Source organism: Burkholderia sp. MR1-5-21 (assembly GCF_053427715.1).
In genome coordinates, this window is the sequence record NZ_JBSAXD010000014.1 from 54,719 (window position 1) to 110,373 (window position 55,655).

General features: G+C 67.3%; 54 protein-coding genes and 4 tRNA genes (2 of these 58 running past the window's edge). 42 read left to right on the forward strand and 16 right to left on the reverse strand.

Going from position 1 to position 55,655, the window contains the following annotated elements; all coding sequences use genetic code 11:
* The 4 genes in view from ACV229_RS19980 to ACV229_RS19995 are tightly spaced (at most 12 nt apart) and all read left to right on the forward strand, a layout consistent with a single transcriptional unit that may run on beyond the window.
* On the forward strand, positions 1–1,004 hold the 3' portion of the coding sequence (locus ACV229_RS19980) for an RluA family pseudouridine synthase (RefSeq protein WP_448084829.1). The gene continues 1 nt to the left of window position 1, outside the view; the window shows 1,004 of its 1,005 coding nt (coding positions 2–1,005); its start codon straddles the left edge of the window (only 2 of its three bases are visible, at positions 1–2); the stop codon is at positions 1,002–1,004.
* Positions 1,005–1,009: 5 nt separating this feature from the next.
* Entirely contained in the window at positions 1,010–1,669 is a 660-nt protein-coding gene (locus ACV229_RS19985; RefSeq protein ID WP_448084830.1) for an HAD-IA family hydrolase, read from the forward strand.
* Positions 1,666–2,064 (forward strand): Rieske (2Fe-2S) protein, encoded by a 399-nt coding sequence (locus ACV229_RS19990; protein ID WP_448084831.1) that lies wholly within the window; start codon positions 1,666–1,668, stop codon positions 2,062–2,064. The genes ACV229_RS19985 and ACV229_RS19990 overlap by 4 nt, the downstream gene beginning before the upstream one ends.
* 12 nt (positions 2,065–2,076) lie before the next feature.
* Positions 2,077–3,066 carry a S49 family peptidase gene (locus tag ACV229_RS19995; RefSeq protein ID WP_448084832.1) on the forward strand — a complete coding sequence of 330 codons (990 nt, stop codon included), beginning with the start codon at positions 2,077–2,079 and terminating at the stop codon, positions 3,064–3,066.
* Positions 3,067–3,203: 137 nt separating this feature from the next.
* On the opposite strand, the gene ACV229_RS20000 is transcribed toward ACV229_RS19995, so the two are convergent.
* Positions 3,204–3,926, reverse strand: coding sequence for an SAM-dependent methyltransferase (locus ACV229_RS20000; protein WP_448084833.1), 723 nt, complete (start codon positions 3,924–3,926; stop codon positions 3,204–3,206).
* Positions 3,923–4,552 carry a Maf-like protein gene (locus ACV229_RS20005; protein WP_448084834.1) on the reverse strand — a complete coding sequence of 210 codons (630 nt, stop codon included), beginning with the start codon at positions 4,550–4,552 and terminating at the stop codon, positions 3,923–3,925. The genes ACV229_RS20000 and ACV229_RS20005 overlap by 4 nt, the downstream gene beginning before the upstream one ends.
* 183 nt (positions 4,553–4,735) lie before the next feature.
* Between ACV229_RS20005 and ACV229_RS20010 the strand changes: the two genes are divergently transcribed.
* The 22 genes from ACV229_RS20010 to nagZ all read left to right on the forward strand — a co-directional run bounded on the left by ACV229_RS20010 (position 4,736) and on the right by nagZ (position 24,606).
* Complete coding sequence (locus ACV229_RS20010) at positions 4,736–5,371, forward strand: DUF177 domain-containing protein (RefSeq protein WP_448084835.1); 636 nt, start codon at positions 4,736–4,738, stop codon at positions 5,369–5,371.
* Between the two features lie 97 nt (positions 5,372–5,468).
* Entirely contained in the window at positions 5,469–5,648 is a 180-nt protein-coding gene (gene rpmF, locus ACV229_RS20015) for a 50S ribosomal protein L32 (RefSeq protein WP_010105341.1), read from the forward strand.
* A 129-nt stretch (positions 5,649–5,777) separates the two neighbouring features.
* Entirely contained in the window at positions 5,778–6,884 is a 1,107-nt protein-coding gene (gene plsX / locus ACV229_RS20020) for a phosphate acyltransferase PlsX (RefSeq protein ID WP_448084836.1), read from the forward strand.
* On the forward strand, positions 6,885–7,874 hold the full coding sequence (locus tag ACV229_RS20025) for a beta-ketoacyl-ACP synthase III (protein WP_448084837.1): 990 nt from the start codon (positions 6,885–6,887) through the stop codon (positions 7,872–7,874).
* An 83-nt stretch (positions 7,875–7,957) separates the two neighbouring features.
* Positions 7,958–8,890, forward strand: coding sequence for an ACP S-malonyltransferase (fabD, locus tag ACV229_RS20030; protein WP_448084838.1), 933 nt, complete (start codon positions 7,958–7,960; stop codon positions 8,888–8,890).
* 36 nt (positions 8,891–8,926) lie between these two features.
* A complete protein-coding gene (fabG, locus tag ACV229_RS20035; protein ID WP_448084839.1) occupies positions 8,927–9,676 on the forward strand; it encodes a 3-oxoacyl-ACP reductase FabG in 750 nt (249 codons plus the stop codon).
* A 145-nt stretch (positions 9,677–9,821) separates the two neighbouring features.
* Complete coding sequence (gene acpP, locus ACV229_RS20040; protein ID WP_004197638.1) at positions 9,822–10,061, forward strand: acyl carrier protein; 240 nt, start codon at positions 9,822–9,824, stop codon at positions 10,059–10,061.
* A gap of 150 nt (positions 10,062–10,211) precedes the next feature.
* A complete protein-coding gene (fabF, locus tag ACV229_RS20045; protein WP_448084840.1) occupies positions 10,212–11,444 on the forward strand; it encodes a beta-ketoacyl-ACP synthase II in 1,233 nt (410 codons plus the stop codon).
* 11 nt (positions 11,445–11,455) lie between these two features.
* The gene (locus ACV229_RS20050) at positions 11,456–11,920 is read left to right on the forward strand and encodes a hypothetical protein (RefSeq protein WP_448084841.1); all 465 of its coding nucleotides are present in this window, start codon (positions 11,456–11,458) and stop codon (positions 11,918–11,920) included.
* Positions 11,921–12,011: 91 nt separating this feature from the next.
* Positions 12,012–12,611, forward strand: a complete 600-nt coding sequence (gene rpoE, locus ACV229_RS20055; protein ID WP_124829270.1) for an RNA polymerase sigma factor RpoE — start codon at positions 12,012–12,014, stop codon at positions 12,609–12,611.
* An 86-nt stretch (positions 12,612–12,697) separates the two neighbouring features.
* Complete coding sequence (locus ACV229_RS20060; RefSeq protein WP_448084842.1) at positions 12,698–13,312, forward strand: sigma-E factor negative regulatory protein; 615 nt, start codon at positions 12,698–12,700, stop codon at positions 13,310–13,312.
* Between the two features lie 5 nt (positions 13,313–13,317).
* On the forward strand, positions 13,318–14,373 hold the full coding sequence (locus ACV229_RS20065) for a MucB/RseB C-terminal domain-containing protein (protein WP_448084843.1): 1,056 nt from the start codon (positions 13,318–13,320) through the stop codon (positions 14,371–14,373).
* 16 nt (positions 14,374–14,389) lie between these two features.
* On the forward strand, positions 14,390–15,862 hold the full coding sequence (locus ACV229_RS20070) for a DegQ family serine endoprotease (RefSeq protein ID WP_448084844.1): 1,473 nt from the start codon (positions 14,390–14,392) through the stop codon (positions 15,860–15,862).
* An 11-nt stretch (positions 15,863–15,873) separates the two neighbouring features.
* Positions 15,874–16,110 (forward strand): glutaredoxin family protein, encoded by a 237-nt coding sequence (locus ACV229_RS20075; RefSeq protein WP_448084845.1) that lies wholly within the window; start codon positions 15,874–15,876, stop codon positions 16,108–16,110.
* 134 nt (positions 16,111–16,244) lie between these two features.
* Positions 16,245–18,038, forward strand: coding sequence for a translation elongation factor 4 (gene lepA / locus ACV229_RS20080; protein WP_448084846.1), 1,794 nt, complete (start codon positions 16,245–16,247; stop codon positions 18,036–18,038).
* A 16-nt stretch (positions 18,039–18,054) separates the two neighbouring features.
* Positions 18,055–18,948 (forward strand): signal peptidase I, encoded by an 894-nt coding sequence (gene lepB / locus ACV229_RS20085; RefSeq protein ID WP_448084847.1) that lies wholly within the window; start codon positions 18,055–18,057, stop codon positions 18,946–18,948.
* Positions 18,949–19,101: 153 nt separating this feature from the next.
* Positions 19,102–20,445: a ribonuclease III gene (gene rnc / locus ACV229_RS20090; protein WP_448084848.1), complete on the forward strand. Its 1,344-nt coding sequence runs from the start codon at positions 19,102–19,104 to the stop codon at positions 20,443–20,445.
* Positions 20,446–20,508: 63 nt separating this feature from the next.
* Positions 20,509–21,408 carry a GTPase Era gene (gene era / locus ACV229_RS20095; protein ID WP_448084849.1) on the forward strand — a complete coding sequence of 300 codons (900 nt, stop codon included), beginning with the start codon at positions 20,509–20,511 and terminating at the stop codon, positions 21,406–21,408.
* A complete protein-coding gene (gene recO / locus ACV229_RS20100) occupies positions 21,395–22,228 on the forward strand; it encodes a DNA repair protein RecO (RefSeq protein ID WP_448084850.1) in 834 nt (277 codons plus the stop codon). The genes era and recO overlap by 14 nt, the downstream gene beginning before the upstream one ends.
* Positions 22,225–22,998: a pyridoxine 5'-phosphate synthase gene (pdxJ, locus tag ACV229_RS20105; protein WP_448084851.1), complete on the forward strand. Its 774-nt coding sequence runs from the start codon at positions 22,225–22,227 to the stop codon at positions 22,996–22,998. The genes recO and pdxJ overlap by 4 nt, the downstream gene beginning before the upstream one ends.
* A gap of 84 nt (positions 22,999–23,082) precedes the next feature.
* On the forward strand, positions 23,083–23,562 hold the full coding sequence (acpS, locus tag ACV229_RS20110; protein ID WP_448084852.1) for a holo-ACP synthase: 480 nt from the start codon (positions 23,083–23,085) through the stop codon (positions 23,560–23,562).
* A gap of 15 nt (positions 23,563–23,577) precedes the next feature.
* The gene (nagZ, locus tag ACV229_RS20115; RefSeq protein WP_448084853.1) at positions 23,578–24,606 is read left to right on the forward strand and encodes a beta-N-acetylhexosaminidase; all 1,029 of its coding nucleotides are present in this window, start codon (positions 23,578–23,580) and stop codon (positions 24,604–24,606) included.
* Between the two features lie 183 nt (positions 24,607–24,789).
* Here nagZ and ACV229_RS20120 read toward each other — a convergent pair whose 3' ends face one another.
* The 3 genes from ACV229_RS20120 to earP all read right to left on the reverse strand — a co-directional run bounded on the left by ACV229_RS20120 (position 24,790) and on the right by earP (position 28,324).
* On the reverse strand, positions 24,790–26,175 hold the full coding sequence (locus ACV229_RS20120; RefSeq protein ID WP_448084854.1) for a sigma-54-dependent transcriptional regulator: 1,386 nt from the start codon (positions 26,173–26,175) through the stop codon (positions 24,790–24,792).
* A gap of 270 nt (positions 26,176–26,445) precedes the next feature.
* Positions 26,446–27,003 (reverse strand): elongation factor P, encoded by a 558-nt coding sequence (efp, locus tag ACV229_RS20125; RefSeq protein WP_448084855.1) that lies wholly within the window; start codon positions 27,001–27,003, stop codon positions 26,446–26,448.
* A 127-nt stretch (positions 27,004–27,130) separates the two neighbouring features.
* Complete coding sequence (earP, locus tag ACV229_RS20130) at positions 27,131–28,324, reverse strand: elongation factor P maturation arginine rhamnosyltransferase EarP (RefSeq protein WP_448084856.1); 1,194 nt, start codon at positions 28,322–28,324, stop codon at positions 27,131–27,133.
* 77 nt (positions 28,325–28,401) lie between these two features.
* Here earP and uvrC point away from each other — a divergent pair, with 77 nt between their 5' ends.
* From uvrC to ACV229_RS20160, 6 genes are all read left to right on the forward strand, one after another.
* On the forward strand, positions 28,402–30,486 hold the full coding sequence (uvrC, locus tag ACV229_RS20135) for an excinuclease ABC subunit UvrC (RefSeq protein WP_448084857.1): 2,085 nt from the start codon (positions 28,402–28,404) through the stop codon (positions 30,484–30,486).
* A gap of 115 nt (positions 30,487–30,601) precedes the next feature.
* Positions 30,602–31,189: a CDP-diacylglycerol--glycerol-3-phosphate 3-phosphatidyltransferase gene (gene pgsA, locus ACV229_RS20140; protein ID WP_448084858.1), complete on the forward strand. Its 588-nt coding sequence runs from the start codon at positions 30,602–30,604 to the stop codon at positions 31,187–31,189.
* A gap of 141 nt (positions 31,190–31,330) precedes the next feature.
* Positions 31,331–31,406, forward strand: a tRNA-Gly gene (locus ACV229_RS20145).
* Between the two features lie 50 nt (positions 31,407–31,456).
* A tRNA-Gly gene (locus ACV229_RS20150) sits at positions 31,457–31,532 on the forward strand.
* Between the two features lie 51 nt (positions 31,533–31,583).
* Positions 31,584–31,659 (forward strand) — tRNA-Gly (locus ACV229_RS20155).
* 102 nt (positions 31,660–31,761) lie between these two features.
* Positions 31,762–31,835: transfer RNA gene (locus tag ACV229_RS20160), tRNA-Cys, on the forward strand.
* A gap of 121 nt (positions 31,836–31,956) precedes the next feature.
* Here the strand turns inward: ACV229_RS20160 and ACV229_RS20165 are convergent.
* Both ACV229_RS20165 and ACV229_RS20170 read right to left on the reverse strand, forming a co-directional pair.
* Positions 31,957–32,460, reverse strand: a complete 504-nt coding sequence (locus tag ACV229_RS20165; RefSeq protein ID WP_448084859.1) for a GAF domain-containing protein — start codon at positions 32,458–32,460, stop codon at positions 31,957–31,959.
* Positions 32,461–32,559: 99 nt separating this feature from the next.
* Positions 32,560–33,477: a LysR family transcriptional regulator gene (locus ACV229_RS20170; protein ID WP_448084860.1), complete on the reverse strand. Its 918-nt coding sequence runs from the start codon at positions 33,475–33,477 to the stop codon at positions 32,560–32,562.
* Positions 33,478–33,586: 109 nt separating this feature from the next.
* Between ACV229_RS20170 and ACV229_RS20175 the strand changes: the two genes are divergently transcribed.
* Both ACV229_RS20175 and ACV229_RS20180 read left to right on the forward strand, forming a co-directional pair.
* Positions 33,587–34,453, forward strand: coding sequence for a pirin family protein (locus ACV229_RS20175; protein ID WP_448084861.1), 867 nt, complete (start codon positions 33,587–33,589; stop codon positions 34,451–34,453).
* 132 nt (positions 34,454–34,585) lie between these two features.
* Entirely contained in the window at positions 34,586–35,080 is a 495-nt protein-coding gene (locus ACV229_RS20180; protein WP_448084862.1) for a GNAT family N-acetyltransferase, read from the forward strand.
* A gap of 21 nt (positions 35,081–35,101) precedes the next feature.
* Here the strand turns inward: ACV229_RS20180 and ACV229_RS20185 are convergent, their stop codons facing one another.
* The 3 genes from ACV229_RS20185 to ACV229_RS20195 are packed head-to-tail and all read right to left on the reverse strand — an operon-like array spanning position 35,102 to position 37,081.
* Entirely contained in the window at positions 35,102–35,986 is an 885-nt protein-coding gene (locus ACV229_RS20185) for a cytochrome c oxidase assembly protein (protein ID WP_448084863.1), read from the reverse strand.
* A 10-nt stretch (positions 35,987–35,996) separates the two neighbouring features.
* Positions 35,997–36,437, reverse strand: coding sequence for a copper chaperone PCu(A)C (locus ACV229_RS20190; protein WP_448084864.1), 441 nt, complete (start codon positions 36,435–36,437; stop codon positions 35,997–35,999).
* Between the two features lie 8 nt (positions 36,438–36,445).
* Positions 36,446–37,081 carry an SCO family protein gene (locus ACV229_RS20195; RefSeq protein WP_448084865.1) on the reverse strand — a complete coding sequence of 212 codons (636 nt, stop codon included), beginning with the start codon at positions 37,079–37,081 and terminating at the stop codon, positions 36,446–36,448.
* A gap of 282 nt (positions 37,082–37,363) precedes the next feature.
* Between ACV229_RS20195 and otsB the strand changes: the two genes are divergently transcribed.
* Together otsB and otsA are read left to right on the forward strand one after the other, a co-directional pair.
* Positions 37,364–38,116 carry a trehalose-phosphatase gene (gene otsB / locus ACV229_RS20200; RefSeq protein WP_448084866.1) on the forward strand — a complete coding sequence of 251 codons (753 nt, stop codon included), beginning with the start codon at positions 37,364–37,366 and terminating at the stop codon, positions 38,114–38,116.
* Complete coding sequence (gene otsA / locus ACV229_RS20205) at positions 38,113–39,492, forward strand: alpha,alpha-trehalose-phosphate synthase (UDP-forming) (RefSeq protein WP_448084867.1); 1,380 nt, start codon at positions 38,113–38,115, stop codon at positions 39,490–39,492. The genes otsB and otsA overlap by 4 nt, the downstream gene beginning before the upstream one ends.
* 131 nt (positions 39,493–39,623) lie before the next feature.
* Here otsA and ACV229_RS20210 read toward each other — a convergent pair whose 3' ends face one another.
* Positions 39,624–41,462 (reverse strand): ABC transporter ATP-binding protein, encoded by a 1,839-nt coding sequence (locus ACV229_RS20210; RefSeq protein WP_448084868.1) that lies wholly within the window; start codon positions 41,460–41,462, stop codon positions 39,624–39,626.
* 570 nt (positions 41,463–42,032) lie between these two features.
* Here ACV229_RS20210 and ACV229_RS20215 point away from each other — a divergent pair.
* From ACV229_RS20215 to ACV229_RS20225, 3 genes are all read left to right on the forward strand, one after another.
* Positions 42,033–43,097, forward strand: coding sequence for a glycosyltransferase family 4 protein (locus tag ACV229_RS20215; protein WP_448084869.1), 1,065 nt, complete (start codon positions 42,033–42,035; stop codon positions 43,095–43,097).
* Between the two features lie 234 nt (positions 43,098–43,331).
* On the forward strand, positions 43,332–44,138 hold the full coding sequence (locus tag ACV229_RS20220) for a hypothetical protein (RefSeq protein WP_448084870.1): 807 nt from the start codon (positions 43,332–43,334) through the stop codon (positions 44,136–44,138).
* 58 nt (positions 44,139–44,196) lie between these two features.
* Entirely contained in the window at positions 44,197–44,661 is a 465-nt protein-coding gene (locus tag ACV229_RS20225; RefSeq protein ID WP_448084871.1) for a DUF2214 family protein, read from the forward strand.
* A gap of 136 nt (positions 44,662–44,797) precedes the next feature.
* Here ACV229_RS20225 and gudD read toward each other — a convergent pair whose 3' ends face one another.
* Complete coding sequence (gene gudD, locus ACV229_RS20230; protein ID WP_448084872.1) at positions 44,798–46,150, reverse strand: glucarate dehydratase; 1,353 nt, start codon at positions 46,148–46,150, stop codon at positions 44,798–44,800.
* Positions 46,151–46,443: 293 nt separating this feature from the next.
* Here gudD and ACV229_RS20235 point away from each other — a divergent pair, with 293 nt between their 5' ends.
* Positions 46,444–47,205, forward strand: a complete 762-nt coding sequence (locus ACV229_RS20235; RefSeq protein ID WP_448084873.1) for a FadR/GntR family transcriptional regulator — start codon at positions 46,444–46,446, stop codon at positions 47,203–47,205.
* Positions 47,206–47,293: 88 nt separating this feature from the next.
* On the opposite strand, the gene ACV229_RS20240 is transcribed toward ACV229_RS20235, so the two are convergent.
* The 3 genes from ACV229_RS20240 to pdxY all read right to left on the reverse strand — a co-directional run bounded on the left by ACV229_RS20240 (position 47,294) and on the right by pdxY (position 52,023).
* Complete coding sequence (locus ACV229_RS20240; protein ID WP_448084874.1) at positions 47,294–48,436, reverse strand: branched-chain amino acid ABC transporter substrate-binding protein; 1,143 nt, start codon at positions 48,434–48,436, stop codon at positions 47,294–47,296.
* Between the two features lie 307 nt (positions 48,437–48,743).
* Positions 48,744–50,873, reverse strand: a complete 2,130-nt coding sequence (locus tag ACV229_RS20245; RefSeq protein WP_448084875.1) for a phosphocholine-specific phospholipase C — start codon at positions 50,871–50,873, stop codon at positions 48,744–48,746.
* A 289-nt stretch (positions 50,874–51,162) separates the two neighbouring features.
* The gene (pdxY, locus tag ACV229_RS20250) at positions 51,163–52,023 is read right to left on the reverse strand and encodes a pyridoxal kinase PdxY (protein ID WP_448084876.1); all 861 of its coding nucleotides are present in this window, start codon (positions 52,021–52,023) and stop codon (positions 51,163–51,165) included.
* 166 nt (positions 52,024–52,189) lie between these two features.
* Between pdxY and ACV229_RS20255 the strand changes: the two genes are divergently transcribed.
* On the forward strand, positions 52,190–53,251 hold the full coding sequence (locus ACV229_RS20255) for an alpha/beta fold hydrolase (protein WP_448084877.1): 1,062 nt from the start codon (positions 52,190–52,192) through the stop codon (positions 53,249–53,251).
* 36 nt (positions 53,252–53,287) lie between these two features.
* Here the strand turns inward: ACV229_RS20255 and ACV229_RS20260 are convergent, their stop codons facing one another.
* A complete protein-coding gene (locus ACV229_RS20260) occupies positions 53,288–54,286 on the reverse strand; it encodes an LLM class flavin-dependent oxidoreductase (RefSeq protein WP_448084878.1) in 999 nt (332 codons plus the stop codon).
* A 626-nt stretch (positions 54,287–54,912) separates the two neighbouring features.
* Here ACV229_RS20260 and hpnI point away from each other — a divergent pair.
* Positions 54,913–55,655 carry the 5' portion of a bacteriohopanetetrol glucosamine biosynthesis glycosyltransferase HpnI gene (hpnI, locus tag ACV229_RS20265; protein ID WP_448084879.1) on the forward strand. Its footprint extends 430 nt past the window's final position, so the window shows 743 of its 1,173 coding nt (coding positions 1–743); it begins with the start codon at positions 54,913–54,915; its stop codon lies off the right edge, out of view.

Here is a 55,655-nt window from a genome sequence, read left to right on the forward strand (position 1 = left end):
TGAATGAGTTAGGCAAAATATCCCAGAATTCGGTCACAAGTGGCCAGGTCTCGATGGTCGAGATCGACGAAAACGCTGCCGGTCAGCGGATCGACAACTTCCTGTTGCGCGTCTGTAAAGGCGTGCCGAAAAGCCATATCTACCGGATCCTGCGCAGCGGGGAAGTCCGCGTCAATAAGGGCCGGGTCGACGCGCAGTACCGGCTCGCATATGGCGACATCGTGCGCGTGCCGCCGGTACGCGTGGCCGCGGCCGACCTCGCGCGCGCCGACACGCCGGTCGTGCCGCCCGCGCATTTCGACGTGCTGTTCGAGGACGACGCGATGCTCGTCATCGACAAGCCGGCCGGCATCGCGGTGCACGGCGGCAGCGGCGTCGCGTTCGGCGTGATCGAGCAGATGCGCCAGGCGCGTCCGCGCGCGAAATTCCTCGAACTGGTGCACCGGCTCGACCGCGAGACGTCCGGCATCCTGATGCTTGCGAAGAAGCGCGCCGCGCTCGTCGGACTGCACGAGCAGATCCGCGAGAACCGGATGGACAAGCGCTATTTCGCGTGCGCGCATGGCGAGTGGCAGTCCGACTGGGGCCGCCGCCGCGCAGTCAAGGTACCGCTGTTCAAGTATTCGACCCCGGAAGGGGAGCGGCGCGTCCGTGTGCAGGATGACGGGCTGCCGTCGCATACCGTCTTCAACCTGATCGAGTGCTGGCCCGAGTACGCGCTCGTCGAGGCGGAACTTAAAACGGGTCGGACCCATCAGATTCGCGTGCATCTCGCCCATCTCGGCCTGCCGATCGTCGGCGACGCCAAGTACGGCGATTTCGCCCTGAACAAGGCGCTCGCACGCGCGAACGCGCAGCCGTCGCTCAAGCGGATGTTCCTGCATGCGCACCGGCTGCGGCTCGCGCATCCGCTGACCGGCGAGGCGTTGCAGTTCGACGCGCCGCTGCCGGACGAATGCCGGCGCTTCCTCGACCAACTGAGCGCATTGCGCGATACCGCTTGAAACGCATGGCACGACAGCAATTTGATCTGATCGTCTTCGACTGGGACGGCACGCTGATGGATTCGACGGCGCATATCGCCTTCAGCATCCAGGCAGCATGCCGCGATCTCGGTCTGCCCACGCCGTCCGACGAGGCGGCCCGCTACGTGATCGGCCTCGGGCTGCGCGACGCGCTGCAGATTACCGCTCCGACCCTCGATCCGGCCGAATATCCGCGCCTCGCCGAGCGCTACCGGTATCACTACCTGATCAAGGACCAGCGCATCGAGCTGTTCGCCGGCGTGCGCGAGCTGCTCGCCGAGCTGCGCGACACGGGCTACCTGCTCGCGGTCGCGACCGGCAAGGGGCGGGTGGGGCTGAACCGTGCGCTTGACCAGGCGAAGCTGACCAGCCTGTTCGACGCGACGCGCTGCGCGGACGAGACGTTCTCGAAGCCGCATCCGGCGATGCTGCAGGAGCTGTCGCGGGAACTGGGGCAGGATCTGGCGCGGACGGTGATGATCGGCGACACGACGCACGACCTGCAGATGGCCGCGAGTGCGGGCGCTGCCGGGATCGGTGTCGCGTACGGCGCGCATTCGGCCGACGCGCTCGCCGCGCTGGCGCCGCGCTTTGTCGCGGCGGACGTCGACGCGCTGGCCGGCTGGCTGCGCGAACACGCATGAGCACCGCATCCACACCGGCGCCCGTACGGGTGTGCGCGGCGGACGCGCTGGCCGACCGCGGCGCCGGCGTGCGCGTCGACGCGACGCTGCGCGGCGAACCGGTCGTCGTGTTCTTCGTCCGCTATGATGGGCGCGCGTACGGCTACCTGAACCGTTGCGCGCACGTGCCGATGGAGCTGGACTGGGTCGAGGGGCAGTTCTTCGAGTCGTCCGGCCTGTACCTGATGTGCGCGACGCACGGTGCGATCTACGCGCCGGACACCGGCAAGTGCGTCGGCGGCCCGTGCCGCGGCGCGCGCCTGCGCCCGGTCGAGGTCGACGAGCGCGACACGCCGGACGGTCGCGCGGTATTCTGGCTGCCCGACGCGGATCTGCGCCCCGCCACCCTTGACTGACGACAACCACGCATGGCCGACCAACCGACTCCTCCCGATTCCTCTTCCCGCTCCGACGGTCGCGAACCGAACTGGGAGCGCGCGGCGCTCGAGCGGATCGCGCTCGCGGCGGTGAAGGAGCAGCGCGCGGCGCGGCGCTGGAAGATCTTTTTCCGCTTCGCGTTCCTCGGCGTGCTCCTGCTGCTCGCGTTCGCGCTGATCGATTTCTCGAGCGATTCGAAGTTCTCGGCGGGCGGCCGGCACACGGCGCTCGTGACGATCGACGGCGAGATCGCGGCGGGCACCAACGCGAACGCGGAAGACATCAACACCGCGCTCGACAGCGCGTTCGACGACGACGGCACGGTCGGTGTCGTGCTGCAGATCAACAGCCCGGGCGGCAGCCCCGTGCAGGCCGGCATGGTCTACGACGAGATCAAGCGCCTGCGCGCAAAGTACCCGAGCAAGCCGCTCTATGTGGTCGTGGGCGACATGTGCGCGTCGGGCGGCTATTACATCGCGTCGGCGGCCGACAAGATCTACGTCGACAAGGCCAGCATCGTCGGCTCGATCGGCGTGCTGATGGACGGTTTCGGCTTTACCGGCCTGATGAACAAGCTCGGCGTCGAGCGCCGCCTGCACACGTCGGGCGAGAACAAGGGCTTCTACGATCCGTTCTCACCCGAAACCGCGAAGATGGACGTACACGCGCAGGCGCTGCTCGACCAGGTGCATGCGCAGTTCATCAAGGCCGTGAAGGACGGTCGCGGCGCACGCCTGCACGAGACGCCCGACATGTTCTCGGGCCTGTTCTGGACCGGCGAGAAGAGCGTGGAGCTTGGGCTTGCCGATGGCTACGGCACGACCGACACGGTCGCGCGCGACGTGCTGAAGGCGCCGGATCTCGTCGACTACACGGTGAAGGAAAGCCTGACGAACCGCGTCGCACGCAAGTTCGGCGCGGAGGTCGGCAATGCCGCGATGAAGGCGCTGGCGGCGGGCGCGCAGTTGAGCCTGCGCTAGGCGCGGTTTCCGCCGGTGGCGGGCTGGTCACGGCTCGCTGCCGGCGGTGTCGCGACGGGTTTGCGCCGGCCGCGCGCCGGATGGCTTGCCACAACACTGCCGCGCCACCGCGCCACCGCCGCAGCGGGCGCGCGCCGTCAGTTCGCCAGCAGCAGGAAGATCGCAGGGCGCTTGTGCAGATTCGGCACAGGCGCCTTTTTCCAATCCGCCGCGGTGCGGCTCGCGATCGTCTCGGTCGCGAGCGTCAGGTCGGCCGCGACGCAGATCAGCGTCGACGGCGCGCAGGTTGCGACGAGCGTGTCGAGCATCGCGTGATTGCGGTACGGCGTCTCGATGAAGATCTGCGTCTGGCGGGCCTTGCGCGACAACTGCTCGAGCTCGCGCAGCCGTTTCGTGCGCGCGGCCGCGTCGACCGGCAGGTAGCCGTTGAACGCGAAACTCTGGCCGTTCAGGCCCGACGCCATCAGCGCGAGCAGGATCGAGCTCGGCCCGACGAGCGGCACGACCTTCACGCCGCGCTCGTGCGCGCGGCGCACCAGCAGCGCGCCGGGATCGGCGACGGCCGGGCAGCCGGCCTCGGACACGAGCCCGGCGTCCGCGCCGGCCAGGATCGGCGCGAGCAGCCGGTCGACCTCGCCGGCCGGCGTGTTCACGTTCAGTTCGCGGATCTCGATCTCCTGGATCGGGCGTGTCGTGCCGATCTTCTTCAGGAACGCACGCGTGGTCTTCGCGTTCTCGCCGATGTAGTAGCCGAGCGTGCCCGCGCGTGCCTGCACGGCCGCGGGCAACACGGCGGCCAGCATCGTTTCGTCGCCGTCGCCGAGCGTGTTCGGTACCAGATAGAGCGTGCCGGCCGTCATGCGCGGTCTCCTTGCGTAGCAAACAGCGGGTAGCCGGCGGTGCGCAGCATCCGGGTCAGCGCGATCAGCGGCAGGCCGACGAGCGCGGTCGGGTCGTCCGAGTCAATCGCGTCGAGCAGCGCGATGCCGAGCCCTTCGGACTTCGCGCTGCCCGCGACGTCGTACGGCGTTTCCGCGCGCAGGTACGCGTCGAGTTCGGCCTCGGGCAGCGTGCGGAAGCGCACGCGCGTCACGATGTCTTCGGTGTGCGTTTCGTCGGTGCGGCTGTCGTACAGGCACAGCGCGCTGTGGAATTCGACGTCGCGCCCCTGCATCGCGACGAGCTGCGCGAGCGCGCGCTCGTGCGTGCCGGGCTTGCCGATCTGCAGGCCGTCGAAGGTCGCGACCTGGTCGGAGCCGATCACGAGCACGCCGTCCGGCGCATCGATCGTCGCGGCGACCGCGCGCGCCTTCGCGCCGGACAGGCGCAGCGCGGTCGCGGCAGGCGACTCGCCGGGCAGCGGGGTTTCGTCGATGTCGGGCGACACGACGTCGAACGGTATGCCGAGGCGCGCGAGCAGCGCGCGGCGGTAACGGGAACTGGAGGCAAGAATCAGCCGCGGCGGGCGGCAAAGGGTGTCCGGCATGGTCGGTTGGATCGGTGAGTCGTAGGGCGCCACACGGCGGTGCGCGGGCGCCAGCTTAAGTGATTGACTGTAAAAGATAAAACAGGTATGCTTTCCCGCTTTTCATCGGCAGGCTCCCGTTGGGTGCCCGCCGGGTCTTCGGAAGTCCACGGCGCCGAGCCGGCTCGACACGCAGGAGCGCACATGAATCCTTCCTCTGGCAAACCTGCGGTTTCGCTCGATCCGCGCGCGATCGACCTGTTCGAATTCGCCCGCAGCGGGCGGCAGGCGTCGGGTGCAGTGCACCTTTCGCAACTGCCGCGCATGTTAAACGAAGTGCCGGCGGACGCGCCAGATCGCGACACGGTCTTCACGTGGCAGGCGGAAGGGTTCTCGCAGAAGGAACTGCAGGACGACGGCGCCGACGGGCAGCAGCCGTATCTGCGCCTCGCGCTGCACGGCCATGCGTGGCTCACGTGCCAGCGCTGCATGAGCCCGTACGATCAGGGGTTCGACGTCGATATGACGTACCGGATCGTGGCGACCGAAGAAGAAGCTGAAGAATTTCCGCTCGACGACGATGAAGCCGATGTGATCGTAGGCTCCCGCCATTTCGATCTCGTCGACTTGATCGAGGAGGAGTTGCTGCTTTCGCTGCCGCTCGTGCCCAAGCACGAGGTTTGCCCGGCGGTTCACGAAAGCCTCGTGTCGGGTGCGAGCGGTCCCGCGGAAGAATCGGACGACGAGTCCGGGGAAGCCGGGGACGAGGGCAAACGGCCGAATCCGTTCGCAGCGCTCGAAGCGCTGAAGAAGGACGAGGACGGCAACAAGAAACACTGAGCAGTTGAAGCGCGGGAAGGCGTAAAGGCCGTGGGCCAGGGTAGTTAAGCGCCGGATCGGGCTGTGTTAGAATCCGGAAAATTTTTAGGAGTTTGTCATGGCAGTTCAGCAAAACAAGAAGTCGCCGTCGAAGCGCGGCATGCATCGTTCGCACGATTTCCTGACGACGACGCCGCTGGCGGTCGAGCCGAGCACGGGTGAAGTGCATATGCGTCACCACATCAGCCCGAACGGCTACTATCGCGGCAAGAAAGTCGTCAAGACGAAGAACGACTAAGCGTCAAGTCACGCGTTGCGCGCTACGATCGCCGTTCGCGTGACAACTGGTTCGCTTGACACTTTCCTGGCTCAACAAAAAGGCGGCATTCAACTGCCGCTTTTTTGTGCCTGAAATTCGTCGCATTCCATGACAGTAAAGCTCACAATCGATTGCATGGGAGGCGACCACGGCCCGTCCGTGACCGTTCCCGCGGCAGTCAAGTTCGTTCGCGCGCATCCCGATGCGCACCTGATGCTCGTCGGCATCGAGAGTGCGATCCGTGCGCAGCTCAAGAAGTGCAAGGCGCTCGACGACCCTGCGCTGTCCATCGTGCCCGCCACCGAAGTCGTGGCGATGGACGATCCCGTTGAAGTGGCATTGCGCAAGAAGAAGGACTCTTCGATGCGCGTCGCTCTCAATCACGTCAAAGAAGGCGAGGCCCAGGCTTGCATCTCCGCCGGCAACACCGGCGCGCTGATGGCCGTTTCCCGTTACGTGCTGAAGACGCTGCCCGGCATCGAGCGGCCCGCGATCGCGTTCGCGCTGCCGAACCCGACCGGCTACACGATGATGCTGGACCTCGGCGCGAACGTCGATTGCGAACCGCAGCACCTGCTGCAGTTCGCCGAGATGGGGCACGCGCTCGTGGCCGCGCTCGAAGGCAAGGAGCGGCCGACGATCGGCCTCCTGAACATCGGCGAAGAAGTCATCAAGGGCAACGAGACGATCAAGCGCGCGGGCGAACTGCTGCGCGCGAGCACGCTCAATTTCCGCGGCAACGTCGAAGGCAACGACATCTACAAGGGCACCGTCGACGTGATCGTCTGCGACGGTTTCGTCGGCAACGTCGCGCTGAAGACGTCCGAAGGGCTCGCGCAGATGCTGTCCGACATCATCCGCGAGGAGTTCGGCCGTTCGCTGATGTCGAAGCTGATGGCGTTCCTCGCGCTGCCGGTCCTGATGCGCTTCAAGAAGCGCGTCGACCACCGCCAGTACAACGGCGCGGCGCTGCTGGGCCTGAAGAGCCTCGTGATCAAGAGCCACGGTTCCGCGGACGCCTACGCGTTTGAGTGGGCGATCAAACGCGGGTATGATGCCGTCAAAAACGGCGTGCTGGAGCGCCTCGCGCGCGCGATGGCGGACAATTCCGTGTCGCTCGGCGACGGCGGGCACGACGCGAGCGGCGCGGGCCAGGCGAGTCCCGCCGCAGGCCATCACGCCGAGCCCTCCGCTGCGCTATCCTCTAAAGCATAAATGGCCCAATCGACTCTCTATTCCCGCGTGCTCGGCACGGGCAGCTACCTGCCGCCCGACCGCGTCACGAACCAGCAGCTGGCCGATCGTCTCGCGCAGGACGGCATCGAGACGAGCGACGAGTGGATCGTTGCGCGCACGGGCATCCATGCGCGTCACTTCGCGGCACCGGACGTCACGACGAGCGATCTCGCGCTCGAAGCATCGCGGCGCGCGATCGAGGCGGCCGACATCGATCCGCAGTCGATCGACCTGATCATCGTCGCGACTTCGACCCCCGATTTCGTGTTCCCGAGCACTGCGTGCCTGCTGCAGAACAAGCTCGGCATCAAGAACGGCGGCGCCGCGTTCGACGTGCAGGCCGTGTGTTCCGGCTTCGCGTATGCGGTGGCGACGGCCGACAGCTTCATCCGCAGCGGCCAGCACCGCACGGCGCTCGTCGTCGGCGCGGAGACGTTCTCGCGCATCCTCGATTTCAAGGACCGCACGACCTGCGTGCTGTTCGGCGACGGTGCGGGCGCGGTGATCCTGTCCGCGTCGGAAGAGCCGGGCGTGCTCGGCAGCGCATTGCACGCGGACGGCAGCTACTCGAACATCCTCTGCACGCCGGGCAACGTCAATCGCGGCGTGATCGAAGGCAGCGCATTTCTTCACATGGATGGCCAGGCCGTGTTCAAGCTCGCGGTCAACGTGCTCGAGAAGGTCGCGATCGAGGCGCTCGCGAAAGCGAACCTCGCGCCCGAGCAGGTCGACTGGCTGATCCCGCACCAGGCCAACATCCGCATCATGACGAGCACCTGCCGCAAGCTTGGCCTGCCGCAGGAGCGCATGGTCGTGACGGTCGGCGAGCACGGCAACACGTCGGCCGCGTCGATCCCGCTCGCGTTCGATGCCGCGGTGCGCGATGGCCGCATCAAGCGCGGCCAGCACGTGCTGATCGAAGGCGTCGGCGGCGGCTTCACGTGGGGCGCGTCCGTCTTCCGCTTCTGATCCGCCGCGCGCAACTGCTGCGCGCGCTCCCATCCGGCGCGCCGTTCGCGCGCGCCGTCTGAATCGATTCAATTGGGGACGATATGAAATTTGCATTCGTTTTTCCGGGGCAGGGCTCGCAGTCGGTCGGCATGCTCAACGCATTCGCCGATCTGGCTGTCGTGCGCGAAACGCTCCAGGAAGCGTCCGATGCGCTCAACCAGGATCTCGGCAAGCTGATTGCCGAAGGTCCGGCTGAAGAACTGAATCTCACCACCAACACCCAGCCCGTGATGCTGACGGCCGCGTACGCGTGCTATCGCGCGTGGCAGCAGGCAGGCGGCCCGGCGCCGTCGATCGTCGCGGGCCACAGCCTCGGCGAATACACGGCGCTCGTCGCCGCCGGCGCGATCGCGTTCAAGGATGCGGTGCCGCTCGTGCGCTTTCGCGCGCAGGCGATGCAGACCGCGGTGCCGGTCGGCCAGGGCGGGATGGCTGCGATTCTCGGCCTCGACGATGACACGGTGCGCGCGGTGTGCGCCGAAGCCGCGGAAGCGGGCGTCGTCGAAGCGGTCAACTTCAACGCGCCGGCGCAGGTCGTGATCGCCGGCAACAAGGCGGCCGTCGAGAAGGCCTGCGAGATCGCGAAGGCGAAGGGCGCGAAGCGCGCGCTGCCGCTGCCGGTGTCGGCACCGTTCCATTCGTCGCTGCTGAAGCCGGCGTCGGACCAGTTGCGCGACTATCTTGCGAGCGTCGACGTGAAGGCGCCGCAGATCCCGGTCGTCAACAACATCGACGTCGCGGTGACGAGCGATCCGGCCGCGATCAAGGACGCGCTGGTGCGCCAGGCCGCAGGCCCCGTGCGCTGGGTCGAGTGCGTGCAGCACATCGCGGGCACGGGCGTCACGCACGTGATCGAGTGCGGTCCGGGCAAGGTGCTCGCGGGCCTCACGAAGCGCATCGACGGCGGCCTGACGGGCGCGTCGGTGTTCGATCCGGCGTCGCTCGACGAAGCGCTCAAGCTGGCGACCGCGTGACGCGGCGCCATTCCCGAAGAAACGGACATTCGATTCATGGACAAGACTCTCGATAAACAGGTTGCGATCGTGACCGGCGCGTCGCGCGGCATCGGCCGGGCGATCGCGCTCGAGCTGGCGCGCCAGGGCGCGACGGTGATCGGCACGGCGACGAGCGAATCGGGCGCGGCCGCCATCACCGCGGGGTTCGCGGAAGCGGGCGTCACGGGCCGCGGCGCGGTGCTGAACGTCAACGACGCGGCGGCTGCCGAGGCGCTGATCGACGCGACCGTCAAGGAGTTCGGCGGGCTGAACGTGCTCGTCAACAACGCGGGCATCACGCAGGACCAGCTCGCGATGCGGATGAAGGACGAGGACTGGGACGCGGTGATCGACACCAACCTGAAGTCGGTGTTCCGCCTGTCGCGCGCAGTGCTGCGCCCGATGATGAAGGCGCGCGGCGGCCGCATCATCAACATCACGTCGGTGGTCGGCTCGGCCGGCAACCCGGGCCAGGCGAACTATGCGGCCGCGAAGGCCGGCGTCGCCGGCATGACCCGCGCGCTCGCGCGCGAGATCGGCAGCCGCGGCATCACGGTCAACTGCGTCGCGCCGGGCTTCATCGACACCGACATGACGAAGACGCTGCCGGAAGAGCAGCAGACCGCGCTCAAGACCCAGATTCCGCTCGGCCGCCTCGGCAGCCCGGAGGACATCGCCCATGCCGTCGCGTTCCTGGCATCGCCGCAGGCCGGTTATATCACCGGCACGACGCTGCACGTGAACGGCGGCATGTACATGTCGTAACGTTTTTCGTTTACCATCCGCGCCGTATCCCGTTTTTCAGGCGGATCGGCGCTTGATCGACCATCAAGCCAACGTGCGTTTTTGCCGGCAGCAAACCTGATAAAATGCGCGCACTTGTAAATCTGAACTTTCCCTCGGAGGGGTAATGGACAATATCGAACAACGTGTCAAGAAGATCGTCGCTGAACAACTGGGCGTCGCGGAAGCCGAGATCAAGAACGAAGCTTCGTTCGTGAACGACCTGGGCGCCGACTCGCTCGACACCGTCGAGCTGGTGATGGCCCTCGAAGACGAGTTCGGCATGGAAATCCCGGACGAAGAAGCGGAGAAGATCACGACCGTTCAGCAAGCGATCGACTACGCTCGCGCGAACGTCAAGGCGTAAGCGCCGTCCGCGCTTTTTGCCTTCGTCGCATTTGACGCGCCATCCTGCCGGCATCCTCGCCGGACGGACTAACAGCCACAGGGCTTGCAGGGCTGGTTCCTGTGGCCGCTGTGGCTTTTGCTTTTGTCATCCAATGGAAAAGAGGTTACCGTGAGCCGCCGTCGTGTTGTTGTTACAGGCCTGGGGCTGATTTCGCCTGTTGGCAATAATGTTGCCGACGGCTGGGCCAATCTCGTCGCCGGCAAGTCCGGTATCGCTACCGTCACCAAATTCGATCCGTCGAACCTGGCCGTGCATTTCGCGGGCGAGGTGAAGGGCTTCAGCGCCGAGGAGTACATCCCGGCGAAGGAGGCCCGCAACATGGATACCTTCATCCATTACGGCATCGCCGCCGGCGTCCAGGCGCTGAAGGACAGCGGGCTGGAAGTGACCGAAGCCAATGCGGAACGCATCGGCGTGCTGGTCGGCTCCGGCATCGGCGGCCTGCCGATGATCGAAGATACCCACCAGACCTACGTCGACCGCGGTGCACGCCGGATTTCGCCGTTCTTCGTGCCCGGTTCGATCATCAACATGATCTCGGGTCACCTGAGCATCATGTTCGGCCTGAAGGGCCCGAACCTCGCGGCCGTGACGGCCTGCACGACCGGCCTGCACAGCATCGGCCTCGCCGCGCGCCTGATCCAGGCAGGCGACGCCGACGTGATGGTCGCGGGCGGCGCCGAATCGACCGTTTCGCCACTCGGCATCGGCGGTTTTGCGGCGGCGCGCGCGCTGTCGACCCGCAATGACGATCCGGCCACCGCGTCCCGTCCGTGGGACAAGGACCGCGACGGCTTCGTGCTGGGCGAAGGCGCCGGCGTGATGGTGCTCGAGGAGTACGAGGCGGCGAAGGCGCGCGGCGCGAAGATCTACGCGGAAGTCTCGGGCTTCGGCATGTCGGGCGATGCGTACCACATGACCGCGCCGAACATGGACGGCCCGCGCCGCTGCATGGTCGCGGCGCTGCGCGATGCCGGCGTGAACCCGGACCAGGTCCAGTACCTGAACGCGCACGGCACGTCGACGCAGCTCGGCGACAAGAACGAGTCCGACGCCGTCAAGGCCGCGTTCGGCGAGCACGCGTACAAGATGGTCGTGAACTCGACGAAGTCGATGACCGGCCACCTGCTGGGCGGCGCGGGCGGCCTGGAGTCGGTGTTTACGGTGCTGGCGCTGCACAATCAGGTGTCGCCGCCGACCATCAACATCTTCAACCAGGATCCGGAGTGCGATCTCGATTACTGCGCGAACACCGCGCGTGACATGAAGATCGACGTGGCCGTGAAGAACAACTTCGGCTTTGGCGGAACCAACGGCACGCTGGTGTTCAAGCGCGCCTGACGCAGGATCGCTTGACGAGTCCTTTCGTTAATTCGGCCGGGTGCCCGCAGCGGATCGCGCTGCGGGCCTCGGCCGTGTCGTACGTGATGCTTGCCGTTTTCGTCGCGTCGGCTGCGTGCGCGGTGCATCTGTTTCTCGCGCCACGCTCGGGCTTTGCGGCCGGCGCCGGTGCCGCGATCGCGGCGGCGGTGCTGCTGGCGTTCGGTGCGGCGCGTGCCTGTGCGCGGCAACTGCCGGCCGAGCTGCAGATCGACGCGCTCGGGGAAATTGCGGCGTTTGGCCGCACCGGGCAGCTGCTCGCGCGCGGCCGCGTGACGGGTTACGCTCACTGGAGCAGCCTGCTGCTCGTGCTGTCGGTCGGGCCCGACGCGCGCCGTGCGCGGGCGTTGCTGATTCCGGCCGATGCGCTCGATGCGGCGTCGTTCAGCGCGCTGTCCGTGCTGGCGCGAACCACGGGCGCGGCGGGGCCGGCATGACGGCGGGGCAGTTACCGACCGTAACCAGCGCCCGGCGCGGGAACGCTACAATAGCGCTCCGCGTTGCATCCCTAGTTAACGGATTTGTCAGGTGAGTGAAAAAGAAATCGATCAGGCTCTGGTCGAGCGCGTACAGAAAGGCGACAAGGCGGCGTTCGAACTCCTGGTCTCCAAATACCACCGCAAGATCATTCGGTTGATCTCGCGCCTCGTGCGGGATCCCGCCGAGGTCGAGGATGTGGCGCAGGACGCGTTCATCAAGGCCTACCGCGCGCTGCCGCAGTTCCGCGGCGAGTCGGCTTTCTATACGTGGTTGTACCGAATTGCCGTGAATACGGCGAAGAACTACCTTGCGACGCAAGGCCGCCGGGCGCCGACCTCGACCGAGGCGGATGCCGAAGAGGCGGAAACTTTCTCCGACGCAGACCAACTAAGGGATATCAACACGCCTGAGTCGATGTTGATGAGCAAGCAGATTGCCGAGACGGTCAACGCTGCAATGGCCGTCTTGCCCGAGGAGCTGCGCCAGGCGATTACGCTGCGCGAGATCGAAGGGCTGAGCTACGAGGAAATCGCGGAGATGATGGGCTGCCCGATCGGGACGGTCCGTTCGCGGATTTTCCGGGCCCGTGAGGCAATCGCTGCCAAATTGCGTCCGCTGCTCGATACACCCGAAGGCAAGCGCTGGTAAGCGTTTCGGGCGAAACGGGGCGGGTCGGGGTCTAGTTACGGATAGAGTCGTGAAGTCACGACGGGGTGTGCAAGATGGGGAGCATCATGGGGTCGGTCAATACGCAGTCGTTCGCGTGCTCGCGTGGCGAGCGCCTTTCCGCTCTGGTCGACGGCGAAATGTTCGACGGCCCGGATCACGGGCAGTTTCTGGCTGAGTTCGACCACGCGGATCGCGCTGCGTGGGCCCATTACCACCTGATCGGCGATGCGCTGCGCTCGGACGATCTGGCGCTGTCGCCGGTGCTGAGCGCGTCGTTCACCGCGCGCATGTCGGCCTGCCTCGAGGCCGAGCCGCATCTGCTCGCGCCGGCCGCCGCGCCGGTCACCCGCAAGCTGCTGTCGCTGCGCCGGCGTGTCGTGCCGGCGTTTGCCGTCGCGGCCGCGGCCGCGACGCTGACGTGGATCGTCGTTCCGCTGATGCAGACGGCCGGCGCGCCGGGCGTGCAGGTCGCGGCGGTGTCCGCGCAGCAGCAGGGCAACCTGCAGCGCGTGACAGTCGCGCAGGCGCCGTCGCAGCCGGGTCTGCAGGACGCCAACATCATTCGCGACGCGAGTCTCGACCAATATCTTGAAGCGCACCAGCAATTCGCGCAGCAGCCTGTCGTCACGGGCTCGATGCCGCTGATTCGCGCTGCCGTTGCCACGACGCCAGGCCAATAAACCCGATGCGGACTTTGCGGTTGAATCACGCCATCTCCGGATGGATGCGGCTGCCGGCTCTCCTGCTTTGCGCAGCCGCGCTGTTGTCCGTTCAATCCCTTCAAGCCAACGCCCAGCAGCCGGACGACCCCGTCGCGACCCGCAAAGGTGCCGCCGACTGGCTCGACCGCATCCAGCAGGCGGCGCAGCAGCAGAGTTACGAAGGCACGTTCGTCTATCAGCGCGGCGGATTCGTGCAGTCGTCGCGGATCGTCCATTATGCGTCCCGCGACGGCGAATTCGAGCGGATCGAGAGCCTCGACGGCAAGCCCCGCAAGCTGCTGCGGCACAACGACGAGCTGTATACGTTCGTGCCCGAGCGCAAGCTGTGCGTGGTCGAGCGCCGGCAGGCCCGCGATTCCTTCCCCGCGCTGCTCGGCGCGAGCGGCGAGCACGTGATGTCGGTCTACGACGCGAAGCTGCTCGGCAAGGACCGCGTCGCGGGGCTCGACGCGCAAGTCGTCGAGCTGGTGCCGAAGGACGCATACCGCTTTACCTACAAGCTGTGGGCCGATGCCCGCACGGGCCTGCTGCTGCGCTCGCAGACGCTGGACGCGAGCGACCACGTGCTCGAGCAGATCGCGTTCTCGCAACTGCAGATGGGCGGCGCGGGCGCCGGCGACAAGAGCGCGATCGCAGCGGGCATGAAGAACCTGAACGGCTGGACGGTCGTGCGTCCGCCCGTTGCGCCGGTCGACATGGAGGCGCAGGGCTGGCAGCTCGCGCCGAGCGTCGCCGGCTTCCAGAAGATCCGCGAGGTGCGGCGGCCGATGGCAGCGCGCGACGCGGGCGACCCGCCGATTCCGGTCGACCAGGCCGTCTTCACCGACGGGCTCGCGACGATCTCCGTTTTCATCGAACCGGCCGAGAAGAACACGCGCAAGGAAGGCGCGGGCAGCACGGGCGCGACACACGTGCTCGTCAAGCGCCGTGGCGACTACTGGATCACCGTGCTCGGCGAAGTGCCGCCGGCCACGTTGCAGCAGTTTGCGTCTGCCATAGAATACAAGGCTTCCAAGTAACGCTACCGTCTCCGACATGATGAAACTCACGCTGCGCAAATGGCTGGCCGTTGCGGCGGTGGCGGCTTGCCTGCCGCTCGTCCCGCACACCGCGGCTGCGGCTCCCGGGGCGAGCCTGCCCGATTTCGCGGACCTCGTCGAAAAGGTCGGGCCGGCCGTCGTGAACATCCGGACGACCGCCAATGTGCCGTCCTCCGGCCCGCGCGGTGCGTTCCCGCCGGGGTTCGACAACGGCGACATGTCGGAATTCTTCCGGCGCTTCTTCGGCATTCCGCTGCCGCAGGCGCCCGGCAATCCGAAAAATGCGCCGGCGCCGGACAATCCGCCCGACACCGAGCAGAATCGCGGCGTCGGCTCGGGCTTCATCCTGTCCGCCGACGGCTACGTGATGACCAATGCGCACGTCGTCGATGATGCCGACACGATCTACGTGACGCTGACCGACAAGCGCGAGTTCAAGGCGAAGCTGATCGGCGTCGACGATCGCACCGACGTCGCGGTCGTGAAGATCCAGGCGTCGAACCTGCCGGTCGTCGCGATCGGCGATTCGAACAAGGTGCGCGTCGGCGAATGGGTCGTCGCGATCGGTTCGCCGTTCGGCCTCGACAACACCGTCACGGCCGGCATCGTCAGCGCGAAGGGGCGCAACACCGGCGACTACCTGCCGTTCATCCAGACCGACGTGGCCGTCAACCCCGGCAACTCGGGCGGCCCGCTGATCAACATGCAGGGCGAGGTGATCGGCATCAACTCGCAGATCTACAGCCGCACCGGCGGTTTCATGGGCATCTCGTTCGCGATTCCGATCGACGAGGCGATGCGCGTGGCCGACCAGCTGAAGGCGTCGGGCAAGGTGACGCGCGGCCGGATCGCGGTCGCGATCGGCGAGGTGACGAAGGACGTGGCCGACTCGATCGGCCTGCCGAAGGCGGAAGGCGCGCTCGTCAGCAGCGTCGAGCCGGGCGGGCCGGCCGACAAGGCGGGCATCCAGCCGGGCGACATCATCCTGAAGTTCAACGGCCGTCCGGTCGATACGGCGTCGGATCTGCCGCGCATGGTCGGCGACACGAAGCCGGGTTCGAAGGCGACGGTCACCGTCTGGCGCAAGGGTCAGTCGCGCGACCTGCCGATCATGATCGCCGAGACGCAGGGCGACACGACGGCAAAGGCCGACTCGGGCAGCAAGAATCCGCCGCAGAAACCGCGCCAGAGCAATGCGCTCGGCCTGACGGTCAGTGACATTCCGGCCGACCAGCTGAAATCGCTGAAGCTGAAGAATGGCGTGCAGGTCGACAATGTCGACGGCCCGGCGGCGCGTGCGGGCCTGCAGCGCGGCGATGTCGTGCTGCGCATCGGCGACACCGACATCACGAGCGCGAAGCAGTTCGCCGACATCACCGCGCAGCTCGACCCGCAGAAGGCGGTCGCGGTGCTGGTGCGGCGCGGCGACAACACGCAGTTCATCCCGGTGCGCCCGCGCCAGAAGTGACGCGAGCGCCAATGTTCACGCTCTACGGCCGCGGCTGGTGCCACCTGTGCGACGACATGCGCGACGCACTGGCGCCGGTGGCGGCCGAATTCGGGGTGGCAGTCGATTATGTCGACATCGACGCGGATGCGGCGCTCGTTGCTCGCTACGACGAGGACGTGCCCGTGCTGCTGCTGGATGGCGCGGAAGTATGCCGCCACCGGTTCGACGAGGCGCGGGTGCGGAACGCACTCGCCGCCCGGTGCTGACGGCGCCGCGGCGGCCGGCCGCCAAAATGCCGCCCGACGAAGGGCTTTTCGGCTAAAATAGGCCGTTTTTTCACCGACTTACAAGGCGTGCTCCGCGGTCGTCGAGCGCGCCTTTTTCGCTTGATCGGCACTGAATGGATCATATTCGCAACTTCTCGATCATCGCGCACATCGACCATGGCAAGTCGACGCTCGCGGATCGCATCATCCAGGTATGCGGCGGGCTCGCCGACCGTGAAATGGAAGCGCAGGTGCTCGACTCGATGGATATCGAGCGCGAGCGCGGCATCACGATCAAGGCACAGACTGCCGCGCTGTCGTATCGCGCGCGTGACGGCAAGGTCTACAACCTGAACCTGATCGATACGCCGGGGCACGTCGACTTCTCGTACGAGGTCAGCCGTTCGCTGTCCGCGTGCGAGGGCGCGCTGCTCGTCGTCGACGCGAGCCAGGGCGTCGAGGCGCAGACGGTCGCGAACTGCTACACGGCGATCGAGCTCGGCGTCGAGGTCGTGCCGGTGCTGAACAAGATCGACCTGCCGGCCGCGAACCCGGAGAACGCGATCGCCGAGATCGAGGACGTGATCGGCATCGACGCGACGGACGCGACGCGCTGCAGCGCGAAGACGGGCCTCGGCGTCGAGGACGTGCTCGAGTCGCTGATCGCGAAGGTGCCGCCGCCGAAGGGCGATCCGGACGCGCCGCTGCAGGCGCTGATCATCGATTCGTGGTTCGACAACTACGTCGGCGTCGTGATGCTCGTGCGCATCGTCAACGGCACGCTGCGTCCGAAAGACAAGATCAAGCTGATGGCGACCGGCGCGCAGTATCCGGTCGAGCACGTCGGTGTGTTCACGCCGAAGTCGCGTGATCTCGAATCGCTGTCGGCGGGGCAGGTGGGCTTCATCATCGCCGGCATCAAGGAGCTGACGGCCGCGAAGGTCGGCGATACCGTCACGCACGCGACCAAGCCGGCCGCCGCGCCGCTGCCGGGCTTCAAGGAAGTGAAGCCGCAGGTGTTCGCGGGCCTGTACCCGGTCGAGGCGAACCAGTACGACGCGCTGCGCGAGTCGCTCGAAAAGCTCAAGCTCAACGACGCATCGCTGCAGTACGAGCCGGAAGTGTCGCAGGCGCTCGGCTTCGGTTTCCGTTGCGGCTTCCTCGGGCTGCTGCACATGGAGATCGTGCAGGAGCGGCTCGAGCGCGAGTTCGACATGGACCTCATCACGACCGCGCCGACCGTGGTCTACGAGGTCGTGCAGAGCGACGGCACGATGATCATGGTCGAGAACCCGGCGAAGATGCCGGAGCCGGCGCGAATCGGCGAGATCCGCGAGCCGATCGTCACCGTGAACCTGTACATGCCGCAGGACTATGTCGGCTCGGTGATCACGCTGTGCGAACAGAAGCGCGGCTCGCAGATCAACATGCAGTACCACGGCCGCCAGGTGCAGCTCACGTACGAAATCCCGATGGCCGAGATCGTGCTCGACTTCTTCGACCGCCTGAAGTCGGTGTCGCGCGGCTATGCGTCGATGGACTACGAGTTCAAGGAATACCGCTCGTCGGACGTCGTGAAGGTCGACATGCTGATCAACGGCGACAAGGTCGACGCGCTGTCGATCATCGTGCACCGTTCGCAGTCGCAGTACCGCGGCCGCGAAGTGGCCGCGAAGATGCGCGAGATCATCCCGCGCCAGATGTACGACGTCGCGATCCAGGCCGCGATCGGCGCGCACATCATTGCCCGCGAGAACATCAAGGCGCTGCGCAAGAACGTGCTCGCGAAGTGCTACGGCGGCGACATCACGCGAAAGAAGAAACTGCTCGAGAAGCAGAAGGAAGGCAAGAAGCGGATGAAGCAGGTGGGTTCGGTCGAGATCCCGCAGGAAGCGTTCCTCGCGATCTTGCGCGTCGAAGACAAATAACAGGACTGATCCTTTTATGAATTTTGCGCTGATTCTTTTTGTGCTCGTCGCTTTGACGGGCGTGGCGTGGGTTGCCGACAAGATGGTGTTCCTGCCGCAGCGCCGGCGGTCGGCGGATGCGGCGGTCGAGGAATTCGACCGTCAGCAGTCGCGCATCGACGCGCGTTTCGCGGACGAGAACGCGTCGCAGACCCGTTCGAAGCTGCGCGACGAGAAGCTGCGCCAGCCGTGGTGGCTCGAGTACACCGCGAGCTTCTTTCCGGTGATCCTCGCGGTGTTCGTCGTGCGTTCGTTCATCGTCGAGCCGTTCAAGATCCCGTCGGGCTCGATGGTGCCGACGCTGCTCGTCGGCGACTTCATCCTCGTCAACAAGTTCGACTACGGGCTGCGCATGCCGATCACGAACACGAAGATCACGCAGGGCCGTGCGCTCGAGCGCGGCGACGTCGTCGTGTTCCGCTATCCGAAGGACGAGTCGGTCGACTACATCAAGCGCGTGATCGGCCTGCCGGGCGACACGGTCGCGTACCAGGACAAGCAGCTGACGATCAACGGCAAGCCGGTGGCCGAGACGCCGCTGCCGGACTTCTTCGACGACGAGCGCCAGAACTATGCGAAGCAGTTCGAGGAATCGCTCGACGGCCGCAAGAACGCGATCCTCAACAATCCTGCGGTGCCGCCGTTCGTGATGGGCGCGTACGACTATCCGTATCGCGACAACTGCACGTACAACAGCCGCGGCGTGATCTGCAAGGTGCCGCCTGGCCACTACTTCATGATGGGCGACAACCGCGACAACAGTGCGGACAGCCGCTACTGGGGTTTCGTGCCGGACAAGAACATCGTCGGCCGCGCGTTCTTCATCTGGATGAACTTCGGCGACCTGAAGCGCATCGGCTCGTTCAACTGATCCTGCTCGATACACACGCAATACGTGGCGCACGGGCCGCGCCGCGTATTGGCGAACTACTTTAAGAACCGGCGGTAACACCGCTACGTCACGCCTCTTCGGGGCCGGCTGCGTCGTTTCGGCGCGACCGGCGCCCGCGTTATACTCCTGCACATGCCCCTATCTCAGCTGGAAAGCCGGCTGCGCTACGAATTTCGCAATGCGGAATTGTTGCGCCAGGCTTTGACCCATCGCAGTCACAGTGCCACGCATAACGAACGGCTCGAGTTCCTCGGCGATTCCGTTCTCAATTGCGCGGTGGCCGCCCTTTTGTTCCAGCGTTTCAGCAAGCTGGACGAAGGCGACCTGTCGCGGGTGCGGGCAAACCTCGTCAAACAGCAGTCGCTGTACGAAATTGCTCAGGCCCTGAATATTTCGGACGGGTTGCGGCTCGGCGAGGGCGAACTGCGCAGCGGCGGCTTCCGCCGGCCGTCGATCCTCGCGGACGCGTTCGAAGCCATCATCGGGGCCGTGTTCCTCGATGGCGGCTTCGAAGCCGCCCAAGGGGTCATCAAGCGGCTCTATGTCCCGATTCTCGACCACATCGATCCGCGCACGCTCGGCAAGGACGCGAAGACGCTGCTGCAGGAGTATCTGCAGGGGCACAAGATCGCATTGCCGACCTACACGGTCGTCGCGACGCATGGTGCGGCGCACAATCAGCAGTTCGAGGTCGAATGCACGGTGCCGAAGCTGGACGTCAAGGTGTCCGGTTCCGGCGCGAGCCGCCGCGCGGCCGAGCAGGCCGCCGCGAAGAAGGCGCTCGACGAGGTGATGGCGGCTGCGCCGATGCCGGCTGCGAAGCCGAAGCGTTCGAAGAGTGCGCGCGCGGCCAAGCACGTCGAGCCCGAAATCGTGCCCGGTGTGAAGGGCGTGCAGGAGGCGCTCGACCTGCGTTCGCCTGAGCGCAAGGAACGCGCAGCGGCGCGTGCCGAAGCGAAGGCAGCGCCGACGCCGGCCGCGGCCGGTACGGCGGAGCACGGCGAGCGGGCCGCTCAGGCCCCGGTTGCCGCGATCCGCGCCGCGCACGTCGAACATGGTGCTGAAAAGGCCGAGCGAGCCGCGAAGCCGGCGGCTGACAAGGCGGGGGAGCGTGCCGAAGCGGCGCCGCGCCATGCCGACAAGCCCGCCGAACGTGCCGACGCCGCGTCACGCACCGCCGACAATCCCGCCGAACGTGCCGACGCCGCGTCACGCACCGCCGACAAGCCCGCCGAGCATGCCGAGCCCGCGCCGCGTGCCGCTGACAAGCCGGTCGACCGTCCCGACACCGCTCCAGGCGCCGCCGACAACGCAGCCGATCACGCCGACGCCGCTCAGCGCGCCGACAAACCGGCCGCCGATGCCGCGCCGCGCGCGACGCTGCGCGTTCGCGACGCGGCCGCCGGACCGGACGCGTCGCCGGCCGGTCCGAGCCTCGCCGCCGCGCAGGCGCCCGTCGCCGATGCAGACCACTGAAGCATTGCCCATCGATCGTGCCGCGCGCCGCGCGGCCGGTTCCGAACCTGTCTCCCAATCGATATGAACGCTACCGCCCCCACTGGTTTCCGCTGCGGCATGATCGCGATCGTGGGCCGTCCGAACGTCGGCAAGTCGACGCTGATGAACGCGCTCGTCGGCCAGAAGATCAGCATCACGTCGCGCAAGGCGCAGACGACGCGCCACCGCATCACCGGCATCAACACGACCGAAGACGCGCAATTCATCTTCGTCGACACGCCCGGCTTCCAGACCCGTCACAGCACCGCGCTGAACCGTTCGCTGAACCGCGCGGTCACGTCGACGCTGACGTCGGTCGACGCGATCCTGTTCGTGATCGAGGCCGGCCGTTTCGGCCCCGACGACCAGAAGGTGCTCGACCTGATCCCGCCCGGCGTCCCGACGCTGCTGGTCGCGAACAAGCTCGATCGCGTGAACGACAAGACGACGCTGTACCCGTTCATGCAGAAGGTGAGTGCGCTGCGCGAGTTCACCGAGATCGTGCCGCTGTCTGCGAAGCATGTGGAAGACGTCCAGCGCCTGATGCAGACGGTCAAGCCGTACCTGCCGGAAGGCGAGCCGATCTACGGCGAGGACGACCTCACCGACCGCAGCTCGCGCTTCCTTGCCGCCGAAATCCTGCGCGAGAAGGTGTTCCGCTGGACCGGCGACGAGTTGCCGTACACGAGCACGGTCATCATCGACAAGTTCGAGGAAGAAGGGCGCCTGAAGCGCGTCTTCGCGACGATCCTGGTCGAGCGCGATTCGCACAAGGCGATGGTGATCGGCAAGAAGGGCGAGAAGCTCAAGCAGATCAGCACCGAGGCGCGGATGGACATGGAAAAGCTGTTCGACGGCCCCGTCTATCTCGAGACCTTCGTCAAGGTGAAGAGCGGTTGGGCCGACAACGAAGCGGGGCTTCGTGCCTATGGGTACGAATGACGCACTGACGTCGACCGAAGACGCGGTGGCGGCTGGCGCCGACGTGCCGCCCCCTGCGCCCCCCGCACCGCCACGCAAGGCGCGGCGCGCGACGTCGCGCACGTCCGATTTCCGTGTCGCCGAGCAGCCGGCGTTCGTGCTGCACAGCTATCCGTATCGTGAAACGAGCCTGATCGTCGACGTGCTGACGCGCGATCACGGCCGGCTCGCGCTCGTCGCGAAGGGCGCGAAGCGCCCGCATTCCGCGCTGCGCGGCGTGCTGCAGACGTTCCAGCCGCTGCTGCTGTCGTGGTCCGGCAAGTCCGAGGTCCGCACGCTGACGGGCGCCGAATGGGTCGGCGGAATGCTGCCGCTCGCCGGCGATGCGCTGCTGTGCGGCTTCTACGTGAACGAGCTGCTCGTGAAGTTCTGCGCGCGCGAGGATCCGCAGCCGCCGCTCTTCAATCACTACGTGGTGACGCTCACGCGACTCGCGCACGGCGAGCCCGCGGTGCAGGTGCTGCGCTCGTTCGAGCGCGTGCTGCTGCGCGAGACCGGCTATGCAATGGCGCTGAACCGCACGGTCGCGCGCCGTGCGGTCGAGGCCGAGCGCCTGTACGTGTTCGATCCCGAGCGCGGCGTGCGCAACGCGGACGACGACGTGCCGTCGCACTGGCCGGTGGTGACCGGACAGACGTTGCTCGACATGGAGCAGGACGATTACCATCGAGTCCAGACCGTCGCGCAAAGCAAGACGCTGATGCGCTTCCTGCTCAACACCTATCTCGGTGGCACGCCGCTCGCGACGCGCCAGATCCTGATCGACCTGCAAAACCTATGAGCTTCTTCCTGACCTCGCCCAACGCCATCGACCTCGGCGTCAACATCGATCACGTCGCGACGCTGCGCAACGCGCGCGGGACGACCTATCCGGACCCGATCCGCGCGGCGCTCGCGGCCGAAGAGGCGGGTGCGGACGCGATCACGCTGCACCTGCGCGAGGATCGCCGGCACATCGTCGACGCGGACGTGCGCAAGCTGCGCCCGCTGCTGAAGACGCGGATGAACCTCGAATGCGCGGTGACGGCCGAGATGCTCGACATCGCGTGCGAAGTGCAGCCGCACGACGCATGCCTCGTGCCCGAAAAGCGCGAGGAGCTGACGACCGAAGGCGGCCTCGACGTTGCGGGCCGCTTCGAAGCCGTGCGCGCCGCGTGCAAGCAGCTCGCCGACGCCGGCGTGCGCGTGTCGCTGTTCATCGATCCGGACGAGACGCAGATCCGCGCCGCGCACGAAGCCGGCGCGCCGGTGATCGAGCTGCACACCGGCCGCTATGCCGATGCGCATGACGCCGCCGAGCAGCAGCGCGAGTACGAGCGCATCGTCGCGGGCGTGCAGGCGGGCGCGCAGCTCGGCCTGAAGGTCAACGCGGGGCACGGCCTGCATTACACGAACGTGCAGCAGATCGCCGCGATCGACGGCATCGTCGAGCTGAACATCGGCCACGCGATCGTCGCGCATTCGATCTTCGCGGGCTGGGACAACGCGGTGCGAGAGATGAAGGCGATCATGGTCGCGGCCCGCGTCGCCGCGCTGCACGGTGCGCGCTGAAGACGAAATGGCCCTGTGCGCTCTTCGTTCGCTGTCCCCTGAGTGGGTTGTCTGCACCCTTGGTGCGGCCCGGCGGGTACTGACATGACGATCTACGGCATCGGCACCGACATCGTCCAGGTAAGCCGTATCGCGGCCGTGCTCGAGCGCACCGGCGGGCGGTTCGCCGAGAAGGTGCTGGGGCCCGACGAGCTGCGCGTGTTCCACGCGCGTCGCGCGCGTTCCGAGGCGCGCGGCATCGCGTTCCTCGCGACGCGTTTTTCCGCGAAGGAAGCGTTCTCGAAGGCGATCGGGCTCGGCATGCACTGGCCGATGACGTGGCGTGCGCTGCAAACCCTCAATCAACCGAGCGGCGAACCGTATGTCGTCGCGTCCGGCGAGCTGGCCGACTGGCTTGCCGCGCGCGGCATTACCGCCCGTGTGACGGTCAGCGACGAGCGCGATTACGCGGTGTCGTTCGTGATCGCCGAAACCGGCATACGGGCAGCCGGCATGCGGGCAGCCGGCATACGGGCAGCCGGCATGCCAGCCGCGGACGCACCGGTTGCCCGAACCTCCCCCTGACGGATTCCCTAATCGATGAAAACGACTCCCGGCCCGGTCATGCTCGACGTCGTCGGCACGGCCCTGACGCGAGACGACGCGCGCCGTCTCGCCCATCCGAACACCGGCGGCGTGATCCTGTTCGCGCGGCATTTCCAGAACCGCGCGCAGCTGACCGCGCTGACCGACTCGATCCGCGCGGTCCGCGACGACGTGCTGATCGCCGTCGACCACGAAGGCGGCCGCGTACAGCGCTTCCGCACCGACGGCTTCACCGTGCTGCCTGCGATGCGCCGCCTCGGCGAGCTGTGGGACCAGGACGTGCTGCACGCGACGAAGGTCGCGACGGCGGTCGGCTACATCCTTGCCGCGGAACTGCGTGCGTGCGGGATCGACATGAGCTTCACGCCCGTGCTCGATCTCGATTACGGCCACTCGAAAGTGATCGGCGATCGCGCGTTCCATCGCGATCCGCGCGTCGTGACGATGCTCGCGAAGAGCGTCAATCACGGACTGTCGCTCGCGGGGATGGCGAACTGCGGCAAGCATTTCCCCGGGCACGGTTTCGCGGAAGCCGATTCGCATGTCGCGCTGCCCACCGACGACCGGCCGCTCGACACGATCCTCAAGCAGGACGTCGCACCTTACGACTGGCTCGGCCTGTCGCTGTCGGCGGTGATCCCGGCGCACGTGATCTACACGCAGGTCGATGCGAGGCCCGCCGGCTTTTCGCAGGTCTGGCTGCAGGACATCCTGCGCGGCCGGCTCGGCTTCACGGGCGCGATCTTCAGCGACGACCTGTCGATGGAAGCGGCGCGCGAAGGCGGCACGCTCACGCAGGCGGCCGAGTCCGCGCTCGCGGCCGGCTGCGACATGGTGCTCGTCTGCAACCAGCCGGATGCGGCCGAGGGCGTGCTCAACGGGCTGAAGGCCCAGCCGTCGCCGGAATCCGTGCGCCGCATCAAGCGGATGCGCGCGCGCGGCAAGCCGGTCAAATGGGACAAGCTGATCGCACAGCCCGAGTATCTGCGTGCGCAGGCGCTGTTGCGCAGCGCGTTCGCGTAAGCGGGACAGGGGCACGTGAAATAAAAATGCCGCGCAATTTGCGCGGCATTTTGTTGATGGCGTTCACGAATGTCGTTGTGACTGCAACTAATGGCCGAATCCGTCTAGCCACTGGTTTGTTTCTCATCGGGCCGGTGCCATGGCGTCCGCGGTTGTTCACACGCACAGACCGGCCCGCGGCGCTCAATTCACCTTCATCCGCTGCAGCTTGTTGTACAGCGTCTTCGGGCTGATGCCGAGCAGCGTCGCCGCGCGATGGCGCGTGCCGCCGACCGCGTCGAGCGTCGCGCGGATCAGCAAGTCCTCGACGTCCGACAGCGGCGTGCCGACCTTGATCTGCACGCTGCTGCCGTTCAGCGCCGTGCCCGCCGAGAAGCTCGCTTCGCCGGCGCGCAGGGTGTCGATGAAGTCGCCGGACGCGTCGTATGCGAAGCGCACGCGCTCCTGCAGCTCGCGCACGTTGCCCGGCCACTCGTAGGACAGGCACTCGCGCACGAAGCCCGGCGCCGCGCGCTTGTCGGTCGTGCTGCGGCCGGTGGCACGCGCGTCGCGGTTCAGCTCGTCGATCAGCGCGTCGGCGATCGACAGCGCATCGCCGTCGCGTTCGCGCAGCGGCGGCATCGAGATCGACGCCGCGTCGAGACGCAGCCACAGATCCTCGCGCAGCGTGCCGTTCGCGACTGCCTCGCGTGCCGGGCGGCGCGTGCTCGCAATCAGCCGGAAGTCGCTCGCGACCGGGCTCGTGCCGCCGATGCGCATGAAGTTCTGCGAATCGAGCGCCTGCAGCAGCGCTTCCTGCAGCGCGAGCGGCAGCGCGGTGATTTCATCGAGGAACAGCGTGCCGCCGCCGGCCTGTTCGAACAGGCCCGACTCGCGTCGCTCGGCGCCGTCGAACGCGCCGCGCTCGTGGCCGAACAGCACGCTGTCGAGCGCCGCACCGTGACGTCCGGCGTGCGCGAGCGAGCGGCAGTCGAACGCGACGAACGGCCCCTTGCGGCGGCGGCTCAGGTCATGCAGCGTGCGCGCGCCCAGCTTCTTGCCGCTGCCGGCTTCGCCCGAGAACAGCACGGCCGTCTCGGTGCGCGCGTTGTGCTCGATCATGTCGTACACGTGCTGCATCGCTTCGCTGCGGCCGACCAGTGCGCCGAAGCGGCCGAGATGCCGCAACGTTGCGCGCAGCGACTGCACTTCGTCGATCAGTTCGTACGGGCGCGGAATGCGTGCGAGCAGGCTGCGCAGGCGCGGAATGTTGATCGGCTTCAGCAGGTAGTCCCAGATGCCGTGGCGCAGGCCTTCGATCGCGCTTTCGACGGTCGCGTTACCGGTGAGGACGATGACGGGCAGCGAACCGTTCGGCTGTTGCTGCGGCAGGTGCTGAAGCAGGTCGAACCCGCTGCCGTCCGGCAGGTTCAGGTCGACCAGGACGACATCGGGGATCGAGCGGCCGAGCGCGGCGCGCGCTTCGGCGAGCGACGTCGCCGTGTCGACCGAGAAGCCATCCGCGGCGAGCAGCGCGGTGAGGCCGGACAGACTGTTGGGATCGTCTTCGACAATCAGGGCGTGTGGCATGGTGGACGCGTGTCGTGTCAAAAGAGGCGGGCCATCGGCCGTAATTCCGCAGCCGCATATCGAGATTAAAAACTGATTTTATGCCCCACCGAACGCCTGACGTACATTATTTCTCAGTCGCTATAAAACAGTTACCGATGATACAAATTGAATATCTTTACCGGTGGATTTTGTTGTGCTTCCCGGTGCCGCAGGGCCGTGCGCTGTTGGCGGCGGGCAAACAAAAAGCGCCCCGAAAGGCGCTTTGTTCGACTGCAAATCGCTGAGCGATTATGCGCGGCTGCGGTATTCGTGCGTGCGCGTGTCGATTTCGATCTTGTCGCCGGTGTTGCAGAACAGCGGAACCTGCAGTTCGAAACCGGTTGCGAGCTTCGCGTTCTTCAGCACCTTGCCCGACGACGTGTCGCCCTTGACGGCCGGCTCGGTGTAGGTGATTTCGCGCACGAGGATCGTCGGCAGTTCGACCGAGATTGCCTTCTCGTTGTAGAACACGACTTCGCATGCCATGCCGTCTTCGAGGTAGTTGAGCGCGTCGCCCATCATTTCCGCTTCGACTTCGTACTGGTTGTAGTCGGCGTCCATGAACACGTACATCGGGTCAGCGAAGTACGAGTACGTCACTTCCTTGCGGTCGAGCACAACGACTTCGAACTTGTCGTCGGCCTTGTAGACCGATTCCTGGCCCGCGTTGGTCAGCAGGTTCTTCATCTTCATCTTGACGACGGCGGCGTTACGGCCCGACTTGTTGTATTCCGTCTTCGCGATGACCCAGGCATCGCTGCCGATCTGCACGACGTTGCCTACGCGGAGTTCCTGTGCGGTTTTCATAAAAAACTGTCCTGATCAAATCAAATAAATAGGTGCCTGAGCGTTGCGCAACGGCGGACGGCGCAAGCGGTGCTTTCCGGGAGGCGCCAAAAGCCAGCGCTTGCGTGGTCAGCCGTCGGATAACCGTTTATTTTAACTGAGATTTTGCATGGTCCGCCAGCTTTCCAGCGAGATCCCCGACAGCGGTCAGCGCGTCGGCCCAGCGGACCGCGTTCACCTGCAGCGCTGCGCGGTGCTGCCAGAAATCGGCCCAGTCTGGCGTGCCGGCGCCGTTCCATGCATGCCAGAAGCGGGCGAGCGCGTCGCGCGTCGCGTCGGCGAGGCCGCCGCCGACGTGCGCGAGCGCGGCGTCGAGCTTCGGCAGGTGCGCGTCGTCGGCCTGCGGATAGATGTGCCAGACGAACGGCCGGCGCGCCCATTGCGCACGGACGAACGAATCCTCGCCGCGCACGAAATTCAGGTCGCTCTCCCACAGCAACGGGTCGTAGTCGGCCTGCGGGACGAATGCGAGGCCGTGCGCGCTCAGGTTGCCGGCGCGCGCCAGCGCGCCGGCGCCGAACGACTCGACCCCGAAAAAGCGCGCGATGCGCGGCGACACGCGCCCCTCCGGCACGAGCGCGACGACCGGCGACGGGCCGTCGCGCCACTGCGCCAGCAGCGCGTCGACGGCGGGATTCTCGTACGCGAACAGGCTCACGACGGTCGTGCCGGGCGCGGGCGGCGGGCCGCCGGTCGTGCGCCGCCACCATGCCGCGCGCGCCGGTGCATCGGCTTCGAAGGCGGTGCGGCGCGCGTCGAGGTCATGCTCCTTCGGCACGCCGCCGGTGCCGGCCGACAGGCCGGGGAAGAAGAACGTCTTGACGAGCGGGTAGCGCGGATGCGGCGACGGCCGCAGGTGAAAGTCGGCGACCCAGTCCTCGGCGCTCAGGTACTCGAGATTGATCCACGCGGGGCGGCGTGCGCGGCGCGCCATCGCCGCGAGATAGGCGCCCGGCAGCTCGCATGCGAACGCCTCGATCACGACGTCGGCGATCTCGAGTGCGTCGCCGACCTCGGCGTGCCAGTGTTCGATCACGACCCCGTCAATGGTTTGCCGCAGCGCGTCGGGCTCGACGCCGGGCAACAGGCGCGTGAACGTGCGCAGGTCGTCGACGAACAGGCGCACCTGCCAGCCGTGCTCGTGCGCGAGCTGGCGCGCGACGCGCCAGCACACGCCGATGTCGCCGAAGTTGTCGACGACGGTGCAGAAGATGTCGCAGGCGAGCGGCTCGTCCGGCGCGGACGGGGACGGGACGTGGGGGCGGGAGGCGGTGCGTGGCATCGAAGCAGGCGGGTGGAATGCTCTAAACTGGCGATTCTAATAGACCCGTTTAGCGCCATGTCGCGCCCGGCTCCCGCATGACATCCCCAGACGCCTCCGAAGCCCCGTTCGAACCGAAGAAGATCCTCGCGCAACTGCCGCACCTGCCCGGCGTCTACCGCTATTACGACGCGGCGGGCGCCGTGCTCTACGTCGGCAAGGCGCGCGACCTGAAGAAGCGCGTATCGAGCTATTTCACGAAGACGCAGCTGTCGCCGCGCATCGCGATGATGGTCACGCGCATCGCGCGCGTCGAGACGACCGTCACGCGTTCGGAAGCGGAAGCGCTGCTGCTCGAGAACAACCTGATCAAGGCGCTCGCGCCGCGCTACAACATCCTGTTTCGCGACGACAAGTCGTATCCGTACCTGAAGCTCACCGCGCATCGTTTTCCGCGGATGGCGTACTACCGGGGCGCGGTCGACAAGCAGAACCAGTATTTCGGGCCGTTCCCGAGCGCGTGGGCCGTGCGCGAGAGCATCCAGATCCTGCAGCGCGTGTTCCAGCTGCGGACCTGCGAGGATTCGGTGTTCAACAACCGCACGCGGCCGTGCCTGTTGCACCAGATCGGGCGCTGCACCGCGCCGTGCGTCGGCGCGATCACCGAGGAGGACTACGCGCGCGACGTGTCGAACGCGGCGCGCTTCCTGCTCGGCCGGCAGTCCGAAGTGATGAAGGAGCTCGAGCAGAAGATGCACGGGTTCGCGGCCGAGCTGAAGTTCGAGCAGGCGGCGGCCGTGCGCAACCAGATGAGCTCGCTCGCGACCGTGCTGCACCAGCAGGCGATCGAGGTCGGCAGCGACAGCGACGTCGATGTCCTGGCGGTGGTCGCGCTGGGCGGGCGGGTGTGCGTGAACCTCGCGATGGTGCGCGGCGGCCGGCATCTGGGCGACAAGGCGTATTTCCCGACGCACGTCGAGAGCGCGCTGACGCTCGCGGAAGGCGGGCTCGGCGACGACGCGGAGCCGACGGGCGAAGCGCTGCCTGACCACCCCGCCGACCACCCCGCCGACCACCCCGCCGACCAGCCCGCCGACCAGCCGGCCGACCAGCCGGCCGACCAGCCGGCCGACGAGGCGGGCGGTGCGCGCAGCGCGCAGGCTACGGTGGAGGCCGAGGTGCTCGACGCGTTCATCGCACAGCACTACCTCGGCAACCGCGTGCCGCCGGTGCTCGTCGTGAGCCATGCGCCGGCGAGCCGCGACCTGCTCGAGCTGCTGTCCGAGCAGGCCGGCCACAAGGTATCGCTGGTGCGGCAGCCGCAGGGACAGCGGCGCGCGTGGCTGTCGATGGCCGAGCAGAACGCAAGCCTCGCGCTCGCACGGCTGCTGTCGGAGCAGGGCTCGCAGCAGGCGCGCACGCGTGCGCTGGCCGATACGCTCGCCTTCGAGAGCGACGATCTCGCACAGCTGCGGATCGAGTGCTTCGACATCAGCCACACGATGGGCGAGGCGACCCAGGCGTCGTGCGTCGTCTATCACCATCACAAGATGCAGTCCGGCGAATACCGGCGCTACAACATCACCGGCATCACGCCCGGCGACGACTATGCGGCGATGCGTCAGGTGCTGACGCGCCGTTACGAGAAGATGGTCGAGCAGGCTGCGCAGGCCGCGGCGGCGGACGACGCGGCCGGCATCGACGGTGAATCGACGCGCCGGGCCGAGGCCGCGGGCCTGCTGCCGAACATCGTGCTGATCGACGGCGGCAAGGGCCAGGTCGAGATCGCGCGGCAGGTGTTCACCGAGCTTGGGCTCGACACGTCGATGCTGGTCGGTGTCGCGAAGGGCGAAGGACGCAAGGTCGGGCTCGAGACGCTCGTGTTCGCCGACGGCCGCACGCCGCTCGAGCTTGGCAAGGAGAGCGCCGCGCTGATGCTCGTCGCGCAAATCCGCGACGAAGCGCACCGTTTCGCGATCACCGGCATGCGCGCGAAGCGCGCGAAGGCCCGCCAGACATCGCGGCTCGAAGAGCTCGAAGGGGTCGGCGCGAAACGCCGGCAGCGACTTCTCGCCCGGTTCGGCGGGCTGCGCGGCGTCGTCGCGGCGAGCGTCGAGGAACTCGCGAGCGTCGAGGGCATCTCGCGCGCGCTCGCCGAACAGATCTACAAGCAGCTTCACTGACCCGCGCCGCGCCGCGTGGCGCGGTGCGGCCGGTCCGTCGCCCGCCTCGCCCGCATTGCTTGTGGCAGGGCGGGCGACGCGGCACAATTGCGAATCCTTTACTGTCCCGGATGCCATGCCGTTCAATTTCCCGATTTTCCTGACGTGGGTGCGGATCGTGCTGATCCCCCTCGTCGTCGGCGTGTTCTATCTGCCGGACACGGTGATGGCGCTCGCGCACCGCAATCTCGCGGCGGCGCTGATCTTCATCCTTGCCGCGCTGACGGACTGGTTCGACGGCTATCTGGCGCGCAAATGGAATCAGACGTCGTCGTTCGGCGCGTTCCTCGATCCGGTCGCGGACAAGCTGATGGTGACGGCCGCGCTGCTGATCCTCGTGCAGATCACGCGGGTCGACGCGGCGATCGCACTCGTGATCGTCGGCCGCGAGATCGCGATCTCCGCGCTGCGTGAATGGATGGCACAGATCGGCGCGTCGAAGAGCGTCGCGGTGAATCAGCTCGGCAAGTTCAAGACGGCATGCCAGATGGTCGCGATCCCGATGCTGCTGTACTACGGGCCGCTGCCGCTCGGCATCGCGACGATCGATACGCGCGTGTGGGGCGAGTGGCTGATGTATCTCGCCGCAGTGCTGACGATCTGGTCGATGCTGTACTACATGAAGCTCGCGTGGCCGCAGATCCGCGAGCGCAGCGGCGTGTGACGTGGTTTGCGGACAAGGAGGCGAGGGCCTTTTTGGAAAAAGGGCGCGAAAAACGCTTGACACCCGGATGGGCCTTCGACATAATCTCGCTTCTCCGCTGCACTGCAAAGCAAGTGTGATGGAGCAGAAGTCAGGAAGTATGCGGGAGTAGCTCAGTTGGTAGAGCGCAACCTTGCCAAGGTTGAGGTCGCGAGTTCGAGACTCGTCTCCCGCTCCAGATTTTCTGGCGGCGTGTTGTACGGCAAAGCGCTGCACATGCAGGACAATGCGGGAGTAGCTCAGTTGGTAGAGCGCAACCTTGCCAAGGTTGAGGTCGCGAGTTCGAGACTCGTCTCCCGCTCCAGATTTTTCTGGCGGCGTGTTGTACGGCAAGGCGCTGCACATGCAGGACAATGCGGGAGTAGCTCAGTTGGTAGAGCGCAACCTTGCCAAGGTTGAGGTCGCGAGTTCGAGACTCGTCTCCCGCTCCAGTTACTGGGGAAGCAAAGCTTCCCTTTTTATTTGATGGACCGACGGTCATCGGATAAAAGAATCTGCCGCTTGCCGCCACGGCATCCGGACAGTCCGCTTTCGGCGCGATAGCAAAGCGGTTATGCAGCGGCCTGCAAAGCCGTTTAGGCCGGTTCGACTCCGGCTCGCGCCTCCAGACAAAGCCCCGCTTCGGCGGGGCTTTTCTTTTGTTCGATGCGCATGATGCACATGACGCACGTCATGCCGCGACCGCGGCGGTGTTTGTCCGCGCGCGATCGCACTTCGTCACGAACCGCTCAGCGACGCGCCTTCTCCCATGCGTGTTCGACGAACACGCGGCACAACGCTTCCATCCCATTGCGATCGTCGTCGTCGAAGCGCGCGGCGACCGGGCTGTCGACATCCCATACGCCGATCAGCGTGCCGTCGTTCGCGACGAGCGGCACGACGATCTCCGATTCCGACGCCGAATCGCACGCGATGTGGCCGGGGAACGCGTGCACGTCGCGAACCACCTGCGTGTCGCGCGTCTGCGCAGCAGTGCCGCATACGCCCTTGCCGAGCGCGATGCGCACGCACGCGGGCTTGCCCTGGAACGGACCGACCACGAGCTCGGTGCCGTCGAAGAAGTAGAAGCCGGCCCAGTTGAGCCGGTCGAGCGAGTGATAGACGAGTGCGGAAAAATTCGCGGCGTTGGCGATCAGGTCGCGCTCCGATTCGATGAGCGAGCGGGCCTGCTCGACGAGCGTCGCGTACTGATCGGCCTTCGAGGCGTGCGGGTCGTTGGACAGCGTGAACATGGCTGAAATGCGGAAAGGTTGTTGAAAATGCGCAGTACGAGTCTCGCAGTCTACGGCACGCGCCGTCGACGTGCAGCGCGCGAATGCGTGCATGGGTGATCAGTCGGGCTCGAGTTCCGCAAAGCGCTGCGCGAGAAAGTCGAGCAGCGCGCGTACGGACGGCAGCAGCCCGCGGCGCGATGCGAACACCGCATGCACGATCTCGCGACGCGGTGCCCAATCCGGCAGAACGGTGATCAACGTGCCGCGCGCGATTTCGTCGTGCACCATCATCGTCGGCAACTGCACGACGCCGACGCCCGCGCTCGCCGCCGCGCGCAACGCGAACATGCCGCCCGTCACGAGGCGCGGCTGGTGATGGATCTCCGCGCGTGCGCCGTCGGGGCCATGCAGCCGCCACACGTGCGCGGCCTGCGGCACGCCGAGGTCGAGGCTCGGCAGCCGGGCAAGATCGGCGGGGACGGCCGGCACGCCATGCTCGCGCAGCAGCGTGGGACTCGCGACGAGGCATTGCCCGCGCTCGGCCAGCACGCGCAGCGCGAGATCGCTGTCCTCGAGCGGCGGCGGGCGCACGCGCAGCGCGACGTCGATCCCTTCGCCGACCACGTCGACGCGCCGGTTGGTCGCTTCCAGGTGAATCTCGACGTGCGGACACGCGGTCATGAACGCCGCGATCATCGTGCCGACGAGCGAGTCGAGCAGCGCGACCGGGCAGCTGACGCGCACGATGCCGCGCGGCTCGTCGTGCATCAGCGCGATCGCCTCGTCGGCGGCGTCGGCCTCGACGAGCATCGCGCGGCAGTGCGCGTAGTAGGTCTGGCCGACTTCGGTCACCGTGAAGCGGCGCGTCGAGCGCTGGATCAGCCGCATGCCGACACGCGCCTCGAGCAGCGCGATGCGCCGGCTCAGCTTCGATTTCGGCATGTTCAGCGCACGGCCGGCCGGTGCGAAGCCGCCATGGTCAACCACCTGCACGAAGTAGTAGAGATCGTTCAGATCCCGCGGGTTATCGTTCACAAAATAGAACGCTGAGTGCGATTTTCCCAGTCTACCGGATTCATCGTTGCGCTCCTATATTTGATCCCAGGACGCGAAACACGGGTTTCGCCGCAATTTGGAGAGGAAGATGAAGAAGATCCAGGGTGTCTACAGCGCGCCGCGCATGCATTGGGTCGGCGACGGGTTTCCGGCGCGGTCGATGTTCAGCTACCAGTCGCATGGCGCGCATCTGAGCCCGTTCCTGCTGCTCGATTACGCGGGGCCGATGAAGTTCGAGCCGGCCGCGGTGCCGCGCGGCGTCGGCCAGCATCCGCACCGCGGGTTCGAGACGGTGACGATCGTCTACGACGGCGAGGTCGCACACCGCGACTCGACCGGCGCGGGCGGCGTGATCGGTCCGGGCGATGTCCAGTGGATGACGGCTGCGAGCGGGATCCTGCACGAGGAGTTTCATTCGGACGCATTCACGCAAAGCGGCGGGATGCTCGAGATGGTGCAGCTGTGGGTGAACCTGCCCGCGGCCGACAAGATGAGCGCACCCGGCTACCAGACGCTGCTGAACGCCGACATTCCGGTGGTCGAGCTGCCGGACGGCGCCGGTCGTGCGCGGATCATCGCGGGCGAGTTCGACGGCCGGCGCGGCCCGGCGCGCACGCACACGCCGATCGACGTGTGGGACGTGCGGCTCGAGGCGGGCGGACGCGCGCGGTTCCCGGTGGCGGAAGGGCGCACGCTCGCGGTCGTCGTGCTGCGCGGCACGGTGCTCGTGAACGGCGACGCGGTCGCGCGCGAAGCACAGCTCGTGCAGTTGAGCCGTGACGGGCGCGACGTCGAGATCGAGGCGAACGGCGATGCGATGCTGCTGATCCTGAGCGGCGAGCCGATCGACGAACCGATCGTCGGCTACGGACCGTTCGTGATGAACTCGCAAGCGGAGATCCGCACCGCGATCGACGACTTCAACAGCGGCCGTTTCGGCCGGATGCCGGCCTGACGGACGGGCCCCGCGCGATGCGGGGCCCGTTGCCGCATCAGCAAGGCGGTCGCGCGCCGCATGCGCTTCGGGGCATAATCGTCGGTTGCCGCGTGCCGGCCGGCACGCCCCGAATCAGGATCAGGACCGCAGATGAACGCTTCCATCACCGCCGCAAATCCGCCCGCCACCGACGCGCTCGAGTGGCGCTGGAAATCCTTCGACGCGCTGTCGGCGCGCGAGGTCTACACGATCCTCGAAGCGCGCAGCGCGGTATTCGTCGTCGAACAGAACTGCGTGTACCGCGACATCGACGACGCGGACCAGGCGGCGTGGCATCTGGCCGCGTACGACGATGCAGGGCGGCTCGCCGGCTACCTGCGCGTGCTGCTGCCCGATGCGCAGGATCCCGACATCCGGATCGGCCGCGTGCTGACGACCGCCGCGTTCCGCGGCGCGGGCCTCGGCAATGCGCTGCTGTCGCGCGCGCTCGAGCATATCCGCGCGCAATGGCCCGAGACGCCGGTGAGCCTGCATGCGCAGGCCCATCTGCAGCGCTTTTACGGTGCGTTCGGCTTCACGCCGAGTTCCGACGTGCACGACGAGGACGGCATTCCGCACGTGTGGATGCGCAGCGCGCGCACGTGATGCCCCGCGGCGCGCGCCGCATCAGTGCGCGGTGTGTGCGGTTTGTGTGACCGCCGCCGCAGCAGCGGCCGGCCGCTGCGCCGCGCGTTCGTCCAGCAGACGTCCGCGTGCCGACAGCCGCAGCCAGTGCCGCAGCGCGATCAGCGCGCCGATCACGCTCATCATCGAGCCGGGAATCCACAGCAGCAGGCCGCCGATCTGCTGGTCGCGCAGCGGGCTCAGCCACGTGAACGCGCGTCCGCAGATCGAATAGATCGGATACAGCTCGTGCGGCGTGAAGAAGATCAGCGCGCCGAGCGCGATCTGCGGCGGGATCGCCGCGACGACAATCAGGATCCTGCGGCCCGGCGACAGCCGCGCGGGCGGCGCCGGGCGCGGATCGACGACGAGCCACCAGAACAGCAGGCCGTCGATCACCATGCTCCAGTTCATCACGCGATAGAGGCGCCAGTCGAGCATCGCGACGAAGTGGATCGGCGACAGCAGCCAGAAATAGATCAGCCCGACGAACAGCACGACGGCGACGACCGGATGGAACACCACGTCGAGCGTCGCGCGCACGGGCGGCCATGCGAGCGCGGGCCGCACGAAGCGCTGCCGCCAGCGGAACGGGATGCCGGCGCGGATCGCGGCGCCCGGATACGCGAGCGCGATGAAGAACGGCCCGAGGTGGTGCAGCACGAGGTGCTGCACGCGGTGCATGAAGAATTCATGCTCGAAGAAGTAGTCGAGCCGCGTGTGCAGCGCGACATACAGCGCCGTCAGCCCGAGCCAGAACGAAAACTGCCGCAGCGGCGACACCTTCGCCTTCTTCACGCCGCGCGCGAACAGCACGGCGGCCGTCAGCACCGCGATCACCACGGTCGGCGACGGCTCCCACGGGTCGAGCCAGTACAGGAGGTTCATCGCGCGGGCGTTACTTCGCCTGGGCCGGCGACTTCACGGCGAACGGCGTGTCGAGCGTTTCGCCGTCGGAGAATTTCAGGCGCAGGCGCACGGTGTCGCCCGGCTTGATCGCGTGCTTCGGCTCCTCGAGCATGAAGTGATAGCCGCCCGGCGCGATGTCGACCTTGCCGCGCGCGGGGATCGTCAGCTTGTCGACCATTTCCATCTTCTGCGTCGAGCCGTTCGAGACCGTCCGGTGCAGCATCGCCATCCCGTAGTCGGGGCTGTCGACGTCGACGAGATCGACCGGCTTGTCGCTCGCGTTGACGAGCGTGACGTAGCCGCCTGCCGGCAGCTTGTTCGGCAGCCAGCGCACCCATGCGTTCTGCGCGGTGATCGCGCCGGCGGCAAAGGCGTGGGCGCCGACGGACAGCGCGGCGAGGAAGGCGAGCGTCTTGAGTTTCATCGTCATTGTGGGGCTCAGGTGGATGAGGCGTTGTCGAGGATCCGGCGCACATCGGCGGCGATGGCGTCGGGGGTGTCGCGGTCGGTCGCGAGCAGGCGCGCGCGGCCGTTCGCGTCGAAGATGTAGACGGCCGAGCTGTGCGTAACCTCGTAGCCACCGGACGGGTCGCGTTTTTCCATCTGGTACGCGACGCGATAGCGTTTCGCGAGCGATTCGATCTGGCCGTCGGTGCCGGTCAGGCCGCGCGCGTGCTCGGCGTCGAACGCGGCGACATACGATTGCATCGCCTGCGGCGTGTCGCGCGCAGGGTCGACCGATACGAACAGGATGCGCACGCCGCGTGCCTGCGGGCCGAGCTTCGCGAGCACTTCCATCAGCCGCGCCATCGTTTCCGGGCAGACATCCGGGCAGTGCGTGTAGCCGAAATAGACGAGCGCGACGTGGCCGCGAAACGCGGACGCGTCGACCGGCCGGCCGTCGCCGCCGGTCAGCGTGAACGACAGGTCGGGCAGGTGGCTGGTCACGTCGGTCAGGTGCCACGGCGGCTCGTTGCGCGTGCAGGCGGCGAGCGCCACCGCGGCGACGAGGGCCGCGCCGGAGCGGACGAGGCGAGAGAGGCGCCGGTGCGGCGCAGGACGGGCAGGCGACATCCAGGGGGCTCGATCGGACAGAACGGACGCACGGCGGGCGCGGCGCCATGCGTCGCGCGGCCGGCGGTTGCGACTGTAGCGCAATTCGCGCGGCGGCGTCCTGTCGAAACGCGTACGATCCGCGCGATCGGGGCAATATGTCGCAGATGCGGCAATTGACGGCGCGGGTTGCGTCGGATGGCGGTTTCGACCATCTCCGGGCGAAGGCGCGGTAAGATGCGCACAATTAATTCCTTTCGCGAAGCGGTGGCCTCGATGGCCGCCGTTCGGACCTTCGAATCGATGCAATCCGTCCCGGCCTCCCTGTCACTGACCGATACCGCGTTCTTCTTCGACTTCGACGGCACGCTCGTCGAGCTGGCGCCGACGCCCGACAGCATTCACGTTCCGCCGTCCCTGCTCACGCTCCTCGACGAACTGCGGCGACGTTCGCACGGCGCGGTCGCGATCGTGTCCGGACGCGGCATCGACAACCTCGACCAGTTCCTGAAGATGCCCGACCTGCCTGTCGCGGGCCTGCACGGCGCGGAACGGCGCGACGCGAACGGCGATACGCAGCGCATCGGCTTCAACGACGCGCGGCTGTTGCGCATCGAGCGCGAACTCGCGGCCGTCGTCGATCGCGTTCCGGGGATGCTGCTCGAAATCAAGGGGGCGGCGGTCGCGCTGCATTACCGCAATGCGCCCGAGCGCGAGCCGATCGCACGCGAGGCGACCGAGCGGCTCGTGGCCGAGTACGCGGACGCGTACGTGCTGCAGCCGGGCAAGATGGTGTTCGAGATCAAGCCGAAGGGCGTCGACAAGGGGCGCGCGCTCGCCGCGTTCCTCGACGAGCCGCCGTTCGCCGGCCGCGTGCCGGTGTTCGCCGGCGATGACCTGACCGACGAGAAGGGCTTCGCGGTCGTCAACGCGCGCGGCGGCCTGTCGATCAAGGTTGGTGCGGGCGAGACGTCCGCGCGCACGCGGCTCGACTCGGTCGACGCGCTGCATGCGCAGATCGCGCAATGGCTCGACGCGGGAAAGCAGCCCGCATGAGCCGTCTGATCATCGTTTCGAACCGCGTCGCGCCGATTTCCGAAGGCGAGCCGGCGGCCGGGGGGCTCGCGATCGGCGTGTACGACGCGCTGAAGGAAACCGGCGGCATGTGGTTCGGCTGGAGCGGCGAAGTCGTCGCGTCCGGCGCGCCGCAGATCCGCGTCGAGGAGCACGGGCCCGTCACGTTCGCGACGATCGGCCTGTCGCGGCGCGACTACGAACAGTATTACCGCGGCTTCTCGAACGCGACGCTGTGGCCCGCGTTCCACTATCGCGCGGACCTGATCCAGTACGACCGCCACGAGTTCGAAGGCTACGCGCGCGTGAACGTGTGGCTCGCGCAGCAGCTCGTGCCGCTCCTGCAGGACGACGACGTGATCTGGGTGCACGACTACCACCTGATCCCGTTCGCCCGCGCGCTGCGGGCGGCCGGCGTGAAGAACCGCATCGGCTTTTTCCTGCACATTCCGTTTCCGGCCGCACAGGTGCTCGTCAACGTGCCGCCGCACCGCGAGCTCGTCGAGTCGCTGTCCGCGTTCGACCTGCTCGGCTTCCAGACCGAGCCGGACCTGCGCGCGTTCTGCGACTACATCGAATCGGAAGCGGACGGCACGGTCGAGCGCAACGCGCGCACGGTGACCGTGCGTGCGTTTGGCCAGACGCTGCAGGCCGGCGCGTATCCGATCGGCGTGCATCCGGACGAGATCGCGTCGCTCGCGCAGGCAGGCGAGCACGGCAAGGCCGTGCGCACGCTCGCCGCGTCGCTGCGCAGCCGCCAGCTGATCATGAGCGTCGACCGGCTCGATTACTCGAAAGGGCTCGTCGAGCGCTTCCGCGCGTTCGAGAAGCTGCTCGAGCACGAGCCGTCGCATCGCAACCGCGTGTCGTTCCTGCAGATCGCGCCGTCGACCCGCGCGGAGCTGCGCGCGTACCAGGACATCCGGCTGCAGCTCGAAGGGGAGTCGGGCCGCATTAACGGGCGTTACGCGGAGCTCGACTGGGCGCCGATCCTCTATATCCATCGCCAGTACGATCGCCAGGTGCTCGCCGCGCTGTACCGGCTCGCGCGCGTCGGCTACGTGACGCCGCTGCGCGACGGGATGAACCTCGTCGCGAAGGAATACGTGTCCGCGCAGAATCCGGACGATCCCGGCGTGCTGGTGCTGTCGCGTTTCGCCGGCGCCGCGCGCGAGCTGACGGGTGCGCTGATCGTCAATCCGATCGACATCGCCGGCATGGCCGAAGCGCTGTCGCGAGCACTGTCGATGCCGGTCGCCGAACGGCGCGCGCGCTATGCGGACATGATCGCGCAGCTGCGCGAGAACAACGTGTCGGTGTGGCGCGACAACTTCCTGCGCGACCTGCAGCGCGCGTGAGCCGCCGGCCGATGCGCCGGTTATCGGCCTGGCGATCGTTCTGGTTTCCGGTCCTTCGGGAGGTCCGGCGGGAATGAAAAAAAACCGCAGTGCGCAATGCACTGCGGCTTTGTTTTTGGCGCGAACGCGCGTCAGGCCGCGCGTTCGCCGGTCGGCGCGCCGCCGCCGTCGGGCGCCGCCGCATGATGGCGGCCGTGCTGCTTCGCGAGCAGGTCGCGGTACAGGCCCGGGCGATTGCGCAGCACGTCGGGGCTGCCGTCGTCGATCACCTTGCCGCTGCTCATCACGATGATCCGGTCGAAGTTGCGCAGCGTCGACAGGCGGTGCGCGATCGCGATCACCGTGCGGCCGACCATCAGCCGGTCGAGCGCGCTCTGGATCGCTTCCTCGGACGCGCTGTCGAGCGCGGACGTCGCTTCGTCGAGCAGCAGGATCGGCGCGTTCTTCAGGATCGCGCGCGCGATCGCGATGCGCTGGCGCTGGCCGCCCGACAGCTTGACGCCGCGGTCGCCGACGATCGTGTCGTAGCCTTCGGGCATCGCCTCGATGAATTCCGCGCAGCGCGCGTCGCGCGCCGCGGCGAGCACTTCCTCCCGCGTCGCTTCGGGGCGGCCGTACGCGATGTTGTCGTAGATCGTCCGGTGCAGCAGCGAGATGTCCTGCGGCACGAGCGCGATCGCGTGGCGCAGGCTGTCCTGCGTGATCGACTTCACATCCTGGCCGTCGACCTGCACGACGCCGTCCTGCGTGTCGTAGAAGCGTTGCAGCAGCGCGAGCACGGTCGACTTGCCGGCGCCGGACTTGCCGATCAGGCCGACGCGCTGGCCCGGTTCGATATGGAGGTCGAAATGGTCGAGGATCGGGCGGCGATGCGGATACGCGAACGTCACGCGTTCGAAGTCGACGCGCCCGCCGTGCGCGGCGAGCGGCACCGCGTCGGAGCGGTCCGGCATCCCGTGTGGCTCGAGCAGGGTCTTCACGGCTTCGGACAGGCGCGCGATGTGCTGCGTGACGTCGACGAGCGCAACCGCGAGATCGCGCGTGCCGTGCAGGATCGTGAAGCCGAGCGAGCTGACGAGCACGATGTCGCCCGACGTCGCGCGGCCCTGGTCCCACAGCCACAGCGCCCAGCCGAGCAGGCCGGCGGACAGCATCGCGGTGATCACCGCGTGCAGCAGCCGCAGCTTTTCGAGGTAGAGCAGGCTTTGCTGGCGCGCATCCATCTCGGCCTTGACGGTTGCGCCGAAGCGCTTCTGCTCGCGCAGCGTCATGCCGAACGCGCGCACGAGGCCCATGTTGCCGATCACGTCGACGAGCTCGCCGTCGACCGCCGCGGCCTTCGCCGCGAACGTGTGATGGCGCGCGGAGCCGCGTCCGGCGAGCTTGAACAGCACGACGGAGAGCACCGCCGAGCAGCCGAGCAGGCCGGCCGCCATCAGCGGGTTGACGACGATGATCATCAGGATCGCGCCCATCACCGCGATGCACGGCGGCAGCACGTTCCACGCCATCGTGTTCTCCGACGTGTAGACGGCGTTCGACGTCGCGGTGATGCGGCTCGCGAGCGTGCCGGGCTGCTTTTCCGCGTAGTACGTCGGCGAGTGGCCGATCAGGTACTGGAACAGGTCGCGCCGCAGGTCGCCCGTGACCGCGACGAACGTATGCGCGGCAAACCAGCCGCCGACGCGCCACAGCAGGTTGTCGGCGGCGATCAGGCCGACGAGCAGCGCGAACGCGCTCCACAGCGGACCGGGGTGGTGGCGGCCGGTCGCGAGCACGTCGATCAGGTGCTTGATCGCGTATTGCGAGCCGAGTGCGCAGCCGACGGCGGCCAGCACGCTGACGAGCACGACGAGATGCGCGACCGGATGAAGGCGGATGTAGCGGAACAGGAACGCGAGCGGCCGGTGCGCGTAGCTCGACAGCTTCGCGTTGTAGGCGTTGCGCTGGGCAGGGGTGAGAGCTTCCAAAATGTGCGTGCGGTGATTCGATGGTTGAGCGTCGCGGCCGGCTCGCATGCCGGCCTTCGCCCGGATGTAATCCGGCATTGTAAACAAGGCCCGGCATCGCGCCGCGCGAATCTTGCCGTCGGCAGAGGGCGCGCGATCAATTTTGAGATAAAATCCGGCTTCCCGTGCCGCGCGTGATGCACCGTATTTCGGTGCCCGATCATGCGGAATGCGGTGAGGAATGCCGAAAAAGGCCTTCCACTCTAGAACGGACACCCAAGTCCGCGGGTTGCAAAGTGTTGCCGCTTTGTAACAAAGTAAAGAGTTTGAAATGTTGTGCGCCGGCTCGGGATTAACCCCAGATAATCGGCTCCGGGTTCGGGTCTTGGACTTTTTACGAACCCCTGTCAACGGGTCTTCGTTTCAAACGTTCTAAGCCTGTCACGTCGCCGACGCTCCTTGTGCAGCGCGGGTTCGACGCCGCCAGCAGGCCGATTCGTCCGATTTTTAGGATGACATGCATCCCGCCGGGACCGCCGGCAGGCTGCCGACCCAACGCCTGGTTTATTGCCGATTTTTTAGGAGTTACGCATGCGAATCGCCCAAATCGCTCCGTTGCACGAAGCGGTTCCCCCGAAGCTGTACGGTGGTACCGAACGGGTGGTGTCCTACCTGACCGAAGCACTCGTCGAGATGGGGCATGACGTCACGCTCTTCGCGAGCGGCGATTCGCAAACGTCGGCGAAGCTCGAAGCCGTCTGGCCGCAGGCGCTGCGCCTCGACCCGACGATCCGCGACGTGATGGCCCCGCACATGCTGCTGCTCGAGCAGGTGCGCCGCCGCGCGGACGAGTTCGACGTGCTGCACTTCCACATCGACTACTATCCGTTCCCGCTGTTCTCGCGCCAGCCGGTGCCGCATCTGACGACGCTGCACGGCCGCCTCGACCTACCGGAACTGCAGCCGATCTTCAATACGTTCAGCGACGTGCCGGTCGTGTCGATCTCCGACAACCAGCGCATCCCGCTGCAGCAGGCGAACTGGCTGCAGACGACTTACCACGGCCTGCCGGAAAACCTGCTGACGCCGATCCCGGACGTGAAGCCGAGCTACCTCGCGTTCCTCGGCCGCATCTCGCCGGAGAAGCGCGTCGACACGGCGATCCGCATCGCCGAGCAGGCCGGCATGCCGATCAAGATCGCCGCGAAGCTCGACAAGGCCGACCGCGCGTACTACGAAGAGAAGATCAAGCCGCTGTTCTCGCTGCCGCACGTCGAGTACATCGGCGAGATCAGCGAATCCGAGAAGACCGAATTCCTCGGCAACGCGCATGCGCTGCTGTTCCCGATCGACTGGCCGGAGCCGTTCGGCCTCGTGATGATCGAGGCGATGGCCTGTGGCACGCCGGTGATCGCGTTCAAGCGCGGTTCGGTGCCGGAAGTCATCGACAACGGCGTGTCGGGCTTCGTCGTCGAGGACGAGATCTCGGCCGTCGCGGCCGTCAAGCGCCTGCACACGCTGCCGCGCGAGCAGGTCCGCGCCGCGTTCGAAGCGCGCTTCTCGTCGAAGGTGATGGCGCGCAACTACGTGAAGGGCTACGAAGAACTGCTGCGCCAGAAGCGCCGCACGGTGCTGCGCGAAGTCAACGCAGGCTGAACGCCGGGCCGGCGCAACGCACCGGCTGGTTCGCACTGACGCCCCGTCCGGGTCATCCGGCGGGGCGTTGTCACATCCGCAGCGCCAATCTGTTGTATTCTCGCCGCGCCCGGCGGCCAGGAACGGACCGAACCGCGCGCATCACGCCAGCCGTTCGTCTGTCCAGACGGTAATGTCCCTATAATGGCCGTGCCGTGAAATCCGGCCCTGCAGATCATCGAGAGGAGAGCAGTCTTGGCGAGAACGAAATCCACGCGCGCAGCCCCGGCCCCCGGCGCCGGCGTGATCTTCGCGTTGCGCGCGATCGGTCTCGTGCTGCTCGCCCGGTGGCTGTTCTCGATGTCGGAGATGGGCTATCGCGCGTCGCTGTCGGCCATGGCGTCGTCGCCGTGGGCATTCGTCTACCTCGTGCTGATGTTCCTGCTGCTCGCGTTGCCGGGCGCGGTCGCGCGCGCCGAGCGTCCGTTCCATCCGCTGCCGCAATGGCTGCGCCAGGCGCTGCGCTTCTTTGCACTGATCGGTTTCCTGTTCGCGGTCTGGTCGATTGGCGCCTACGGGCTGGCGGCCGGCTGGCGTCACGCGCTGCACGCGGTGACGGCGACCAACGGCTGGCTCGTCGCCGCGCCGGCGCTGTACGCGGCCGTCGTCTGGATCTGCCGGCCCCGGCCGCTGTGGCGTACCAACGTCGCCGCGCGGCGCTTTGCGGTCGGCCGCTACGCGATCTCCGTCGATACCGTCACGCGCACCACGATCGTCTGGATGGAAAGCCGCAAGGTCGGCCAGTACGACGCGCGCGAGTTGTCGGTGCGCTGGCCCGGCGGCGCCGCGGCTGCGGCGGCCGATCCTCCGCAAGGCGGTCAACCGCAGGGCACGCCGCCGCGCCGCGCGGGCTGGTTCAAGCGGCCCAAGGTCGAGTTGTTGTGGGATTCGCCGGCGGCCGTCGGCCATAACCGGCAGATCGTGATGCGCGCACCGCTCGCGACCGACGGCGACCGCGTCGCCGCGCTCGCGCTCGACGCGGCGCTCAAGCAGATCGTCTGAACCCGCCGGCGCGTCGGGCGCGGGCGATACCGGAGCGCAATAGAGGAGAGGAGGCGCAATGATCGTCCGCTGGTTGCTGGCTGCCATTCATCTGAGCGCGTTCGGCGTCGCGTTTGCCGCGGTCGCCTCGCGCAATCGCGCGTTGCGCCGGGTCGTCGCAACGGCGCAGGCCGCCGATCTGCCCGGGGTGTTCAAGGCCGATGCCGCCTGGGGGCTGTCGGCGCTCGTGCTGATCGCGACCGGGCTCGCGCGCGCGTTCGGCGGGTTCGAGAAGGGCAGTGCGTATTACCTGCACGAGCCGCTCTTCCATCTCAAGATGACCGCGCTCGTACTGATCCTGTTGCTCGAGGTCGTGCCGATGCTCGGGCTGATCCACTGGCGCGCCGCTGCGCGTCAGCAGCAGATGCCGGATCTGGGCCGTGCCCGCACGTACATCCGCATCGGCCATTGGCAGGCGCTGCTCGTCATCGTGATCGTGTTCGCGGCATCGGGGATGGCGCGGGGGATTGGGGCGGCCGGCTAGGCCTGGCCGGGTAGGTGCGGCCGGCTAGGCCCGGCCGGGTAGGTGCGGCCGGCTAGGCCTGGCCGGGTAGGGGCGGCCGGCCAGGCCCGGCCGGGCAGGGCGGCAGCAACATCCCACCGCCCGGCCCGAACTTCGCTCAGCGCACGAGGCACGGGCGCTTGTTGTTGAACGTCCACCCCGGGATCAGATACTGCATCGCCGCCGCATCGTCGCGTGCGCCGAGACCGTGCTGCTTGTACAGCTCGTGCGCTGCCGCAACCGCGTCCATGTCGAGCTCGATGCCGAGCCCCGGCCGCTTCGGCACGTCCACGAGCCCGTTCTCGATCTTCAGCGGCTCGCGCGTGAGGCACTCGCCGTCCTGCCAGATCCAGTGCGTGTCGATCGCCGTGACCTTGCCCGGCGCGGCCGCCGCGACGTGCGTGAACATCGCGAGCGACACGTCGAAGTGGTTGTTCGAGTGCGAGCCCCAGGTCAGGTCCCAGTCGCGGCACATCTGCGCGACGCGCACCGAACCCTGCATCGTCCAGAAGTGCGGATCGGCGAGCGGAATGTCGACCGCATGCAGCTGCACCGCGTGGCCCATCTGTCGCCAGTCGGTCGCGATCATGTTGGTCGCGGTCGGCAGCCCGGTCGCACGGCGAAATTCCGCCATCACTTCGCGGCCCGAGTAGCCGTTTTCCGCGCCGCACGGGTCTTCCGCATAAGCCAGCACGTGATGGAGGTCGCGGCACAGCCGCACCGCTTCGTCCAGCGACCAGGCGCCGTTCGGGTCAAGCGTCACGCGCGCGTCGGGGAAGCGCTCGGCGAGCGCCGTCACGGCCTCGATCTCGCGCGCGCCTTCGAACACGCCGCCCTTCAGCTTGAAGTCGTTGAAACCGTAGCGCGCGTGCGCGGCCTCGGCGAGGCGCACGACCGTTTCCGGCGTCAGCGCAGGCTCGTTGCGCACGCGCGTCCATTCGTCGGTCGCGCCGCTGCTGTCGCGGTAGGGCAGCGCGGTCCGGGTCCGGTCGCCGACGTAGAACAGGTAGCCGAGCATCTCGACGCGCTCGCGCTGCTGTCCTTCACCGAGCAGCGCGGCGACGGGCACGCCGAGGTGCTGGCCGAGCAGGTCGAGCAGGGCGGCCTCGAGCGCGGTGACCGCATGGATCGTCGTGCGCAGGTCGAAGGTCTGCAGGCCGCGGCCGCCCGCGTCGCGGTCCGCGAAGCGGCGGCGCACGTCGTTCAGCACCGCATGGTAATTGCCGACCGGCTGGCCGACGACGAGTGCGCGCGCGTCGTCGAGCGTGCGGCGGATGCTCTCGCCGCCCGGCACTTCGCCGACCCCGGTCCGGCCCGCGCTGTCCTTCAGGATCACGAGGTTGCGGGTGAAGAACGGACCGTGTGCGCCGCTCAGGTTGAGCAGCATGCTGTCGTGACCGGCAACCGGAATCGCTTGCAGGTCGACGATGCGCGGCGTGTCGTGAAGGGGCGGGGTAGTGGCGTCGTTCATGGGCGGGCGGCGATGACAAAAGGGTGACGGGTGCCGGGCGCGGCAAAAGCTTTGCCCCGCGCGGCAGGAGGTGCGATCATTCGACAACCGACGTGCGCGGATCGTCTACGGTCGCCGCACGACGCAATGAATCCACGATAGCGGGATGAAAGGCTCGATGCCAGGAGACGAATGCAGCGATCATCAGTCGTCGGATGACTTGTGACGCAGTATAATGAATCATCGCCTTTCGCTCAAACCCCGCGTAAACCCTCGGCTTACCGACACGATTATTCAATAAGGAACCGGCCACCATGTCCGTGCCTACGCTCCCTGCTGCGCCGCGCCGTCGCGCGCGCAGCCTCGCACAAGATGTCGTCGACGCGCTGACCGCGCAGATCGAGGGCGGCACGCTGCGCCCCGGCGACAAGCTGCCGACCGAAACCGAAGTGATGGCCACGCAGGGCGTGAGCCGCACGGTCGTGCGCGAAGCGATCTCGCGGATGCAGGCGAGCGGCCTCATCGAGACGCGCCACGGCATCGGCAGCTTCGTGCTCGAGCCGTCGCGCCGCCAGGCGCTCGGCATCGATCCCGCGACGATCACGACGCTGCGCGACGTGCTCGCGGTGCTCGAGCTGCGCATCAGTCTCGAAAGCGAGTGCGCGAGCCTTGCCGCGCAGCGCGCGAACGATGCGGATCTCGCTGCGCTGCGGCGCGCGCTCGACGCGATTGCGTCGGGATCGGGTGGCGGCCGCGATACCGCGCAGCTCGACTACCAGTTTCACCTGCAGATTGCGCAATCGACCGGCAACCGGTACTTCGTCGACATCATGACGCAGCTTGGTGCGTCGATCATCCCGCGCACGCGGGTGAACTCCGCGCGCTTCGCGGGCGACGACCTCGAGCGCTACGTCGGGCGGCTGAACCACGAGCACGAGGACATCTACGAGGCGATCGCGCGTCACGACCCGGAGGCCGCGCGCGCCGCGATGCGCACGCACCTGACCAACAGCCGCGAGCGGCTGCGCCGCGCGCACGAGGCCGCCGAGGCCGAGCGCGACGTGCACGCCGAGTGAGGGTGGGCGGGCGGCCCGGGTTCGGCAGGGCGGGCCGCCTTCGGAGCAACTGGGGGACGGTTGCTCTTAACGTCAGTCGTCGTACAATTTAACCGCCCTTCGATACGATCGTCTTCCACGTCCCGCCCTTCACCTGGTACAGCGTCGACATGCCGCTCTTCAGCGAGCCGTCGTTCGCGAACGAGATGCGGCCGGTGACGCCTTCGAAATCGACCTTCTTCAGCGCCGGGCGATAGACCTTCGGATCGGTCGAGCCGGCTGCCTGCATCGCCTTGATCGCGGCCCAGGTCGCGTCGTAGCCGAACTGCGCGTACGACAGCACGTCGACGCCGAAGCGCTTCTTGAAGCGCTGCTCGAAATCCTTCCCCTGCGGCAGCTCGTCGAGCGGTCGGCCGTATTCCCATGCCATCGCGCCTTCGGCGGCGGGACCGGCAATCTTGATGAACTCGTTGTCCTTCACGCCGCCGCCGCCGACGAATTGCGCGTTCAGCCCGAGCTGGCGCATCTGCTTGATGAAGTTCGCGGCGAGCGAGTCGAGCCCGCCGAAGAAGATCAGGTCGGGATTCTTGCCTTTCAGGCTCGTGATCTGCGCGCGGAAATCGACCGCCTGGTTGCTCGTGAACTCGCGCGCGACGATCGAGCCGCCGGCGGCCTTCACGGCCTTCTCGAATTCGTCGGCCTCGCCCTGGCCGAACGCGGTGCGGTCGTCGATGATCGCGATGCGCTTCGCCTTCGTCACGTCGACCGCGTACTTGCCCGCATTGCCGGCGTTCTGGCCGTCGGTCGCGATCACCATGAACATGTTCGCGAGCCCGCGCGACGTCAGCGTCGAGTTGGTCGCGGCCGGATCGATGACGGGGATGCCGGCCTTGTCGTAGACGACCGACGCCGGAATCGTCGTGCCGGAGTTGAAGTGGCCGACGACCACCGACACGTTCTGGTCGACGAGGCTTTGCGCGGCCTGCACGCCGATCCGCGGGTCGGCCTGGTCGTCCTGCACGACGAGATCGAAGTGCGCCGGCTTGCCGGCGATCTGCACCTTCTGCGCGGCGGCGTCGTCGAGCGCGAGCTGGACGCCGTCCTGCAGATCCTTGCCGTAGCCGGCGTTGACGCCGGTGAGCGGGGCGGCAAAGCCGACCTTGACCGCATCGTCCGCGGCAGCGGCTTGATGCGCGATGACGGCAAGAGCGGAGGCAAGCGATAGGGACAGCAGCGAATGGCGGAATTTCATGTTCGTTCCTTGGGCGGCGAGACACGAAAACGCACGCATGGGCGCGCGCGTGCGACGCTTCTGCAAGCCCTGCCGACGGCGGGCCCGAGCGTCTGACGACGAGTTATAGGGGGCCAAATTGGGCGAGTCTTGTCGATTCGGCGCACGAAAGATGCGAATTTGCGCACAGCGTCCGCGCGACAAGGCTGAGCGGCGATGAGGGATTTCCCGTGCGGGAACGCGGAGAGGCGGGCGCGACGGAGGCTGGCACCACGCCCGCAGCGGCGGAGCGCCGGCCGTGTCGAACGGCCGGCGCGTGGCGATGGCGTTACTCGGACGCGGCGTCGGATTCGGATGCCGACTCGGTCCGGATCAGCGGGTCGCTCGTGCTCGGGCGACCCGTCTCGACGTGGCCGGCGAAGCGGCGCTGGAAGCCGAGCGGCTTGCCGTCGCTGACGGTCAGATCGTACCAGCCGTGGCTGCCGCGCAGGTCCCAGTAGTCGTCGACGTGCGTACCCGGCTCGAGGTCGAACTCGCGCGCATGGGCGTGGCCGTATGCGCTCGTCACCTTGAGCCGCACCGCCCGGTGGCCGCGGTTCATCAGGCGCAGCGTGATGTTGCCGTTCGCGACGTCGTAGCCGTAGAGCACCTCGGGGTTGACGCTCACGGGCCCGACCGCCGACGCGGCGGGGCTGCGGAAGTGGCAGTAGAAGCCGTTCGGGCCGTACACGTCGAGGTCGTACAGGCCGAGCGACGGCGCGGGGCTCCACGCGTCGGAAAGCCGCTTGCCGGCGTCGACCGTATAGGTCCACGGGCCGTCGACGCGGTTGCGCGCCTGGACCTGGAACGCCGCGCCCGCGGCGCCGGTGTTCGCGAAGGTCAGCCGGAACTGGCCGCTCGCGTTGTCGATCCGCCCGTGCACGAACAGTTCGTACGGCAACGCACGCGCGGGACGCAGGCCGCGCTCCTGCTTCGGCAGATGCTGGACGACCGGCGGGATCGGGACGTAGTCGGGATGGCGGTTGCGGTCGGGCGGCGCGTAGCCGCTCGTGTCCGGGAGCTGCGGCCAGCTTGCGTCGGGCGTCGAGAAGTCGAACGCGGACGTCAGGTTGCCGCACACCGTACGGCGCCACGGCGACACGTTCGCCGCAGCGACCGCGTACTGCGAGCCGAAGCGCGCCTCGATGAATTGCAGCAGCGACGTGTGATCGAACGTCTGCGAACAGACCCAGCCGCCCTTCGTCCACGGCGACACGACGAGCATCGGCACGCGCGGCCCGAGACCGTACGGGCCGGCCATGTGGGACGCATCGCCGGCAAACACTTCGTTCGTGGTCGCGACCGTCGACAGCCCGTTGTCGCGCGATTGCGGCGCGAACGGCGGCGGCACGTGATCGAAGAAGCCGTCGTTCTCGTCGTAGGTGATGAAGAGCGCGGTCTTGCTCCACACGTCCGGGTTCGACACGAGCACCTTCAGCACTTGCTCGATGTACCACGCGCCGTAGTTGGCCGGCCAGTTCGGATGCTCCGAATACGCTTCCGGCGCGCAGATCCACGACACCTGCGGCAGCGTGCCGTTCGTCACGTCCTGCTGCAGGACGTCGAACAGCGTGCCGCCCGCGCTGATGTTGGTGCCGGTGCGCGCCTTGTCGTACAGCGGCATGCCGGGCACCGCGTTGCGGTACTGGTTGAAGTAGAGCAGCGAGTTGTCGCCGTAGTTGCCGATGTACGGGTTTTGCGTCCAGCCCCACGAGCCGGCGGCGTTCAGGCCGGTGCCGATGTCCTGGTAGATCTTCCACGACACGCCGGCGTTTTCCAGCACTTCCGGATACGTGGTCCAGCCGTAGCCCGCCTCCTCGTTGCCGAGCACGGGGCCGCCGCCCGTGCCGTCGTTGCCGACGTAGCCCGTCCACATGTAGTAGCGGTTCGGGTCGGTCGAGCTCGGGATCGCGCAGTGATACGCGTCGCAGATCGTGAACGCGTCGGCGAGCTGGTAATGGAACGGGATGTCGTCGCGCTTCAGGTACGCCATCGTCGTCGTGCCCTTGTTCGGCACCCACTGGTCGTAGCGGCCCTTGTTCCATGCGGCGTGCATGTCCTGCCAGCCGTGCGGCAGGTCCTGCAGGAACTGCATGCCGAGCTTGTCCGCGCCCGGATGGAACGGCAGCAGATCGGCCGGGCCGACCGGCTGGTGGAACACCGACTTGCCGTTCAGAAGGCGCAGCGCGCGCGGGTCGCCAAAGCCGCGCACGCCGCGCAGCGTCCCGAAGTAGTGGTCGAACGAGCGGTTCTCCTGCATCAGGATCACGATGTGTTCGATGTCGCGGATCGTGCCGGTGCGGCGGTTCGCGGGAATCGCGAGCGCTTCGCGGATCACGGGCGGGAACAGGTTCAGCGCGGCCGCGCCGGCGGTGCCGGCGGCAAGACGCAGGAAGTCACGACGGTTCGATCGGGTCATGGTCGGTATCGTGCGGAAAGGTAGGGCGCCGGAAGGCGGGAAGTGATGCAGGTGGGTCGGCCCCGGGACGCGACAGGCGGACGCCCCCGGGCCGTGCCGCCGCGAGCATAGCGGCGAAACGGTGTCATTCCTGTGAAGAACGGAAACGTTTGCGCGGACGGGCAGGGCAGCGCCGCGGGTACGCGTGCGAACCGGCCATGACGGCGATGACGGCCGTAACGGCCGGCCCCGGCGCGCGACGATGTACGTTGGGCAATGTGCGTCGGGCGTCGTCACGCGGCCCAGGCCGTCAGACGTCCGTGACCCACGCGCCGAACCACTCGCTCGGGCTGGCGATCTCGTCCTGCGCGGCGATGAGTTCGAGCTCGTAGCGGCGCGCGTCGTAGGTGGCCTTGACGACCGCGTGCACGGCCGCGAGCGTGTGCTCGAATGCCGCGCGCACCGAGTCGCCGCGCAGCCGCCGCGCGACGAAGATCGCGCTCGTCAGGTCGCCGACGCCGACCGGATGGCGCGGAAACGCGTACAGCGGACGCTGGCCGATCCATGCCTCGGTATCGGTGACGGCCAGCATGTTGAAGCGGTCGGCCGGACTGTTGCGGTCGTGCAGGTGCTTGACGAGAACGACCTGCGGGCCGCGGCGGATCAGCGCGCGGCACGCCTCGACCGCTTCGGCGACGGTCTCGATGCGCCGTCCGGCGAGCTTCTGGAGTTCGGTGTGATTCGGCGCCATGCCGTCCGCGAGCGCGGGCATCTCGTGGACGATGAACTCCTCGACGCCCGGTTCGGGACGGATGCCGCCCGTCTGGCCCATCGCCGGATCGCAGAAGTACCATGCGTTCGGATTCATCGCCTTCACCGACCGCACGATCTCGACCGTCGCGCGCGCCTGCGCGGGGGAGCCGAGGAAGCCGGAGAGCACCGCGTCGCAGCGCTTGAGCGCGCCGATCGCGGCGATGCCGTCGACGAGCTGCTCCATCTTCGGGGCGTCGATCGCACTGCCGGCCCAGTGGCCGTACTGCATGTGGTTCGACAGTTGGACGGTGTTGAGCGGCCAGACGTTGACGCCGAGGCGCTGCATCGGGAACACGGCCGCGCTGTTGCCTGCGTGGCCGTAGATCACGTGAGACTGAATGCTGAGGACGTTTTTCATGGGAATTCGCCTGCATGCGGTTCAGGGTCACGTCACACGATACCCGAGTTCCCCGCATGCGAGAAAGTCGCGCGGCAACGGAGTGTTGCGCGCCGCCGTCAGCGCGACCGCGTAGAATCGCGGGGCGCGGCGCTGTCCGCTTGCGTTTTCACTCATCGTGTCCGCCATGGTTTCGATTTGCAAGATGTTGTTTGCGTCGCGTGCCGCCGTGCTCGGCGCGTGCTTCGCCGCCTGCGCGGCGTCTGCCGCGTCCGTCGCGACGCCCGCGCCCGGCAGCAACGACGGGCCCGCGTACGGCCCGCGGCTGGAGGGGTTCACTTATCCGGAGCCCGTGCATCGCTACGCGTTCATATCGCAGCGCGAGACGCTCGAGATGATGTACATGGACGTGCAGCCCGCGCATCCGAATGGCCGCACCGTCGTGCTGCTGCACGGGAAGAACTTCTGCGCGGCGACGTGGGAAGAATCGATCGAGGTGCTGAGCCATGCCGGCTACCGCGTGATCGCACCGGACCAGATCGGCTTCTGCAAGTCGTCGAAGCCCGAGCGCTATCAGTACAGCTTCCAGCAGCTCGCGCACAACACGCATGCGCTGCTCGAATCGCTCGGCGTGAAGTCCGCGACGCTCGTCGGCCATTCGACGGGCGGCATGCTCGCAATCCGCTATGCGCTGATGTACCCGAAGGCGACCGACCAGCTCGTGCTGGTCGACCCGATCGGTCTGGAGGACTGGAAGGCGCTCGGCGTGCCGCCGCTGTCGGTCGACTACTGGTATGCGCGCGAGCTGAAGACGACGGCCGACGGCATCCGCCGCTACGAGCAGGCGACGTACTACGCGGGCAAGTGGTCGCCGGCGTACGAGCGCTGGGTGCAGATGCTCGCCGGGATGTATCGCGGGCCAGGGCGGGACGCGGTCGCGTGGAATTCCGCGCTGATCTACGACATGATCCTCACGCAGCCCGTCGTCTACGAGCTCGGCGCGATCCGCGTGCCGACGCTGCTGATGATCGGCGACAAGGACACGACCGCGATCGGCAAGGACGTATCGCCGCCGGACGTCCACGCGAAGCTCGGCCACTATCCCGAGCTCGCGAAGCGCACGCAGGTGGCGATTCCCGGCGCGCAGCTCGTCGAGTTCCCGGCGCTCGGCCATGCGCCGCAGCTCCAGGATCCGGACACGTTCCACAAGGCGCTGCTCGACGGACTCGAGCAGGTGCACCCGCAGTGACGACGGGCCGCGTGCGGCCGCCGTCGGCCCGGCAACTCAGCGCGCTTCGCTCGCGAGTTCGTCGCGGATCTGTGCGGCGAGCTCGAACGAGCGCAGCCGCGCCGAGTGGTCATGGATCTGCGCGGTAATGATCAGCTCGTCCGCGCCGGTCTGCGCGATCCGGTCGCGCAGCCGGTCGCGCACGGTATCGCGCGAACCGACCGCAGCGAACGACAGCGCATGCGCGACATTCGCGAGCTCGAGCTCGTTCGCCTCGAGTACGTCGACGGGCGGCGGCAGCTTGCCCGGCGTGCCGCGCCGCAGGTTGATGAACTGCTGCTGCAGCGACGTGAACAGGCGCCGCGCTTCGTCGTCGGTGTCCGCCGCGAACACGTTCACGCCCACCATTGCATACGGTTTCGGCCACGCGGCCGACGGCCGATACTGCGCGCGATAGAGCTCCAGCGCGCGCATCAGGTAGTCGGGCGCGAAATGCGACGCGAACGCGAACGGCAGGCCGAGCATCGCGGCGAGCTGCGCGCTGAACAGGCTCGAGCCGAGCAGCCAGACCGGCACGTCGAGCCCGGCGCCGGGCACCGCGCGCACGCGCTGGCCGGGCGCCGGCTCAGCGAAGTAGCGGAGCAGCTCGGCGACGTCGTCGGGGAACGCGTCGGCGCTGCCGATCAGGTCGCGGCGCAGCGCGCGAGACGTGGTCTGGTCGGTGCCCGGCGCGCGGCCGAGCCCGAGGTCGATCCGGCCCGGGTACAGCGACGCGAGCGTGCCGAACTGCTCGGCGATCACGAGCGGCGCATGGTTCGGCAGCATGATGCCGCCGGAGCCGACGCGGATCGTCTTCGTGCCGCCGGCGACGTGGCCGATCACGACGGCGGTCGCGGCGCTCGCGATGCCGGGCATGTTGTGGTGCTCCGCGAGCCAGTAGCGGTGGAAGCCCCAGCGCTCGGCGTGCTGCGCGAGATCGAGGGTGTTGCGAAAGGCCTGCGCGACGTCGGCGCCGGCCGGAATGGGAGCAAGATCGAGTACGGAAAACAGGGTCATCGGATGGCCTTCGAACGGGGCTGCGCGGTGATGCGCAGACGCAACAGATCGGACGATTTTGCCAAAGGGCTCCGGAACGTGCTGGCGGCGCGCGGAAACCCCTGATGCCGTCAGGGGTGCGTAAGCGGCATTTTCGATTGTTGCATGAATCGCTGTAATGGTCGGTAAATTACGGATTTTTACGGCGATTGGGTGCGATATCGCACTCAGACACAAAAATGCACGAAAGGCCTCTTCACGAAGGCTGCAATACGCCTGCAAAGCGCTTACGCTAGTGTGAACGAGGCTGTGCCGGAATGGTTCTCCTTTACGGGATTTTGCCGATTCTGCACCAGTCCGTTGCCTGGGTCGCCAAGCGCTCGATGCCGGTGACTGCTAAAATCCGGCGCTTGGTCCATGTTTTTCTGACTGACGATTACCGTTCGATCTTCCTGCGTCCCGCCCGGGCGTCGCGCGGGGAGTGCCTCGCGAGAGGGGGCATGGCCGCTTTCGGGTATGAATCCCCCCAATTCTTCAGACGCTGCCGGAACAAGGAGTCGGGTCGTGCCCGCGTTCGTCCCAATCGGAACATCCAGTACACGCACCATCGATGCCCGCCGCGGCGTTGCCGCCGGAGGGTGCCTCGCATGACGCCTGCTGCAACGCTCATCGACTGGCTGCTGATCGCGTTCACGCTGGCTGCGGCCGGCTATGCGCTCGTCGCCGCGTTCGCGCCGCGTCCGAGCACGCCGCGCACAGCCGCGCGCGACGGTTTCGAGCCCGTCAGCGTGCTCAAGCCTCTGTGCGGCGCGGAACCGCACCTGTACGAGAACCTTGCGACCTTCTGCGAGCAGCGTCACCCGCGTTATGAGGTGCTGTTCGGCGTCGCGTCGGCAGCCGATCCGGCGGTCGCGGTCGTCGAGCGGCTGCGCGCGGACTACCCCGAATGCGACATCACGCTCGTGATCGACGCGCGGGTCTATGGCAAGAACCTGAAGGTCAGCAACCTGATCAACCTGGCCGACCGCGCGAAGTACGGGCGGATCGTGATCGCCGACAGCGACATCGCGGTGAAGCCCGACTATCTCGAGCGCGTGACCGCGCCGCTCGCGGATACGTCGGTCGGTGTCGTCACGTGCCTGTATCATGCGCGCAGTGTCGGCGGGTTCTGGACGCGCATCGGCGCACAGTTCGTCGACGCATGGTTCGCGCCGTCCGTGCGGATCACGCACCTCGGCCGCTCGAGCCGCTTCGGCTTCGGCGCGACGCTTGCGCTCACGCGCGATACGCTCGACCGGATCGGCGGCTTCAAGGCGCTGAAGGACGAGCTGGCCGACGATTTCTGGCTCGCCGAGCTGCCGCGCCGGCTCGGCCGGCGCACGGTGCTGTC

What these genes read in the sequence shown, in the direction of transcription:
- ACV229_RS19985 (WP_448084830.1), top strand. Translation starts at nt 1,010, where the DNA reads ATGGCACGACAGCAATTTGATCTGATCGTCTTCGACTGGGACGGCACG.
- ACV229_RS19990 (WP_448084831.1), top strand. Translation starts at nt 1,666, where the DNA reads ATGAGCACCGCATCCACACCGGCGCCCGTACGGGTGTGCGCGGCGGAC.
- ACV229_RS19995 (WP_448084832.1), top strand. Translation starts at nt 2,077, where the DNA reads ATGGCCGACCAACCGACTCCTCCCGATTCCTCTTCCCGCTCCGACGGT.
- ACV229_RS20000 (WP_448084833.1), bottom strand. Translation starts at nt 3,926, where the DNA reads ATGACGGCCGGCACGCTCTATCTGGTACCGAACACGCTCGGCGACGGC.
- ACV229_RS20005 (WP_448084834.1), bottom strand. Translation starts at nt 4,552, where the DNA reads ATGCCGGACACCCTTTGCCGCCCGCCGCGGCTGATTCTTGCCTCCAGT.
- ACV229_RS20010 (WP_448084835.1), top strand. Translation starts at nt 4,736, where the DNA reads ATGAATCCTTCCTCTGGCAAACCTGCGGTTTCGCTCGATCCGCGCGCG.
- rpmF (WP_010105341.1), top strand. Translation starts at nt 5,469, where the DNA reads ATGGCAGTTCAGCAAAACAAGAAGTCGCCGTCGAAGCGCGGCATGCAT.
- plsX (WP_448084836.1), top strand. Translation starts at nt 5,778, where the DNA reads ATGACAGTAAAGCTCACAATCGATTGCATGGGAGGCGACCACGGCCCG.
- ACV229_RS20025 (WP_448084837.1), top strand. Translation starts at nt 6,885, where the DNA reads ATGGCCCAATCGACTCTCTATTCCCGCGTGCTCGGCACGGGCAGCTAC.
- fabD (WP_448084838.1), top strand. Translation starts at nt 7,958, where the DNA reads ATGAAATTTGCATTCGTTTTTCCGGGGCAGGGCTCGCAGTCGGTCGGC.
- fabG (WP_448084839.1), top strand. Translation starts at nt 8,927, where the DNA reads ATGGACAAGACTCTCGATAAACAGGTTGCGATCGTGACCGGCGCGTCG.
- acpP (WP_004197638.1), top strand. Translation starts at nt 9,822, where the DNA reads ATGGACAATATCGAACAACGTGTCAAGAAGATCGTCGCTGAACAACTG.
- ACV229_RS20060 (WP_448084842.1), top strand. Translation starts at nt 12,698, where the DNA reads ATGGGGTCGGTCAATACGCAGTCGTTCGCGTGCTCGCGTGGCGAGCGC.
- ACV229_RS20065 (WP_448084843.1), top strand. Translation starts at nt 13,318, where the DNA reads ATGCGGACTTTGCGGTTGAATCACGCCATCTCCGGATGGATGCGGCTG.
- ACV229_RS20070 (WP_448084844.1), top strand. Translation starts at nt 14,390, where the DNA reads ATGATGAAACTCACGCTGCGCAAATGGCTGGCCGTTGCGGCGGTGGCG.
- ACV229_RS20075 (WP_448084845.1), top strand. Translation starts at nt 15,874, where the DNA reads ATGTTCACGCTCTACGGCCGCGGCTGGTGCCACCTGTGCGACGACATG.
- lepA (WP_448084846.1), top strand. Translation starts at nt 16,245, where the DNA reads ATGGATCATATTCGCAACTTCTCGATCATCGCGCACATCGACCATGGC.
- lepB (WP_448084847.1), top strand. Translation starts at nt 18,055, where the DNA reads ATGAATTTTGCGCTGATTCTTTTTGTGCTCGTCGCTTTGACGGGCGTG.
- rnc (WP_448084848.1), top strand. Translation starts at nt 19,102, where the DNA reads ATGCCCCTATCTCAGCTGGAAAGCCGGCTGCGCTACGAATTTCGCAAT.
- era (WP_448084849.1), top strand. Translation starts at nt 20,509, where the DNA reads ATGAACGCTACCGCCCCCACTGGTTTCCGCTGCGGCATGATCGCGATC.
- recO (WP_448084850.1), top strand. Translation starts at nt 21,395, where the DNA reads ATGGGTACGAATGACGCACTGACGTCGACCGAAGACGCGGTGGCGGCT.
- pdxJ (WP_448084851.1), top strand. Translation starts at nt 22,225, where the DNA reads ATGAGCTTCTTCCTGACCTCGCCCAACGCCATCGACCTCGGCGTCAAC.
- acpS (WP_448084852.1), top strand. Translation starts at nt 23,083, where the DNA reads ATGACGATCTACGGCATCGGCACCGACATCGTCCAGGTAAGCCGTATC.
- nagZ (WP_448084853.1), top strand. Translation starts at nt 23,578, where the DNA reads ATGAAAACGACTCCCGGCCCGGTCATGCTCGACGTCGTCGGCACGGCC.
- ACV229_RS20120 (WP_448084854.1), bottom strand. Translation starts at nt 26,175, where the DNA reads ATGCCACACGCCCTGATTGTCGAAGACGATCCCAACAGTCTGTCCGGC.
- efp (WP_448084855.1), bottom strand. Translation starts at nt 27,003, where the DNA reads ATGAAAACCGCACAGGAACTCCGCGTAGGCAACGTCGTGCAGATCGGC.
- earP (WP_448084856.1), bottom strand. Translation starts at nt 28,324, where the DNA reads ATGCCACGCACCGCCTCCCGCCCCCACGTCCCGTCCCCGTCCGCGCCG.
- uvrC (WP_448084857.1), top strand. Translation starts at nt 28,402, where the DNA reads ATGACATCCCCAGACGCCTCCGAAGCCCCGTTCGAACCGAAGAAGATC.
- pgsA (WP_448084858.1), top strand. Translation starts at nt 30,602, where the DNA reads ATGCCGTTCAATTTCCCGATTTTCCTGACGTGGGTGCGGATCGTGCTG.
- ACV229_RS20165 (WP_448084859.1), bottom strand. Translation starts at nt 32,460, where the DNA reads ATGTTCACGCTGTCCAACGACCCGCACGCCTCGAAGGCCGATCAGTAC.
- ACV229_RS20175 (WP_448084861.1), top strand. Translation starts at nt 33,587, where the DNA reads ATGAAGAAGATCCAGGGTGTCTACAGCGCGCCGCGCATGCATTGGGTC.
- ACV229_RS20180 (WP_448084862.1), top strand. Translation starts at nt 34,586, where the DNA reads ATGAACGCTTCCATCACCGCCGCAAATCCGCCCGCCACCGACGCGCTC.
- ACV229_RS20185 (WP_448084863.1), bottom strand. Translation starts at nt 35,986, where the DNA reads ATGAACCTCCTGTACTGGCTCGACCCGTGGGAGCCGTCGCCGACCGTG.
- ACV229_RS20190 (WP_448084864.1), bottom strand. Translation starts at nt 36,437, where the DNA reads ATGACGATGAAACTCAAGACGCTCGCCTTCCTCGCCGCGCTGTCCGTC.
- ACV229_RS20195 (WP_448084865.1), bottom strand. Translation starts at nt 37,081, where the DNA reads ATGTCGCCTGCCCGTCCTGCGCCGCACCGGCGCCTCTCTCGCCTCGTC.
- otsB (WP_448084866.1), top strand. Translation starts at nt 37,364, where the DNA reads ATGCAATCCGTCCCGGCCTCCCTGTCACTGACCGATACCGCGTTCTTC.
- otsA (WP_448084867.1), top strand. Translation starts at nt 38,113, where the DNA reads ATGAGCCGTCTGATCATCGTTTCGAACCGCGTCGCGCCGATTTCCGAA.
- ACV229_RS20215 (WP_448084869.1), top strand. Translation starts at nt 42,033, where the DNA reads ATGCGAATCGCCCAAATCGCTCCGTTGCACGAAGCGGTTCCCCCGAAG.
- ACV229_RS20225 (WP_448084871.1), top strand. Translation starts at nt 44,197, where the DNA reads ATGATCGTCCGCTGGTTGCTGGCTGCCATTCATCTGAGCGCGTTCGGC.
- gudD (WP_448084872.1), bottom strand. Translation starts at nt 46,150, where the DNA reads ATGAACGACGCCACTACCCCGCCCCTTCACGACACGCCGCGCATCGTC.
- ACV229_RS20235 (WP_448084873.1), top strand. Translation starts at nt 46,444, where the DNA reads ATGTCCGTGCCTACGCTCCCTGCTGCGCCGCGCCGTCGCGCGCGCAGC.
- ACV229_RS20240 (WP_448084874.1), bottom strand. Translation starts at nt 48,436, where the DNA reads ATGAAATTCCGCCATTCGCTGCTGTCCCTATCGCTTGCCTCCGCTCTT.
- ACV229_RS20245 (WP_448084875.1), bottom strand. Translation starts at nt 50,873, where the DNA reads ATGACCCGATCGAACCGTCGTGACTTCCTGCGTCTTGCCGCCGGCACC.
- pdxY (WP_448084876.1), bottom strand. Translation starts at nt 52,023, where the DNA reads ATGAAAAACGTCCTCAGCATTCAGTCTCACGTGATCTACGGCCACGCA.
- ACV229_RS20255 (WP_448084877.1), top strand. Translation starts at nt 52,190, where the DNA reads ATGGTTTCGATTTGCAAGATGTTGTTTGCGTCGCGTGCCGCCGTGCTC.
- ACV229_RS20260 (WP_448084878.1), bottom strand. Translation starts at nt 54,286, where the DNA reads ATGACCCTGTTTTCCGTACTCGATCTTGCTCCCATTCCGGCCGGCGCC.